55 protein-coding genes and 1 pseudogene (1 of these 56 running past the window's edge) are annotated in these 56471 nt (G+C 74.8%); 28 read left to right on the plus strand and 28 right to left on the minus strand.

Going from position 1 to position 56471, the window contains the following annotated elements; all coding sequences use genetic code 11:
• The first annotated feature begins 440 nt into the window (after positions 1–440).
• Positions 441–701 carry a hypothetical protein gene (locus QSK03_RS25825; RefSeq protein WP_285658120.1) on the plus strand — a complete coding sequence of 87 codons (261 nt, stop codon included), beginning with the start codon at positions 441–443 and terminating at the stop codon, positions 699–701.
• A gap of 55 nt (positions 702–756) precedes the next feature.
• On the opposite strand, the gene QSK03_RS25830 is transcribed toward QSK03_RS25825, so the two are convergent.
• Positions 757–1815, minus strand: coding sequence for a thiamine-phosphate kinase (locus QSK03_RS25830; protein ID WP_285658123.1), 1059 nt, complete (start codon positions 1813–1815; stop codon positions 757–759).
• A gap of 77 nt (positions 1816–1892) precedes the next feature.
• Between QSK03_RS25830 and QSK03_RS25835 the strand changes: the two genes are divergently transcribed.
• Positions 1893–2129 carry an Lrp/AsnC ligand binding domain-containing protein gene (locus QSK03_RS25835; protein WP_285658125.1) on the plus strand — a complete coding sequence of 79 codons (237 nt, stop codon included), beginning with the start codon at positions 1893–1895 and terminating at the stop codon, positions 2127–2129.
• Positions 2130–2132: 3 nt separating this feature from the next.
• Positions 2133–2690 carry a DUF3515 domain-containing protein gene (locus QSK03_RS25840; protein WP_285658127.1) on the plus strand — a complete coding sequence of 186 codons (558 nt, stop codon included), beginning with the start codon at positions 2133–2135 and terminating at the stop codon, positions 2688–2690.
• Between the two features lie 2 nt (positions 2691–2692).
• Here QSK03_RS25840 and QSK03_RS25845 read toward each other — a convergent pair whose 3' ends face one another.
• Positions 2693–3859: a D-alanine--D-alanine ligase family protein gene (locus QSK03_RS25845; protein WP_502872219.1), complete on the minus strand. Its 1167-nt coding sequence runs from the start codon at positions 3857–3859 to the stop codon at positions 2693–2695.
• Between the two features lie 11 nt (positions 3860–3870).
• Positions 3871–5289 (minus strand): MocR-like pyridoxine biosynthesis transcription factor PdxR, encoded by a 1419-nt coding sequence (gene pdxR, locus QSK03_RS25850; RefSeq protein WP_285658129.1) that lies wholly within the window; start codon positions 5287–5289, stop codon positions 3871–3873.
• A gap of 60 nt (positions 5290–5349) precedes the next feature.
• Between pdxR and QSK03_RS25855 the strand changes: the two genes are divergently transcribed.
• Complete coding sequence (locus QSK03_RS25855; protein WP_285658131.1) at positions 5350–6006, plus strand: pyridoxamine 5'-phosphate oxidase family protein; 657 nt, start codon at positions 5350–5352, stop codon at positions 6004–6006.
• Between the two features lie 3 nt (positions 6007–6009).
• Here QSK03_RS25855 and QSK03_RS25860 read toward each other — a convergent pair whose 3' ends face one another.
• The 3 genes from QSK03_RS25860 to QSK03_RS25870 all read right to left on the minus strand — a co-directional run bounded on the left by QSK03_RS25860 (position 6010) and on the right by QSK03_RS25870 (position 8323).
• Positions 6010–6486, minus strand: coding sequence for an ATP-binding protein (locus QSK03_RS25860; protein WP_285658133.1), 477 nt, complete (start codon positions 6484–6486; stop codon positions 6010–6012).
• 68 nt (positions 6487–6554) lie between these two features.
• The gene (locus QSK03_RS25865; RefSeq protein ID WP_285658321.1) at positions 6555–7553 is read right to left on the minus strand and encodes an NAD(P)H-dependent glycerol-3-phosphate dehydrogenase; all 999 of its coding nucleotides are present in this window, start codon (positions 7551–7553) and stop codon (positions 6555–6557) included.
• A 32-nt stretch (positions 7554–7585) separates the two neighbouring features.
• Complete coding sequence (locus QSK03_RS25870; protein ID WP_285658135.1) at positions 7586–8323, minus strand: lysophospholipid acyltransferase family protein; 738 nt, start codon at positions 8321–8323, stop codon at positions 7586–7588.
• A gap of 125 nt (positions 8324–8448) precedes the next feature.
• Here QSK03_RS25870 and cofC point away from each other — a divergent pair, with 125 nt between their 5' ends.
• From cofC to QSK03_RS25905, 7 genes are all read left to right on the plus strand, one after another.
• Positions 8449–9123, plus strand: a complete 675-nt coding sequence (cofC, locus tag QSK03_RS25875; RefSeq protein ID WP_285658136.1) for a 2-phospho-L-lactate guanylyltransferase — start codon at positions 8449–8451, stop codon at positions 9121–9123.
• Positions 9124–9194: 71 nt separating this feature from the next.
• Positions 9195–11510: an RNA degradosome polyphosphate kinase gene (locus tag QSK03_RS25880; RefSeq protein WP_352232044.1), complete on the plus strand. Its 2316-nt coding sequence runs from the start codon at positions 9195–9197 to the stop codon at positions 11508–11510.
• The gene (locus QSK03_RS25885) at positions 11507–12415 is read left to right on the plus strand and encodes an NUDIX hydrolase (RefSeq protein WP_352232045.1); all 909 of its coding nucleotides are present in this window, start codon (positions 11507–11509) and stop codon (positions 12413–12415) included. Before QSK03_RS25880 ends, QSK03_RS25885 begins: the two co-directional genes overlap by 4 nt.
• A gap of 196 nt (positions 12416–12611) precedes the next feature.
• Positions 12612–14564, plus strand: coding sequence for a radical copper oxidase GlxA (gene glxA / locus QSK03_RS25890; protein ID WP_285658138.1), 1953 nt, complete (start codon positions 12612–12614; stop codon positions 14562–14564).
• A 24-nt stretch (positions 14565–14588) separates the two neighbouring features.
• Positions 14589–15575, plus strand: a complete 987-nt coding sequence (gene speB / locus QSK03_RS25895) for an agmatinase (protein WP_285658140.1) — start codon at positions 14589–14591, stop codon at positions 15573–15575.
• 1 nt (position 15576) lies between these two features.
• Positions 15577–16308, plus strand: coding sequence for a nitrilase-related carbon-nitrogen hydrolase (locus QSK03_RS25900; RefSeq protein WP_285658142.1), 732 nt, complete (start codon positions 15577–15579; stop codon positions 16306–16308).
• 14 nt (positions 16309–16322) lie between these two features.
• On the plus strand, positions 16323–17987 hold the full coding sequence (locus QSK03_RS25905; RefSeq protein ID WP_285658329.1) for a flavin monoamine oxidase family protein: 1665 nt from the start codon (positions 16323–16325) through the stop codon (positions 17985–17987).
• Here QSK03_RS25905 and QSK03_RS25910 read toward each other — a convergent pair.
• Entirely contained in the window at positions 17979–18797 is an 819-nt protein-coding gene (locus tag QSK03_RS25910; protein ID WP_285658145.1) for a siderophore-interacting protein, read from the minus strand. The two genes, QSK03_RS25905 and QSK03_RS25910, sit on opposite strands and share 9 nt — an antisense overlap.
• 41 nt (positions 18798–18838) lie before the next feature.
• Positions 18839–19666, minus strand: a complete 828-nt coding sequence (locus QSK03_RS25915) for a LysR family transcriptional regulator (RefSeq protein WP_285658147.1) — start codon at positions 19664–19666, stop codon at positions 18839–18841.
• A gap of 96 nt (positions 19667–19762) precedes the next feature.
• Here QSK03_RS25915 and QSK03_RS25920 point away from each other — a divergent pair, with 96 nt between their 5' ends.
• Positions 19763–20476, plus strand: coding sequence for an SDR family NAD(P)-dependent oxidoreductase (locus tag QSK03_RS25920; protein WP_285658149.1), 714 nt, complete (start codon positions 19763–19765; stop codon positions 20474–20476).
• A 3-nt stretch (positions 20477–20479) separates the two neighbouring features.
• Here QSK03_RS25920 and leuD read toward each other — a convergent pair whose 3' ends face one another.
• Positions 20480–21067 (minus strand): 3-isopropylmalate dehydratase small subunit, encoded by a 588-nt coding sequence (leuD, locus tag QSK03_RS25925; RefSeq protein ID WP_285658150.1) that lies wholly within the window; start codon positions 21065–21067, stop codon positions 20480–20482.
• Positions 21068–21077: 10 nt separating this feature from the next.
• A complete protein-coding gene (gene leuC, locus QSK03_RS25930; protein WP_285658151.1) occupies positions 21078–22499 on the minus strand; it encodes a 3-isopropylmalate dehydratase large subunit in 1422 nt (473 codons plus the stop codon).
• Positions 22500–22544: 45 nt separating this feature from the next.
• On the opposite strand from leuC, the gene QSK03_RS25935 reads away from it, so the two are divergent.
• The 4 genes from QSK03_RS25935 to QSK03_RS25950 are packed head-to-tail and all read left to right on the plus strand — an operon-like array spanning position 22545 to position 25148.
• Entirely contained in the window at positions 22545–23243 is a 699-nt protein-coding gene (locus QSK03_RS25935; RefSeq protein WP_285658153.1) for an IclR family transcriptional regulator, read from the plus strand.
• Positions 23244–23252: 9 nt separating this feature from the next.
• Complete coding sequence (locus QSK03_RS25940; RefSeq protein ID WP_285658155.1) at positions 23253–24176, plus strand: polysaccharide deacetylase family protein; 924 nt, start codon at positions 23253–23255, stop codon at positions 24174–24176.
• 58 nt (positions 24177–24234) lie between these two features.
• Positions 24235–24411, plus strand: a complete 177-nt coding sequence (locus tag QSK03_RS25945) for a hypothetical protein (protein WP_285658157.1) — start codon at positions 24235–24237, stop codon at positions 24409–24411.
• Complete coding sequence (locus tag QSK03_RS25950) at positions 24408–25148, plus strand: hypothetical protein (RefSeq protein WP_285658159.1); 741 nt, start codon at positions 24408–24410, stop codon at positions 25146–25148. The genes QSK03_RS25945 and QSK03_RS25950 overlap by 4 nt, the downstream gene beginning before the upstream one ends.
• Here the strand turns inward: QSK03_RS25950 and QSK03_RS25955 are convergent.
• On the minus strand, positions 25108–26658 hold the full coding sequence (locus QSK03_RS25955) for a ferric reductase-like transmembrane domain-containing protein (RefSeq protein ID WP_285658164.1): 1551 nt from the start codon (positions 26656–26658) through the stop codon (positions 25108–25110). The genes QSK03_RS25950 and QSK03_RS25955 overlap by 41 nt on opposite strands.
• Before the next feature lie 172 nt (positions 26659–26830).
• Between QSK03_RS25955 and QSK03_RS25960 the strand changes: the two genes are divergently transcribed.
• Positions 26831–27778 carry a hypothetical protein gene (locus QSK03_RS25960; RefSeq protein WP_285658166.1) on the plus strand — a complete coding sequence of 316 codons (948 nt, stop codon included), beginning with the start codon at positions 26831–26833 and terminating at the stop codon, positions 27776–27778.
• Here QSK03_RS25960 and QSK03_RS25965 read toward each other — a convergent pair.
• Genes QSK03_RS25965 through QSK03_RS25980 form a run of 4 tightly spaced genes read right to left on the minus strand, consistent with a single transcriptional unit; the run spans position 27775 to position 31139 of the window.
• Positions 27775–28557 carry an ABC transporter ATP-binding protein gene (locus QSK03_RS25965; RefSeq protein ID WP_502872220.1) on the minus strand — a complete coding sequence of 261 codons (783 nt, stop codon included), beginning with the start codon at positions 28555–28557 and terminating at the stop codon, positions 27775–27777. The genes QSK03_RS25960 and QSK03_RS25965 overlap by 4 nt on opposite strands.
• Positions 28558–28574: 17 nt before the next feature.
• On the minus strand, positions 28575–29342 hold the full coding sequence (locus QSK03_RS25970) for an ABC transporter permease (RefSeq protein WP_285658168.1): 768 nt from the start codon (positions 29340–29342) through the stop codon (positions 28575–28577).
• Positions 29339–30130, minus strand: coding sequence for an ABC transporter permease (locus QSK03_RS25975; protein WP_285658171.1), 792 nt, complete (start codon positions 30128–30130; stop codon positions 29339–29341). The genes QSK03_RS25970 and QSK03_RS25975 overlap by 4 nt, the downstream gene beginning before the upstream one ends.
• 1 nt (position 30131) lies before the next feature.
• Entirely contained in the window at positions 30132–31139 is a 1008-nt protein-coding gene (locus QSK03_RS25980) for an ABC transporter substrate-binding protein (protein WP_285658173.1), read from the minus strand.
• A gap of 273 nt (positions 31140–31412) precedes the next feature.
• Between QSK03_RS25980 and QSK03_RS25985 the strand changes: the two genes are divergently transcribed.
• Genes QSK03_RS25985 through QSK03_RS26010 form a run of 6 tightly spaced genes read left to right on the plus strand, consistent with a single transcriptional unit; the run spans position 31413 to position 36405 of the window.
• A complete protein-coding gene (locus QSK03_RS25985; protein ID WP_285658175.1) occupies positions 31413–34004 on the plus strand; it encodes a sensor histidine kinase in 2592 nt (863 codons plus the stop codon).
• The gene (locus QSK03_RS25990) at positions 34001–34429 is read left to right on the plus strand and encodes a roadblock/LC7 domain-containing protein (RefSeq protein WP_285658176.1); all 429 of its coding nucleotides are present in this window, start codon (positions 34001–34003) and stop codon (positions 34427–34429) included. The genes QSK03_RS25985 and QSK03_RS25990 overlap by 4 nt, the downstream gene beginning before the upstream one ends.
• Positions 34426–34767 (plus strand): DUF742 domain-containing protein, encoded by a 342-nt coding sequence (locus tag QSK03_RS25995; RefSeq protein WP_285658178.1) that lies wholly within the window; start codon positions 34426–34428, stop codon positions 34765–34767. Before QSK03_RS25990 ends, QSK03_RS25995 begins: the two co-directional genes overlap by 4 nt.
• Complete coding sequence (locus QSK03_RS26000; RefSeq protein WP_285658179.1) at positions 34748–35314, plus strand: GTP-binding protein; 567 nt, start codon at positions 34748–34750, stop codon at positions 35312–35314. The genes QSK03_RS25995 and QSK03_RS26000 overlap by 20 nt, the downstream gene beginning before the upstream one ends.
• Positions 35315–35333: 19 nt before the next feature.
• Positions 35334–35573, plus strand: a complete 240-nt coding sequence (locus QSK03_RS26005) for a hypothetical protein (RefSeq protein WP_285658180.1) — start codon at positions 35334–35336, stop codon at positions 35571–35573.
• A complete protein-coding gene (locus QSK03_RS26010) occupies positions 35554–36405 on the plus strand; it encodes a DUF262 domain-containing protein (RefSeq protein WP_285658182.1) in 852 nt (283 codons plus the stop codon). Before QSK03_RS26005 ends, QSK03_RS26010 begins: the two co-directional genes overlap by 20 nt.
• 5 nt (positions 36406–36410) lie before the next feature.
• On the opposite strand, the gene QSK03_RS26015 is transcribed toward QSK03_RS26010, so the two are convergent.
• From QSK03_RS26015 to QSK03_RS26070, 12 genes and pseudogenes are all read right to left on the minus strand, one after another.
• Positions 36411–36707, minus strand: a complete 297-nt coding sequence (locus QSK03_RS26015) for a DUF3040 domain-containing protein (RefSeq protein WP_285658183.1) — start codon at positions 36705–36707, stop codon at positions 36411–36413.
• A gap of 224 nt (positions 36708–36931) precedes the next feature.
• Positions 36932–38185 (minus strand): alpha/beta fold hydrolase, encoded by a 1254-nt coding sequence (locus QSK03_RS26020; RefSeq protein WP_285658185.1) that lies wholly within the window; start codon positions 38183–38185, stop codon positions 36932–36934.
• Positions 38182–38427 (minus strand): hypothetical protein, encoded by a 246-nt coding sequence (locus QSK03_RS26025; RefSeq protein WP_285658187.1) that lies wholly within the window; start codon positions 38425–38427, stop codon positions 38182–38184. The genes QSK03_RS26020 and QSK03_RS26025 overlap by 4 nt, the downstream gene beginning before the upstream one ends.
• On the minus strand, positions 38424–39044 hold the full coding sequence (locus QSK03_RS26030; RefSeq protein ID WP_285658189.1) for a VOC family protein: 621 nt from the start codon (positions 39042–39044) through the stop codon (positions 38424–38426). The genes QSK03_RS26025 and QSK03_RS26030 overlap by 4 nt, the downstream gene beginning before the upstream one ends.
• A gap of 33 nt (positions 39045–39077) precedes the next feature.
• On the minus strand, positions 39078–39800 hold the full coding sequence (locus QSK03_RS26035) for a TetR/AcrR family transcriptional regulator (protein ID WP_285658190.1): 723 nt from the start codon (positions 39798–39800) through the stop codon (positions 39078–39080).
• 49 nt (positions 39801–39849) lie between these two features.
• Positions 39850–40467 (minus strand): annotated as a pseudogene (locus tag QSK03_RS26040) (cytochrome P450); the annotation flags it as partial.
• 297 nt (positions 40468–40764) lie between these two features.
• Positions 40765–41514, minus strand: a complete 750-nt coding sequence (locus QSK03_RS26045) for a maleate cis-trans isomerase family protein (protein ID WP_285658191.1) — start codon at positions 41512–41514, stop codon at positions 40765–40767.
• Positions 41511–43166 (minus strand): (2,3-dihydroxybenzoyl)adenylate synthase, encoded by a 1656-nt coding sequence (locus tag QSK03_RS26050; RefSeq protein ID WP_285658193.1) that lies wholly within the window; start codon positions 43164–43166, stop codon positions 41511–41513. The genes QSK03_RS26045 and QSK03_RS26050 overlap by 4 nt, the downstream gene beginning before the upstream one ends.
• On the minus strand, positions 43163–44782 hold the full coding sequence (locus QSK03_RS26055) for an FAD-dependent monooxygenase (protein ID WP_285658195.1): 1620 nt from the start codon (positions 44780–44782) through the stop codon (positions 43163–43165). Before QSK03_RS26055 ends, QSK03_RS26050 begins: the two co-directional genes overlap by 4 nt.
• Before the next feature lie 8 nt (positions 44783–44790).
• Entirely contained in the window at positions 44791–47097 is a 2307-nt protein-coding gene (locus QSK03_RS26060; RefSeq protein WP_285658198.1) for a hydantoinase B/oxoprolinase family protein, read from the minus strand.
• A gap of 3 nt (positions 47098–47100) precedes the next feature.
• Positions 47101–49209, minus strand: coding sequence for a hydantoinase/oxoprolinase family protein (locus QSK03_RS26065; RefSeq protein ID WP_285658200.1), 2109 nt, complete (start codon positions 49207–49209; stop codon positions 47101–47103).
• A 118-nt stretch (positions 49210–49327) separates the two neighbouring features.
• Positions 49328–51223 carry an FAD-dependent monooxygenase gene (locus tag QSK03_RS26070; protein WP_285658202.1) on the minus strand — a complete coding sequence of 632 codons (1896 nt, stop codon included), beginning with the start codon at positions 51221–51223 and terminating at the stop codon, positions 49328–49330.
• Positions 51224–51280: 57 nt separating this feature from the next.
• Here QSK03_RS26070 and QSK03_RS26075 point away from each other — a divergent pair, with 57 nt between their 5' ends.
• Positions 51281–52009 (plus strand): IclR family transcriptional regulator, encoded by a 729-nt coding sequence (locus QSK03_RS26075; protein ID WP_352232047.1) that lies wholly within the window; start codon positions 51281–51283, stop codon positions 52007–52009.
• Between the two features lie 329 nt (positions 52010–52338).
• The gene (locus QSK03_RS26080; RefSeq protein WP_285658206.1) at positions 52339–52821 is read left to right on the plus strand and encodes a pyridoxamine 5'-phosphate oxidase family protein; all 483 of its coding nucleotides are present in this window, start codon (positions 52339–52341) and stop codon (positions 52819–52821) included.
• A gap of 14 nt (positions 52822–52835) precedes the next feature.
• Here the strand turns inward: QSK03_RS26080 and QSK03_RS26085 are convergent, their stop codons facing one another.
• Complete coding sequence (locus QSK03_RS26085) at positions 52836–53609, minus strand: IclR family transcriptional regulator (RefSeq protein WP_285658208.1); 774 nt, start codon at positions 53607–53609, stop codon at positions 52836–52838.
• A 129-nt stretch (positions 53610–53738) separates the two neighbouring features.
• Here QSK03_RS26085 and QSK03_RS26090 point away from each other — a divergent pair, with 129 nt between their 5' ends.
• The 3 genes in view from QSK03_RS26090 to QSK03_RS26100 are tightly spaced (at most 16 nt apart) and all read left to right on the plus strand, a layout consistent with a single transcriptional unit that may run on beyond the window.
• Entirely contained in the window at positions 53739–54434 is a 696-nt protein-coding gene (locus QSK03_RS26090) for a class II aldolase/adducin family protein (RefSeq protein WP_285658210.1), read from the plus strand.
• Positions 54435–54436: 2 nt separating this feature from the next.
• The gene (locus QSK03_RS26095) at positions 54437–55867 is read left to right on the plus strand and encodes an aldehyde dehydrogenase family protein (RefSeq protein WP_285658333.1); all 1431 of its coding nucleotides are present in this window, start codon (positions 54437–54439) and stop codon (positions 55865–55867) included.
• Positions 55868–55883: 16 nt separating this feature from the next.
• A protein-coding gene (locus tag QSK03_RS26100; protein ID WP_285658212.1) for an LLM class flavin-dependent oxidoreductase crosses the window boundary here: on the plus strand, positions 55884–56471 show its 5' portion. Its footprint extends 555 nt past the window's final position; 588 of the gene's 1143 nt are visible here — the first part of the coding sequence; its start codon is at positions 55884–55886; its stop codon lies off the right edge, out of view.

Here is a 56471-nt window from a genome sequence, read left to right on the forward strand (position 1 = left end):
CCAACACCTTGACCCCACCAAGCGCTACCAAGGCCGCCTCACCCCCGCGGCCTGACCACCAAGATCCGAACCCGCGACACAACCACCGAGACTCGGCCTTGACAGATCACCCGAGACAGGACAGCCCTCATGAGGGCGCCAACTGCTCACGAGCCCAGGGACACGGATCCGTGGAGGGGCCGGCTGCGTCGAACCAGGCATGGACGACCTCGACCTGGACGCATGGCAGACGCTCCGTCGTGAGCAGCACGACGTCGTGACGATCGAACAGCTCTACCGCCGTGGCTTCACCAAGCGCGGCGTCGAGGCACAGGTGTGGGCCGGCCGGTGGCAGCCGGTGCACCGCGGCGTGTACGCGCTGCACAACGGGCCGCTCTCGCCCGAGGCCCTGCAGACGGCGGCGATCCTCGCCTGCCGGAGCGGGGTCCTCCTGAGCCACTATGCAGGAGGACGTCGTCTACGACCTGCCCGCAGGCCGGGTGATCGTGCGCCTCGACGGCTGGGAGTCCCACTCCGACAAGCTCACGGCCCTCGTCGACCGGCGGCGGACCGTCGCGGCCGCCCTGAGCTCGTCGACCCCGATCCCCTACGGCTGGACCGAGGTCACGAAGTTGCCCTGCCGCACCGCCCGCGAGGTCGAGGCCGTGCTGCGGATGATCGGGTGGACCGACCCCTCGACCAGCTGCCCCCGGTGTGCGTGAGCAGTTGGCGCCCCTATGAGGGCGCCAACTGCTCACGTGGGCCGGCACATGAGGGTCAGCGCCAGTGCAGGTAGCCGGGGTCGCCGGCGCCACCCCAGCGGTCGGCGTCGACGGTGACGCCGCCGCCGGCGCGGATCTCGCCGCACACGGTCCACCCGGCGGGCACGACGTCCTCGCTCGGGAACGTCGCGACCAGGGCGTGGTCCTCGCCGCCGGTGAGGGCCCAGTTCAGGGGGTCGCCGCCGAGGGCCGACGCGACGTCGCGCAGCTTGTCGGCCACGGGCAGCAGCCGCGAGGACAGGTCCACGTGCACGCCCGAGGCGGCGGCGACGTGACCGAGGTCCGCGAGCAGGCCGTCCGAGGTGTCGATCATCGACGTCGCGCCGGCGCGGGCGGCCACCGGCCCCTCGCGCCACGGCGGGCGGGGCGTGCGGTGCGCGGCGACCATGGCGACCGGCGAGCGGAAGCCCCGGCGCAGCACGGCCATGCCGGCCGCCGACCAGCCGAGCACGCCGGTGACCGCGACGACGTCGCCGGGCCGCGCGCCCGAGCGCGTCACGGCCTCGCGGCCCTCCAGGCTGCCGAGCGCCGTGATCGAGACCACGATCGTGTCGGACGACACGGTGTCCCCGCCGACCACGCCGATGCCCGCGTCGGCGGCGGCGTCCCACACCCCGGAGGCGAGGCCGTCGAGCACCTCGGTGCTCGTGGTGCCGGGGCAGGCGAGCGAGAGCAGCAGCGCCGTGGGCACCGCGCCCATCGCGGCGACGTCCGCGAGGTTCGCCGCGACGGCCTTGCGCCCCACCTGCTCGGGCGCCGACCAGTCCAGGCGGAAGTGCACGCCCTCGACCAGGGTGTCCACGGTCGCGACGACCCGTCCGTCGGGTGCGGCCACGACGGCCGCGTCGTCGCCGGGCCCCAGCAGCGTGGGCTCGGGCTGGAAGCGGTCGGCGGTGATCCGGTCGATCAGTCCGAACTCGCCGAGCTCCGCGGCGGTGGCGGCGTCGCCGGGTGTACCCCGGTGGCGTCCTCCCCCGTTGGGCGCGCCAAAACTACGCCGGACAGACCCCTCGGATCGCCCGTCTCCCCCGCGCCCGTTCGCCGTCCGGCTCACCCCTCGTCTCCCTGCGGTACCTTCCCTGCCACCCTTGCCGATGTCCCCCGCCGGTCCGTTCCCCAGGAGGCACGTCCGTGGTCCAGGCCTACATCCTGATCCAGACCGAGGTGGGTCGTGCCGCTGCGGTCGCCTCGGACGTGGCCGGGATCGACGGGGTCACCCGGGCCCAGGACGTCACCGGACCCTACGACGTCATCGTCAGCGTCGAGGCCGCCGACGTGGACTCTCTCGGGCGTGATGTGGTCGGCGCTGTGCAGAAGGTGCCGGGCATCACCCGGACGCTCACCTGCCCCGTCGTGTCCGCCGACTGACCCGTGATCGGCTCGCGCGGGCCCGCGCTGGTGCGCCGGCTCCCCCGCGTGCTCGTCGCGATCGCCCTGACGGTGCCCGTCCTCGTGGTTGTCGGCGTCCTGGTCGCGTCGGCCGTGCTGGTGCGCGAGCCGATCCCCGACGCGGACACCGTCCGTATCCCCGTCGCCCCCGTCGCGACCCCGGCGGCCGCGAGCGCGGACTGCTCCCGGCTGCTCTCCGGCCTGCCCGGCGAGATGGTCACCGAACGCGGCATGCTCGCGCGCCGGATCATCGCCGACCCGGTGCCGCCGGGCACCGTCGCGTGGGGCGGGGAGAACGGCACCGCGCCGGTCGTCATGCGGTGCGGCCTGCCCCGGCCCGACGAGCTGGCGCCGGGCGCGTCGGTGCTCGTGGTCGACGGTGTCGACTGGGTCGCGGCCGAGGACGGCGTGCCGGGCGCGACGACCTGGGTGACCACCGACCGCGCGGTCTACGTGGGCCTCACGGTGCCCGACGGCGTCGGCACCGGGCCGGTCCAGGACATCTCGCGCGGCGTGAAGATCGCGCTGGTCAGTCGCTGAGCTCAGCGCGGGCCGACCCCGCGCGCGAGGGCCGTCTCGACGAGGGTCGTCAGCAGCGCCGGGTAGTCGACGCCCGCCGTGGCCCACATGCGCGGGTAGAGCGACGTCGCGGTGAACCCCGGCATGGTGTTGAGCTCGTTGACCAGCAGCTTCCACCCGGGTCGAGCTCCGCTGCGCTCCGTCTCCCGCCCGTCCGCGGTGAGGAAGAAGTCGACGCGCGCGAGGCCCTCGACGTCCATCGCGCGGAACACGGCGACCGCGGCGGCGCGCACGGCCTCCGCGACGTCGTCGTCGAGCTTCGCGGGCACGTCGAGCTCGCAGGCGTCGTCGAGGTACTTGGTGTCGAAGTCGTACCAGCCGGCCTCGCCGCCCACCACGCGGATCTCGGCCGGCACGCTGGCCTCGACGCGGCCGTCGGGCCGCTCGAGCACGCCGCACTCGATCTCGCGGCCGACGATCGCGGCCTCGACGAGCACCTTCGGGTCTTCGGCGCGGGCGGTCGCGACGGCGGCGGGGAGATCGGCCCAGTCGGCGACGCGGGTGATGCCGACCGACGACCCGGCGCGCGCGGGCTTGACGAACACCGGCAGCCCCAGCCGGGCCTGCTCGTCGGCGGTCAGCTCGCCGCGGTCGCGGTGGAGCACGACGACGTCGCCGACGGCGAGGCCCGCGTCGCGCAGCAGGCGCTTGGTGACGTCCTTGTCCATCGACGCGGCGCTCGCGCACACGCCGGCGCCCACGTAGGGCACGCCGGCCATCTCGAGCAGGCCCTGTACGGTGCCGTCCTCGCCGCCCGGTCCGTGCAGGACGGGCACGACGACGTCGACGCGACCCAGTGACGAGCCGTCGTCCAGAGCGATCAGCTCGCGGCGGGTGGGGTCGGCGGGCAGCGCGACCGGCCGTCCGTCGGTGACCTCGGGCAGCTCCCGGCCGTGCAGGCGCAGCACCGCGGGGTCGGTGGGGCCGAGCACCCAGGCGCCCGCGGGGGTGATGCCGACCGGCAGCACGTCGTAGCGGGCCGGGTCGAGGTGCGCGAGGACGCTGCCGGCGGACAGGCACGAGATCCTGTGCTCGCTGCTGCGCCCGCCGAAGAGCACCACGACGCGGGGGCGGTCTCCCTCCACGTCCGGGGTCGAGCTCCGCTGCGCTCCGTCTCCCGGGCCCGTCATGCCGGCGGAGCCTACGCGGCACCCGGCCGGGGCCCGGTGACGGTCTCGGCGAGCACCGCGCCGAGCCGGGCCAGGGCGGCGTCGAACGTCGCGGCGCCCGGCCCCGCCCAGCCGACCAGCACGCCGCACCACGACCCCGGGGCGTCGGGGTCGAGGTGGTACTCCGCGAGCCCGGTCAGCTGCAGGCCGGCGCGCGCCCCGGCGTCCACGACGGCGCGCTCGGTGGCGCGGTCGGGCAGGTCGACCGCGAGGTGCGCGCCGGCCCGGTCGCCACGCACGGCGTGACCCGCCGCGGTGACGGTGTCGACGACACGCGCCCGGCGGGCGGCGAGCTCGCGGCGCAGCCGGGCGAGGTGGCGGGCCAGCGCGCCGTCGGCCTGCAGGGCGGCGACGACGTGCTGTCCGGCCGGCCCGGGACGCACGCCCGTGGCCCGGCGGCGCTCGAGCACCGCGGACCGCACCGCCGGCGGCGCCACCATCCAGCCCGCGCCGAGCACCGGCGAGAGGATCTTGCTGGTGGTGCCGAGGTGGACGGTGACGTCCGGTGCCAGCCCGGCGAGCAGCGGCAGCGGCGCGACGTCGTAGCGCAGCTCGCCGTCGTAGTCGTCCTCCACCAGCAGCACGCCCTCGTCGCGCGCCCGCGCCACCAGCGCCGACCGCCGGGCCACCGGCAGGCGGGCGCCGAGCGGGTACTGGTGCGCGGGCGTGAGGTAGACGGCGTCGACGCCCGGCGGGATCGCGTCGACCCGCAGGCCCGCGTCGTCGACCCCGACGCCCAGCACCGTGGCGCCCGCGTCGTGCAGCAGGGCGGTGGCCCGCCCGTAGCCGGGGTCCTCGACGGCCACCCGGGGAGGGCGCCCGTGCTGGGCGCGCAGCACGGCGACCAGCTCGGCGAGCCCGTCGGTGGTGCCGGCCGTGGCGAGCACGTCGTCGGGACCGGCGGCGAGGCCGCGGTGGTGCAGGAGCACGCGGGCGACGGCCTCCCGGTACGCGGGCACCCCGGCGTGCTCGGGGCGGGTGGCGGGCTCGACGTCGCCGGCGTGGCGCCAGGCCCGCCGCCACGCCCGCCGGTCGAGCACCGCCAGGCACGGCGCCCCGGGCCGGAGGTCGACGAGCTCCGGGGTATGTGAGCGGAATTCCCGGCTATAGCCGGGAATTCCGCTCACATGGGCCGTCGCCAGCACGTAGGTGCCGGCGCCGCGGCGGGAGCCGAGCCAGCCCTCGGCGACGAGCTGGTCGTACGCGGCGGCGGTGACCGTCCGGCTCACGCCGAGCTCGGTGGCCAGGGCGCGGGTCGAGGGCACGCGGTCGCCGACCCGCAGCGAGCCGCCGGCCATCGCCGCCCGCAGGCCGTCGACCACCTGCACCGCGAGCGGGGCCGACGCGTCGCGATCGAGGAGGATCGCCGCCTCGGGGGTGGGTCCGCGCACGAGTGGCCTCCCGAGATCGCACGGAAGTGGCCGTTCGATGATGCCACTTCGAGCCCCACGATGGAGCGCGTGACCGCACCGCCGCTCTCCCCCACCGACCGCTCCCGGGTCCGCCGCCACCGCGACCGGCAGCGCGACGACCGCGCCGAGCTGCACGCCGTGCTCGACGAGGCCCTCGTCGCCCACCTCGGCCTCGTCGTCGACGGTGAGCCCGCCGTGCTGCCGACGCTGCACGCGCGGATCGGCGAGACGCTCTACCTGCACGGGTCGTCGGGCGCGGCGAGCCTGCGGGGCGGCGAGCCCGTCTGCGTCACGGTCACCCTCGTCGACGGGCTCGTGTACGCGCGCCGCTGGTTCACCCACTCCGCGAACTACCGCAGCGCCGTCGTCCGCGGGCAGGCCCGGCGGGTCACCGACCCCGACGAGCACCTCGCCGCGCTGCGGGCGTTCGTCGCTCAGATCGCCCCGGGCCAGGAGGACTACGCCGAGCCGCCCACCCGCAAGGAGCTGGCCGCGACCGCGGTGATCGCGCTCGACCTCACCGAGGCCAGCGTCAAGGCGCGCACCGGGGGACCGGGCGACGGCGACGCCGTCGCGGCCGGCGACCACCGCTGGGCCGGCGTGGTGGCGCTGGAGACCCGGGTCGCCGGCGTCACGACGTGCCCGGCGCTGCCGGCCGACACGCCGGTCCCCGCGCACGTGCCGCGGACGGCCTAGTGCTCAGACCAGGGCGGCCGCGCGGTCCCGCACGGGGGCGGGCGCGATCCGGCGCCGCAGCTGCACCGTGGTGCCGGTGGCGCCGGGCAGCACCGCCATGGCGTGCATGAGCTCCCGCATCAGCGGCAGGCCGCGCCCCCGCCAGCCGGGGCCGTCGCTGGTGCGCCAGGAGCCCTCGTCGAGCACGGTGACGACGAGGTCCCGGCCGGTGAGCAGCGGGCAGGACACGGCCGACCACAGGGTCATCAGCCCGGGGTCGGTGCGCTCGACGTAGGCGTGGTCGACGACGTTGGCCAGCGCCTCGTACACCGCGAGCGCGAGGTCGTCAGCGGTGTCGGTGTCGGTGAGCCCGCCGACCCAGTGCCGGAAGCGGCGGCGCAGCGTGGCGGCGTTCTCGGTGGTGGCGAGCGCGCAGAGCTCGAGCGGCGCCACCGCCGTCCGCGGTGCCGTCCTCGGCCCCATCCGCTGCAGCACGTCCATCGCGGCCAGTGTTCCCCGGCCCTCCCGGCACAAACGTGGCACCCCGGTGGGGATGGCTCACGACACGTTCACTCGACCTTCAGTTCCCGGTTGATCAGCTCGTCGCCGACCTCCTTGGCCGACACCTCGCCGGCGCACACCCGGCGCACCGCGTCGACGATCGGGGTGTCGACCTCGTGGCGACGGGCGAGCTCACCGATCGCGTCGCACGACTTCACGCCCTCGGCCACCTGGCCGTGGTTGGCCTCCTCGGCCTCGGCCATGGACAGGCCGCGGCCCAGGGACTCGCCGAAGCGCCGGTTGCGCGACAGCGGCGAGGAGCAGGTCGCGACCAGGTCGCCCATCCCCGCCAGCCCGGCGAGGGTCAGCGGCTCCGCGCCCAGCGCCACGGCCAGGCGGGAGATCTCGGCCAGCCCGCGGGTGATCAGCGACGCGGTCGTGTTGTCGCCGTAGCCGAGGCCCGACGCGGTGCCGCAGGCCAGGGCGATGACGTTCTTGCACGCCCCGCCGAGCTCGCAGCCGACGACGTCGGGGTTGGTGTAGGGCTTGAAGTAGCCGGTCGAGCAGGCGTGCTGGACCGCGACGGCGCGGTCGTGGTCGGAGCACGCGACGACGGTGGCGGTCGGCTGTTCGTTCGCGATCTCCCCGGCGAGGTTCGGGCCCGTCACCACCGCCACGTCGTCGGCCGACGCGCCGGTCACCTCGCGGATCACCTCGCTCATCCGCAGCAGCGAGCCCCGCTCGACGCCCTTGGCGAGGCTGACCAGCATCACCCCGGCGGGCAGGTGCGGGGTCCAGCGCTCGAGGTTCTCCCGCAGGCGCTGCGCGGGCAGGGCCAGGACGACGGCCTCCGCGCCTTCGAGCGCCTCGTCGGCGTCGGCGGTCGCGGCCAGCTCGGGCGGCAGCGCCACGTCGGGCAGGTACTCGTGGTTGCGGTGCTCCTTGCCGACGGCCTCGGCGACCTCGGTGCGGCGGGCCCAGAGCGTCACCGGCGTCCCGGCGTCGGCGAGGACCTTGGCGAACGTCGTGCCCCACGACCCGGCGCCGAGCACCGCGAACCGTCGCAGCGGGCGGACACCGTCGGGGACGTCGGCGATGCTCACCGGTCCTGGCTCCGCGCGCCCCGCGTCGGTTCGGGAGCCGGTTCGCCCCGCACCTCCGAGAGCAGCTCGCGCACCGCCGTCATCATCCGGTCCGTCGTCTCCCGCAGCAGGGGTCTCGGTCCTCTCTCCGCGACGCGCGCCCGCAGGTCGTCCATGGGGATCGGCGGGCCGGCCTTCACCGTGATCGTCGTCCGCCGGGACGGGCGGAAGCGCTTCTTGTAGTGGTCGTAGACCGAGAGCGTGCCCCAGTGCACGACCGGGATGACCGGGACGTCGGAGTCCAGCGCCAGCCGGGCCGCCCCCGAGCGCGCCGCCATCGGCCACCCGGCCTCGTCCCGGGTGATCGTGCCCTCGGGGTAGATCACGACGACGCCGTCGTCGGCGAACGACGTCCGCGCCGCCTCGAGGCTCGTCCCCGCGTCGGCCGAACCCCGGCTGACCGGGATCTGGCGGCTCCCGGTCAGCACGCGGCCGAAGAGCGGGACGTCCCAGAGCGACGCCTTGGCGAGGAACCGCGGGACGCGGCGGGCGCGGTGCACGAAGACCGCGGTGTAGACCGGGTCGAGGTACGAGACGTGGTTGCACACCAGCATCGCGGGCCCGCTCGCGGGGATGTTCTCCAGCCCCTCCATGCGGCGCTTCGCCAGCAACCAGGTCAGCGGGTAGAAGACCACGGCGGCCAGGGCCACCGCGGGCCCGCCTCTCTCGCGCGCCCGTGCCACCGGCTCGCCCACCTCCGCGAAGGATGCGTTCGGACACGGAGGGTTCCGGCCCGACGCGCGCAGTCTCTCCCGTCGCCGCGCCGACGGTCCACCCGCGCTCGGTCACGTCCACACCGCCGAGGGGGCAGACTGGACGCGTGCACGATCCGGTGGACGTCGTGGTGCCGGTCAAGGAGCTGCGACGCGCGAAGTCGCGGCTCGCCCCGGCCGTCGCGGACCTCCCCGGCGACGACGCCGACCGCGAGCACGCCCACCGCGCGCTGGCGCTCGCCCTGGCCCGCGACACGCTGCGGGCCGCCCGCGCCGCCGCCGGCACGGGGCGGCTCGTCGTCGTCACCGCCGAACCGGCGGTCACGCTCGCCGGGGCGGGCGAGCCGCACGAGGTCGTGCGCGACACGGGCGGCGGGCTCAACGCCGCGGTCCGCCTCGGCGCCCGGCACCTGCGACCGTCCGCCCACGGGCCCACCGCCGCCCTGCAGGCCGACCTGCCCGCCCTGCGGCCCGCCGAGCTCGACGACGCGCTGGCCCGGGCGGCGGCGTTGTTCGCCGACGGCGCGGAGCGCGTGTTCGTCGCCGACCACGCGGGTACCGGGACGACCCTGCTGGTCGCCGCCGCGGGCCGCGCCCTGCGCCCGCGGTTCGGGCCCGGCTCGGCGGGCGCCCACGCCGCCTCCGGCGCGGTCGCGCTCGACGGCGACTGGCCGGGTCTGCGCGGCGATGTCGACACCGTCGCCGACCTGGCCCGCGCCCGCGGGCTCGGTGCCGGGCCGGAGACGTCGGCCTGGCTCACGCCCGTGATGGCGCGCCGCTGACGGTCCCGAGGGCGTGGTCCCGGTCGCGCGTCCCTCGCGGCGCCCTGGTCTCTCGGGCACCATCGGATGTCGTGAGCCACTCGGTGTCAGCAGCGTCGACAGGGACCTCCAGCCCCGGGGCCGGCGACGACACCGGCGTCCACGCGGCCCTCGACGTCGAGCCGGACGACGAGGACCGCCCCGGGCCCCCGCCGCCCGCGCCCGCGGACGAGAACGGCCGCGCCGCGCGCCGCACCCCGAGCGCGCCGGCGGCCCCGACGGCGGGTCCCGCGGACGCGGCGGACCTGCCCCCGAACCGCTACGACAGCCGCGAGCTCTCGTGGCTGGAGTTCAACGCGCGGGTGCTGGCGCTGGCCGAGGACACCAGCCAGCCGCTGCTCGAACGGGCGAAGTTCCTGTCGATCTTCGCGTCGAACCTCGACGAGTTCTACATGGTCCGCGTGGCCGGCCTGAAGCGCCGCGACGAGGCCGGGCTCGCGGTGCGCGGCGCCGACGGGCTGACCCCGCGCGAGCAGCTCTCCCGCATCGCCGCGCGCACCCAGGAGCTCTCGGGCAAGCACGCGCGGGTGTTCCTCGACGACGTCGCCCCGGCCCTCGAGGACGCTGGCATCCACATCATCGACTGGTCGCAGGTCACCGAGTCGGCCCGGCCGCGGCTGACCGACTGGTTCGCCCGCCAGGTGTTCCCGGTGCTCACGCCCCTGGCCGTCGACCCGGCCCACCCGTTCCCCTACATCTCCAACCAGTCGCTCAACCTCGCGGTCGCCGTGCACGACCCGGAGACCGGCACCGAGCACTTCGCCCGCGTCAAGGTGCCGAACAACGTGCCGCGGCTCGTGCGGGTCGGCGACCCGGACGAGACGGGCCTCGGCGAGACCGGCCTCGGTGAGACCGACAGGGAAGCCTGGTTCCTGCCCATCGAGGACCTCATCGCCGAGAACCTCGACCAGCTCTTCGAGGGCATGCGCGTCGTCGAGCACCACGTGTTCCGGGTGACCCGCAACGCCGACCTCGAGGTCGAGGAGGACCGCGACGAGGACCTCCTGCAGGCCCTCGAGCGCGAGCTGGCCCGGCGGCGCTTCGGCCCGCCGGTGCGCCTCGAGATCACCGACTCGATGAGCGAGCACATGCTCGAGCTGCTGCTGCGCGAGCTCGACGTCGACCCGCACGACGTCGTGCAGGTCCCGGGCCTGCTCGACCTCTCGGCGCTCATGGAGCTCCTGAGCCTCAACCGCCCCGAGCTCAAGGACCCGGTGTTCGTGCCGGCCACCCACCCGGCGTTCAGCGAGGGCGAGACGCCGAGGAGCGTGTTCGCGACGCTGCGCGAGGGCGACGTGCTCGTGCACCACCCCTACGACTCGTTCTCGACGAGCGTGCACCGCTTCATCGAGCAGGCCGCGTCCGACCCGAAGGTCCTCGCGATCAAGCAGACGCTCTACCGGACCTCCGGTGACTCGCCGATCGTCGAGTCACTGATCGACGCGGCCGAGGCGGGCAAGCAGGTCGTGGCCGTGGTGGAGATCAAGGCGCGCTTCGACGAGCGCGCCAACATCGGCTGGGCCCGCGCCCTGGAGCGCGCGGGCGTGCACGTCGTCTACGGGCTGGTCGGGCTCAAGACGCACTGCAAGGCCGTGCTCGTCGTGCGCCAGGAGGGCCCGACGATCAAGCGGTACTGCCACCTCGGCACCGGCAACTACAACCCGAAGACGGCCCGGCTCTACGAGGACATCGGGCTGTTCACCGCCGACGAGACGATCGCCGCCGACCTCACCGACCTGTTCAACGTGCTCACCGGGTACGCGCGACGCAGCTCCTACCGCAAGCTGCTCGTCGCCCCGTACGGCCTGCGCCGCGGGATCGTCGACCGCATCGACGGCGAGCGCGAGCGTGCCGAGCGCGGCGAGACGGCGGGCATCCGGATCAAGGTCAACGGGCTGGTGGACGAGCAGGTCATCGACGCCCTCTACCGGGCCTCGGCGGCCGGCGTCCCGGTCGACCTGGTGGTGCGCGGGCTGTGCTCGCTGCGCGCGGGGGTGCCCGGGCTCTCCGAGAACATCCGGGTGCGCTCGATCCTCGGGCGCTTCCTCGAGCACTCGCGGATCTTCCACTTCGTGGGGGCCGATGAACACTGGATCGGCAGCGCGGACATGATGCACCGGAACCTGGACCGCCGTGTGGAGGCTCTCGTCCCCGTGACCGACCCGCGCCTGACCGCCCAGCTCGACGACGTGCTCGACTCGGCGACCGCGCCGCCCACCCGCTGCTGGATCCTCGAGCCCGACGGCTCCTGGGACCCGTGGCCGGTGGCCGCGGGCCACGACCACGAGGGCATGGCCGTCTCCGACCACCAGGTGCAGCTGCTGCGCCGCCACCAGGCCGCGCAGTGACGATCCTCGCGGCCGGAGCGGTGCTCTGGCGGCCCGCCGACGGCGGCACGGTCGAGGTGGCCGTCGTCCACCGGCCGCACCACGCGGACTGGAGCCTGCCCAAGGGGAAGGTCGACCCCGGCGAGACGCTCGCCGACACCGCGGTCCGCGAGCTGGCCGAGGAGACGGGGTTCGCGGCCGTGCTCGGGCGGCACCTGCGCACCGTCGAGTACACGGTCGCCGACGAGGACAAGTCCGTCGACTACTGGGCGGCGCGCGCCGGCGAGGGCCGGTTCACCCCCGGCGACGAGACCGACGAGCTGCGGTGGCTGACTCCCGGCGAGGCGGCCGCGCTCTTGACCTACGCCTCGGACCGCACGGTGCTCGACGACTTCACCGCCCGCCCGGCCGCCCTGCGCAGCATGCTGCTCGTCCGGCACGCCGTCGCGGGCCGGCGGTCGGAGTGGTCGGGCCCGGACGCCGACCGGCCGCTCGACGAGGAGGGCCGCGAGCAGGCCCGGGCCCTCGTGCCCATGCTCGGGCGCTACGGCGTGACCGCGCTGCGGGCGGTCCCCAACGTGCGCTGCCGCCAGACCCTCGAGCCGTACGCCGAGGCCACCGGCATCCCGGTCGCACCGCTCGCCGAGCTCGGCGACGAGGCGGTCTGGGACGACCCGGGCGCGGCCCTGGCCGCGGTCGACGCGCTCGTCGCGGGCTCGGGGACCACGGCGGTGTGCGCGCAGGGCGACGGGATCCCGCGCGTCGTGCGGGCGCTGGCCACCCGGTCGCGGGCCGCGGGCTCGGCACCGCTGGCCAACCGCGAGCTCGACGAGCCGCCGAGCCGCAAGGGCAGCTTCTGGGTGCTCTCGTTCGCAGCGGGCGGCGTGCTCGCCGCCGCGGACTACCACCGCGACCCGACGGCCTAGCCGTCCTCGGCCACCACGACGGGTGACCACGCGAGACCCACGTCTCACGGTGGATCACCCGAAAGGGGACGTCCCGGCACGGATCGGGGCGGGCGCGGACACGCCACCGGACTGGGTTAGCGTCGAGGCCTCCCCAGCCCCCGAACCGTCTCCCCGCACAGTTCCCACTGCCGCCGAACGCCAGGAGCTCCCCCCGGTGCGTCCGTCGAACACCCGACGCGTCCGCCAGATCGCCCTCGTCGTGGTGGCCGCCGTCGTGCTGCTGGGCGTCAACGTGCCCCCGGCGTGGTCCTACATCAGCGAGTGGCGGCACGAGCAGCTGATCAACAGCCCGGACTACATGAAGCAGTTCGGGCACTGGGACACGATCAACGTCCCCGACGCGAACCGCGTCAACGCGATCCACGCGGCGCTGCTGTCCACCGGCAAGGTCCTGCTCATCGCGGGGTCGGGCAACAAGGAGGACATGTTCGCGACGCGGGCGCTCAAGAGCCTGCTCTACGACCCCGCCACCGGTGAGTCGAAGATGATCCCGGTCCCGGACGACATGTTCTGCGGCGGCCAGACGACGCTGCCCGACGGGCGGCTGCTCGTCGCCGGCGGCACCCAGCGCTACGAGAAGCTCGACGGCGCGGTCACCAACGCCGCCGGGACGATGACGGTCAAGAACGAGAACCCGAACCTCCCGATGACGCTGCCCGCCGGCACCGTCTTCGTCTCCCCCACCGGCGTCCGCTACCGCGCCGACGCCGAGACGGTGCTCCCGCCCGCCCAGAAGGTCGGCCAGGGACGCCGGACCCAGGTGACCGCCTCGGAGAAGCCCGTCTTCGTCGAGGCCGTCGACCCCGGCCCGGCGGCGGTGAACCCGAACCCGGCGCAGTACCAGGTGGAGGGCCTGCCGCCGGACGTCGCGCGCAACGTCTACGGCCAGGGCCAGCAGATGACCCTGCGCAAGCAGGACTACCAGGGCACGAACCAGGCGTACACGTTCGACCCGGTCAGCGAGTCGTGGTCGCGGGTCTCGGACATGGCGTTCCACCGTTGGTACGCGACGCTGACGCCGATGTCGGACGGGAACGTCCTGACGACCGCCGGGCTCGACGGCACCGGCGAGGTGCTCAACGGGCAGACCGAGATCTTCAACCCGGCGACGAACGCCTTCACCGAGCGAAAGGAGCTCACCCACTACTTCCCGACCTATCCGGCGATCTTCGAGACCGACAAGCCCGGGCGGATGGTCTACACCGGGGCGAACGCGGGCTACGGGCCCGCCGAGCGCGGTCGCGAGCCGGGGTTCTGGGACATGGACAACGGCGCCTTCGCGCCCATCCCCGGGATGCGCGACCCGGACCTGCTCGAGACCGCCGGGTCCGCCTTCATCGGGCCGGTGAACGACCAGCGCATGGCCGTCGTCGGTGGCGGCGGCGTCGGCGAGAGCCCCCGCTCCACCGGGCGCATCGACTACCTCGACCTCAAGGACCCGGCGCCGCACTTCACCCCGGGCCCGTCCCTGCCCGAGGGCGTGCGCTACCCCAACCTCGTGAACCTGCCCGACGACACGATGCTCATCTCCGGGGGCTCGCGGGACTACCGCGGCAAGGGCGGCACCAACAACCACATCGCCCAGCTGCTGCACCCCGATACCGGGCAGCTCACCGCGGCGGCCGACCCCGCCGTCGGCCGCGACTACCACACCGAGGCGCTGCTGCTGCCCGACGGCCGCGTGCTCACCGCGGGGTCCGACCCGCTGTTCGACGACGAGCAGAACCTCGTGCCCGGCACCTTCGAGCAGCGCATCGAGATCTACAGCCCGCCCTACCTCTACCGGGGCGGCCGGCCCACGATCACCGACGCGCCGCCCACGCTCGTGCGCGGGCAGACGGCGACGATCCCGACGCCGGACCCGAGCCACATCCGCAGCGCGCGGCTGATCAAGGCCTCCACGGCGACCCACGTCACGACCACCGACATGCGGTCGGTGGCCCTCGACGTCTCCCCCCGCGCCGGCGGGGTGGGCGTGACCGTGCCGGACAACCCGGCGCTCACCCCGCCCGGGCCCTACATGATCTTCCTCGTCGACGACCGCGGCGTGCCGTCGGTCGCGAAGATGACGAACGTCGGCCCCGGCCGGCGCGCGCTCCCGGACTAGATGCCCTGCGGGCACGATGGGGCCGTGGACTCCCCGATCCCCCGCGGTCCCGTCGACGCCACGGCCGTTCCCCGCTTCGCCGGCCCGCCGACGTTCGCCCGCCTGCCGCGCCTGGGTGAGGTCTCGCGGGCCGACGTCGCCGTGGTCGGCCTGCCGTTCGACGCCGGCACGAGCTACCGGCCCGGCGCGCGGTTCGGGCCCGCGCACATCCGCGCGTCGTCGAAGCTGCTGCGCCCGTACCACCCCGCGCTCGCGACCTCGCCGTTCGCCGCGATGCAGGTGGCCGACGCCGGTGACCTCGGGCTGAACCCGTTCGACATCCCCGAGGCCCTGCGGTCCTGCGAGCTCGGGATGCGCTCGCTGGCGCAGGACGGCGCCACGCTCGTGGGGCTCGGCGGCGACCACACGCTCGCCCTGCCCGCGCTGCGGGCGCTGCACGCGCTGCACGGCCCGGTCGCGGTGCTGCACTTCGACGCGCACCTCGACACGTGGGACACGTACATGGGCGCCGCGTACACCCACGGCACGCCGTTCCGCCGGGCGAGCGAGGAAGGGCTCATCGACCGGGAGCGCAGCGTGCACGTCGGCATCCGCGGCCCGCTCTACGGCGCCGGGGACCTCGACGACGACACGCGCCTCGGCTTCGCCGTGGTCCCCGCCGACGACTACGAGAGCGACGGGGTGGCGCGCATCGTCGACCGGGTCCGCCACCGGCTCGGCGGTCCCGGCGCGGGTCCGGTCTACGTCTCGGTGGACATCGACGTCCTCGACCCCGCCGCCGCGCCCGGCACCGGCACCCCGGAAGCCGGCGGCCTCACCAGCCGCGAGCTGCTGCACACCCTGCGGGGCCTCGCGCCGGCGGCACCCGGCGAGCCCGGGATCGACGTCGTCGGCGTCGACGTCGTCGAGGTGGCGCCGGCCTACGACCACGCCGAGATCACCGGGATCGCCGCCGCGCACGTCGTGTACGACCTGCTCGGGGTGCTCGCGCTCTCCGGCCGACGCGCCTGACATGCGGATCGCCGCGCTGCAGGCGCGCGGGCCGGACCGGGACCTGGTCCGGATCGCCGCCGCCGCCACCACCGCCGCGGACCGGGGCGCCGACGTGCTCGTCGTCCCGGAGCTCTTCGTCGGCGGCTACGACCCGGCGGCCTTCCCCGGTCCCGACGAGACCCTGCTCCCCCGGCTGCAGGACCTCGCCGCCCGGCAGGGCGTGGCGCTGGTCGCCGCGGAGCCGGAGGGTGATCCGCCAGCGATCACGGCGGTGGTCCTCGCCGGGGACGGCACCGTGTCCGGCCGCTACCGCAAGACCCACCTCTACGGCCCGGCCGAGCGCGCCGCGTTCGTCCCCGGCGACGGCGACCGGTTCGTCGTGGCGATCGGCGGGCTGCGGTGCGGGGTCGCGGTCTGCTACGACGTCGAGTTCCCGGAGGTCGTCCGCGGCCTCGCGCTCGCCGGCGCCGAGGTCGTCCTCGTCCCGACCGCGCTCGACGATCCGGCGGTGTCCCGCGTCCTCGTGCCCGCCCGGGCGATGGAGAACCGGGTCGGCCTCGCGTACGCCGACCACGTCGGGCCGGGGTTCTGCGGTGGTTCGGTGATCGCCGGACCGGACGGCCGCGCCCGGGCGCGGGCCGGGGCCGTGGCGGACGCCGTCCTCGTCGCCGACGTCACCCGCGACGACCTCGACCGGGCCCGCGCGGGCGCGGACTACCTCGCCGACCGCCGCCCGGAGACCTACCGGTGAGCGGGTCGCCGGGGATGGCGATGCTCGTCCCCGACTTCCCGTTCCCCTACGCCGAGCACCTCGCCGCGCCGGCCGGGCTCGGCGAGCTGCCCCCGCACGCCCAGGGCACCGAGGTCGCGGTCATCGGGGCGGGCATGGCCGGGCTGGTCACCGCCTACGAGCTGATGCGCCTCGGTCTGCGCCCGGTGCTCCACGAGGCCGGCGAGATCGGCGGTCGGCTGCGCACCGCGACGTTCCCGCAGGTCGACCGGTCGACCGGGGCCGTCGCCGACCTCGGCGGCATGCGCTTCCCCGCCTCCGGGCGGGCGTTCGGGCACTACCTGGACCTGCTCGACGTCGCCACCGCCCCGTTCCCGAACCCGCTCGCTCCGCAGACCCCGAGCACCGTGATCGAGCTGGGCGGGCGCGCCGTCTACGCGGAGCGGCCCGAGGACCTGCCGCCCGTGTTCGCCGAGGTCTCGCACCACTGGGCCACCGCGCTCGCCGAGGGCGCCGACCTGCCGGCGCTGCGCGTCGCGGTCGCGGCGCGGGCGACCCGGCAGATCAAGCAGATCTGGAACCGTCTCGTGCCCCGCCTGGACGAGGAGAGCTTCTACGGGTTCGTCGCCCGCTCGCCGGCGTTCGGCGACTTCTCCCACCGCGAACTGTTCGGCCAGGTCGGCTTCGGCACCGGCGGCTGGGACACCGACTTCCCGAACTCGATGCTCGAGATCCTGCGGGTGGTCGCCACCGACGCCGACGACCAGCACGTCCGCATCCTCGGCGGCGCCCAGCAGGTGCCGCTGGCGCTGTGGCGCCACACCCCGGAGACGCTCACCGGGCACCCGGTCGGCACGTCGCTGGAGTCGCTGCACGACGGGGCGCCGCGCCCGGCGGTGCGCGCGCTGCGGCGCCTCGACGACGGCCGCCTCGGCGTGCTCGACCGCTGGGGCACCGAGCGCGCCTACCCCGCCGTCGTGTCGACCGTGCAGTCGTGGCTGCTGTCGGCGGGCATCGACACCGACGAGTCGCTGTTCTCCCACGACCTCTGGATGGCCCTCGAGCGCTCGCACTACATGCAGAGCTCGAAGACGTTCGTGCTGGTCGATCGCCCGTTCTGGCGCGACCGCGACCCGGTCACCGGACGGCACGTCATGTCGACCACGCTCACCGACCGCCTCACCCGCGGCACGTACCTCCTCGACGGCGGACGCGGGCTCGACGACCCGGCGGCGGCGCACACGCCCGCCGTCGTGTGCCTGAGCTACACCTGGAACGACGACGCGCTGAAGTGGCTGGCGCTGCCCACCGACGAGCGGGTCCGCCTGATGCTGCACTCGATGAGCAAGATCTATCCCGACCTCGACCTCGCCGCCCACATCCGCGGCGAGCCCGTCACGATCTCGTGGGAGAACGAGCCGCACTTCATGGGCGCCTTCCGGGGCAACCTGCCCGGCCACTACCGCTACCAGCGCCGGCTGTTCACCCACTTCGTGCAGGACGCCTTCCCGGCGGAGCACCGCGGCGTCTTCCTCGCCGGCGACGACATCTCGTTCACCCCGGGCTGGGCCGAGGGCGCGGTGCAGACCGCGATCAACGCCGTGTGGGGCGTGGTGCGCCACCTCGGCGGCACCTGCGCGCCCACCAACCCCGGTCCGGGCGACCGCTTCGGGGAGCTCGCGCCGATCCGGCTACCCTGAGGTTCGCTTCTCCGCCTGGAACGTGTCCTCGTCGGCACCCCGGCGCCAGTACCCCGAGATCGAGAGCCACTCGCGGTCCAGACCGCGGTCGTCGAGCAGGTGGCCGCGCAGGGCCTTCACGTCGCCGGTCTCGCCGTGGACGAAAGCGTGCACGACGCCGGCCGGCCAGTCGGCGGCCTTCACCGCGTCGACGAGGTCCTCGCCCGCGTCGCGGTGGAGCCAGCGCAGCGAGAGGTCGGCGGCGGTCGGCAGGGCGAGCTCGTCGTCGGGCCCGTCGACCTGCACCCACGCATGGACGGGGACGCCCGGCGCCAGGCGCTCGAGGGCGGCCGCGATCGCGGGCAGCGCCGCCTCGTCGCCGACGAGGACGTGGGCGTCGGCCTCGGGGGAGGGCCGGTAGGCACCACCGGGGCCCATCAACGTGATCTCGTCGCCCGGTGCCGCGGCGAGCGCCCACGGGCCCGCGATCCCGGTGTCGCCGTGGACGACGAAGTCGATCGCCATCTCGCCCGCGGCGTGGTCGAGCGACCGGACGGTGTACGTGCGCACGATCGGCCAGTCCTCGCGCGGCATCGACTCACGGATGGCGGCGACGTCGAACGGCGTCGGGTACGCCACCCCGGGGCGCGGGAAGGCGAACTTGACGTACTTGTCGGTGAAGCCGTTGTCGACGATGCCGTCGAGGCCGGGGCCGCCGAGGACGACACGCACCAGGTGCGGGGTCAGGCGCTCGGAGCGCAGCACACGCAACCGGTGGCCGGGGCCGCCCTTGGATCGGCGGGCAGGGGCCTGGGTGTCGGGAGCAGCCATGACGGCGACCCTACCCCTCCGACTTAGGAGACCCTAAGAAGTCAGAGCCGGGCCGCGACGCGGACCAGGTCGGCCAGGGCCCGCGACCGGCTGTGCGCCGGCCACGCGATGACGGTGGTGACCATCGGCGCGTCGGCCAGCCGCACCGCGACGACGTCGTCGGCCAGCCCGTGGCGGGCGGAGTCGGGCAGCACGGCGACGGCGCGCCCGAGGGAGACGAGCTGGCGCAGCTGCGCGCTGTCGCGGACCTGGGGACCCGGCCCATCGGGGTAGCCGCCGTCGGGCAGCGGCCAGCGCGGCAGCGGCAGGTCGGCGAGGTCGGCCATCCGCAGCTCGGTGCGGGCGGAGAGCGGGTGTCCGGCCGGGAGGAACAGCGACTGGCCCTCGGTGGCGAGGTCCTCGGCGTCGAATCCCGCCGTCGCGTCGAAGGGACGGTGCAGCAGCGCGACGTCGGCGCGCCCGTCGCGCAGGAACCGCTCCTGCTGCGCGGGTCCGCACAGCTGCACGTCGATCTCGACCGCCCCCGGCTCGGCCGCGTAGGCGTCGAGCAGCTTCGCCAGCAGCTCTTCCGACGCGCCGGCCTTGGAGACGAGGACGAGCCCGGCGCCGTCGTGGGCGCGGCGGGCACGGCGCTCGGCGGCGTCGACCGCGTCGAGCGCGGCCCGGCCCTCGGCGAGCAGGACCGACCCGGCCTCGGTGAGCGCCACCTCGCGTGTGGTGCGGTCGAGCAGCCGGGCCCCGACGCGGCGCTCGAGCTGCTGGATCGCCCGCGAGAGCGGCGGTTGGGCGATGCCGAGGCGCTCGGCGGCGCGCCCGAAGTGCCGCTCCTCGGCCACCGCGACGAAGTACCTCAGCTCCCGCGTCTCCACCCGTCCTTGATACCGCTTCAGTGATACCCCTGCGGTATCGGCGAGCACCGAGACGGTCTTGGACGGTGCTCCGCGGACGCGCAGATGATCGATGCCATGAGCGAGGAGAAGACCACCGCCCTGGTCACCGGGGCGAACAAGGGCATCGGCTTCGAGATCGCGGCGGGCCTCGGGGCGCTGGGCTGGCGGGTCGGCGTGGGCGCACGCGACGACACCCGCCGCGAGGAGGCCGTGGCGAAGCTGCGCGCGGGCGGCGCGGACGCGTTCGGCGTACCGCTCGACGTCACCGACGACGCGAGCGTCGCCGCGGCGGCGGCCTCGCTGGACCGGCTCGACGTGCTGGTCAACAACGCCGGCATCACCGGCGGCGCGCCGCAGGAGCCGACGCGGATCAGCATCGACACGATGCGCAAGGCCGTCGAGGTCAACGTCTACGGCGTCGTCCGCGTCACCAACGCGATGCTGCCGCTGCTGCGCCGCTCGGCGCACCCGCGGATCGTCACCATGTCGTCGAGCGTCGGGTCGCTGGCCCGCCAGAGCGCGGGGACCGGCGCCGGTCCGGTCGCCGCCGGCTACTCCCCCACGAAGACCTACCTCAACGCCGTGACCGTCCAGTACGTCCGGGAGCTGGCGGACACCAACATCAAGATCAACCTGGCCTGCCCCGGGTACGTCGCCACCGACCTCAACGGGTTCCACGGCGTGCGCACCCCGGAGCAGGGCGCGGCCATCGCGATCAGGCTCGCGCAGATCCCCGACGACGGCCCGACCGGCGGCTACTTCGAGGACGCCGGGTCGATCCCCTGGTAGACCTCAGATCGTCACGGGCTTGTGCGCCGGCCGCGTCGCCTCGTAGGCGTCGATGTCGTCGGCGTGGCGCATCGTCAGGCCGATGTCGTCGAGGCCCTCCATGAGCCGCCAGCGGGTGTAGTCGTCGACGGTGAACCGCACGACGAGGTCGTCGGCGGTCACCGTCTTCGCCTCGAGGTCGACCGTCAGCTCGAGACCCGGCCGCTCCTCGATCTTCTTCCACAGCAGCTCGACGTCCGACTGCTCGACGGTGGCGGCGAGCAGCCCGGCCTTCGACGAGTTGCCCTTGAAGATCTCCCCGAAGCGCGAGGAGATCACGACCCGGAAGCCGTAGTCCATCAGCGCCCAGACCGCGTGCTCGCGCGAGGAGCCGGTGCCGAAGTCGGAGCCGGCGACGAGCACGCTGCCACGCGAGAACGGCTCGACGTTGAGGACGAACTGCGGATCGGACCGCCAGGAGGCGAACAGGCCGTCCTCGAAGCCCGTGCGCGTCACGCGCTTGAGGTAGACGGCCGGGATGATCTGGTCGGTGTCGACGTTCGACACGCGCAGCGGCGTGCCGATGCCGGTGTGGGTGGTGAAGGCGTCCATGGCTTCTTCCTCAGGCGAACTGCAGCGTGGTGGGCGTGAGGTCCTCGGGCGAGGAGAGCGTGCCGCGCACGGCGGTCGCCGCCGCGACGAGCGGTGAGACGAGGTGCGTGCGCCCGCCCTTGCCCTGGCGGCCCTCGAAGTTGCGGTTCGACGTCGACGCGCACCGCTGGCCGGGGGCGAGCTGGTCGGGGTTCATGCCGAGGCACATCGAGCAGCCCGCCGAACGCCACTCGGCGCCGGCCTCGGTGAACACGGCGTCGAGACCCTCGGCCTCGGCCTGCGCCTTGACGTGCATGGAGCCGGGGACGACGAGCATCTGCACGTCGTCGGCGACGTGGTGGCCGCGCAGGACGTCGGCGGCGGCGCGCAGGTCCTCGATCCGCGCGTTCGTGCAGGACCCGAGGAAGACGACGTCGACGGCGATGTCGCGCAGCTTGGTGCCGGGCTCGAGGGCCATGTAGTGGAGCGCCTTGCGGGTGGCGGCCGCGTCGTCGTCGTCCATCGTCGCGGGGTCCGGCACGGTCTCGCCGAGCGGCAGGCCCTGGCCGGGGTTGGTGCCCCACGTGACGAACGGGGTCAGCGCGTCGGCGTCGACGTGCACGACGACATCGAACTCGGCGTCGTCGTCGGTGCGCAGCTCGCGCCACGCCGCGACGGCGGCGTCCCACATCTCGCCCTGCGGGGCGTGCGGGCGGCCCCGCAGGTACTCGAACGTCGTCTCGTCGGGCGCGACCATGCCCGCCCGGCCGCCGGCCTCGATCGACATGTTGCACATGGTCATGCGGGCTTCCATCGACATCTCGCGCACGGCCTCGCCGCGGTACTCGAGCACGTAGCCCGCGCCGCCGCCGGTGCCGATCTGGGCGATCACCGCGAGGATGACGTCCTTGCTGGTCACGCCGGGGCGCAGCGAGCCGGAGATCTCGATGGCCATCGTCTTGAACGGCCGCAACGGCAGCGTCTGGGTGGCCATCACGTGCTCGACCTCGGACGTGCCGATGCCGAACGCGAGCGCGCCGAACGCCCCGTGGGTGGAGGTGTGCGAGTCACCGCAGACCACCGTCGTGCCCGGCTGGGTGAGCCCCTGCTCCGGGCCGATCATGTGGACGATCCCCTGGTTCTCGGTGCCCATGGGGAACAGGCGGACGCCGAACTCCTCGCAGTTGCGCCGCAGCGTCGACACCTGGGTCGCCGACGTCTCGTCGGCGATGGGCAGGTGGAGGTCCTTGGTCGGGACGTTGTGGTCCTCGGTGGCGACGGTGAGGTCGGTGCGCCGCACGGGACGGCCGGCCAGGCGCAGGCCGTCGAACGCCTGCGGGCTCGTCACCTCGTGCACGAGGTGGAGGTCGATGTAGAGGAGGTCGGGCTCCTGGCCCTCGCCGTGCCGGACCACGTGCTGGTCCCAGACCTTCTCTGCCAGTGTGCGTCCCACGCCGCCTGCCCTCTTTCTCACATCCTGGGACTACGATGTCGCCCTGTGGGACAGGGTAGCGGTATCGGCGTCCTCGACAAGGCGGTGGTCGTCCTCCGGGCGGCGGCCGCCACCCCGTGCGCGCTCAGCGAGCTCTGCGAGCGCACCGGGCTGCCTCGCGCCACCGCGCACCGGCTCGCCGTCGGCCTCGAGTCCCACCGGCTGCTGACCCGCGACGCCGACGGCCGCTGGCGCCCCGGGCCCGCCCTCGGCGAGCTCGCCCACGGCCACGGCGACCCCCTGCTCGCGGCGGCCGAGGAGATCCTGCCCGGGCTGCGCGACCTCACCGGCGAGAGCGTCCAGCTCTACCGCCGCGACGGCTCGGACCCGACGCTGCGCGTGTGCGTCGCCGCCGCCGAGCCGACGAGCGGGCTGCGCGACACGGTGCCGGTCGGCGTGCGGGTGTCGATGGCGGCCGGGTCCGGAGCCAAGGTGCTCGCCGCCTGGTCGCGCGAGCCCTCGACGTTCGGGGAACCGGTGCTCGACGAGGTCCGGCGCCGCGGCTGGGCCCAGAGCGTCGCCGAGCGCGAGGCCGGCGTCGCGAGCGTCTCCGCACCCGTCCGCGCGCCCGACGGCGGCGTGGTCGCGGCGGTCTCGGTGTCCGGGCCGGTGGACCGCATCGGCCGCCGCCCGGGTCCGAAGTGGGCCGACGCCCTGCTCGCGGCCGCCCGGCGCCTGGAGGACCGACTGCGGGACGCGGGATAGTCCCGCTCCGTGGAGCGCGACTTCGTCGGACGCGGCCGGACCACCCCGCTCGAGCGGTGGCCGAACGGCGCGCGGGTGGCCGTCAACATCGTCGTCAACGTCGAGGAGGGCGCGGAGGCGGCGTGGCCCGACGGCGAGGGCAACGACGCGTGGGGCGAGTACGCGATCCCGATCGACCCGGCCGTCCGCGACCTCGGCACCGAGGGGCACTTCGAGTTCGGCAGCCGCGTCGGCATCTGGCGGCTGGTGCGGCTGTTCGAGCGGTTCGACGCCCCGGTGACGTTCGGCGTCTGCGCGCGGGCCCTCGAGCGCAACCCCCCGTTCGCCGCATGGCTGCGCGCCAGCGGGCACGACGTGATGGGCCACGGCTACCGCTGGGCCGAGGTGACCGGGATGACCGAGGACGAGGAGCGCGACGACCTCGAGCACGCGATGCGCGTGCTGCCCGAGCTGGTCGGCCGGCCCGTGCGCGGCTGGTACGTCCGGTCGTTCCCGAGCGGGCGCACCCGCCGGCTCGCGGCCGCGCACCCCGACCTCGACTACGACAGCGACGCCGTCAACGACGAGCTGCCGTACTGGACCGAGGTCGACGGCCGGCGCTGGCTCGTCGTGCCCTACACCAAGGTCCACAACGACACCCGCTACTTCCTCCCGCCGACCTACGCGACCCCGCGGCACTTCGCCGAGACGCTGATCGGGGCCGCGGACTTCCTCCTCGACGAGGCCCGCCACGGCGCCGGCGCCCGCCTGATGAGCGTGGGCCTGCACCCGCGCTGGAGCGGCCAGGCCGCCCGGGCCGCGGCCGTGCGCGACTTCCTCGCCCACGTCGCCAACCAGCCGGAGATCGCGCTGGTGCACCGCGAGCAGGTCGTGGACTGGTGGACCGCCCTCGACGCGGGTGGCGTACAGTCGGGTGTTCACCCATCCGAGTGAGAGCCACGCCACCACGACGGCGGGCGGGCTGGTCGGGGACCGGACGGAAGGCGAACGCATGAACATCGGTGAGCAGGTCCGCATCCTGAACGTCGAGCCGATCGTCGATCCGGTACCCGACGGCGACTTCCCGGACCGGTTCGCCGACGTCCCCGCGCCCGCGCCGCGGCCCACCCCGCGGTCGGGGACGGCGGACGAGCCGACCCGCCCGGAGCCGACGGCCGCCGACGCGTGAGCGAGGCGCCGGACCTCGCGAGCCCCGTCGCGGGGTGGCGGCTCTGGCACCTGGGACAGGACCACGACGGGCCGCTGCTCGTCTCGCCGCTGCGCCCGCTGGCCTGGTCGCCGCGGCGCGCCGTCACGGCGACGTGCCCGACCGGGTGCCGCGAGCCACCCACGTGGCACTGCACCTGCGGCCTCTACGCCGCGGCCGACCTCGACGCCGTCGCCGGGTACGTCGGAGCTCCCGCGGTCGTCGGGTGCACCGCCCTCTGGGGCCGCGTGGTCGAGGGGACCGCGGGCTGGCGGGCCGCGCGGGCGTACCCCCTGGTGCTGTTCGTCCCGGTCGGCGACACACGGCCCGGAGTCCTCGACGCCATGGCCTCGGCATCCCGGCGCGCGGTGTTCCGCGGGCGGACCGGCCCGCTGCTCGGGCCTCTCGGGGACGACGTGCGCCAGGCCCTGGGCGAGCGGTACGGGGTGCCCGTGCACGCGCTGCCCATCGAGCACCTCGGCTTCCTGCACCCCGGCGTCGGGGCGGTGCGACGGGCACGGCGCCGCCTCCGGACCGACGCCACCGTCGCCGGCGGCCGCACTCGGGCCGTGGGTGCCGCGGACGCGCTGCGGCAGGAGGCGGCGGGCGGGCTCGCCGCCCGGCGCCTCGGCGACCGGGACGCCGAGCGCCGCCTCGACACGGCCGTCGAGCGCCTCCTCAGCGCCCTGCGCCCCGACCCGCCGCCGATCGCCGTCTGACGCCGCCGGCGCGCTCCCGCCGGTCGGGGGTCGCGTCCACCGCCGGCAACGGGATGGAGGGGTGGGTCGGGAACCGGTCGGCCGGCGACTGCGCGGTGCGCGGGCGGGCCGAGGACGGCGTCGGCACGGGGCCGGTCCGCGGGCGGCGCGGGCGGGGGACGTCGCCGGTCGACGCGGCGGGCTCCCCGTCGGCCGGGGACGCCGAGGCCGCCGGCGTCACCGGCAGCGGCCCCGTCCACCCGAACTGCTCGCTGTGGATGCGGCCGGGCGGGACACCGAGCTCCTCGAGGGCCGCGAGCGATCCGGACAGCAGTCCGGGCGGCCCGCACACGTAGTACTCGAGGCGGCCGCGGGCCCGGGGCAGCACGCCGGCGAGCAGGTCGGCGTCGACGCGGCGCCCGGCGGTGCGCAGCACGTCGAGCTCCAGGCGCCGCGAGAGCACCTCGAGCTCGGGGCCGAACAACGGCTGGTCGGGGCGCTCGGCGAGCACGAGGCGGTGCAGGCGCCGGTCGCCGCGCTCGGCGAGGGTGCGCAGCATGCTCATCATCGGCGTGATCCCGACGCCGCCGGCGACGAGCACGAGACCGTCGACGCGCTCCGGGGCGTCCGGGGTGAAGCTGCCGTGCGGGCCGTCGAGCCACACCTGGCGACCCGGCTGCATCCGCGCGAGGGCCCGGCTGAAGTCACCGCTGGCGCGGATGGTCAGCTCGAGGCGGTCGGTGAGCTCGGCGCTCGACGCGATCGTGAACGGGTGCTCCTGCACGCCGACCACCCGGCGGTGCAGCCGCAGCCACACGAACTGCCCGGGCGCGAAGCGCAGCGCCCGCCGCCGGAACACCGGGGTCAGCGCCAGGGTCGCGACGTCGCCGCCCTCGTCGCGGACGCCGTACACGACGTAGGCCCCGCGCTGCGAGAACAGCGGCTGCCACACCCACCGGCGGGCGAGCACCACCAGCAGCGCGGCGGCCAGCACGGAGCAGACGACCCGCATCACCGGATCGGAGAGCAGGTCGCCGAGCCAGACGATGTGCAGGCCGGCGAGCGCCAGGGCCAGCGCCGCCCCGACCACGTGCAGGCGCGCCCACCACTCGTAGCGGGTCCCGCGCCGCCGCCCCCACGCCGCGGCGACCGACAGCACGATCATGCCGACGAAGGCGAACCACCCGAACTGGATCGCGAGCGACGCGGCGAGCGGGTTCAGCAGCTTCGGGCTCCGCACGATCGCCACCACGAGGTGGACGACCACGAGCGCGAACGCGGCCACGCCCAGCCACCGGTGTCCGCTCATCACGCGGTCGATCCCGATCGCCGTGGTCAGCGCCCGGATCCGCGAGGCCCCGATCGTCGCGAGGACCATCGCGACGGAGGCGACGATCCCGGACAGGACGATCGCGAGGCCCAGGAGCTTGCCGGGGTCGACCCCCTCCCGGGCCAGGTACGCCGCCGGGGGGCCGAGCAGCAGCAGGGCGAACGCCGCCGACCACAGGGTCCGTCTCGCGCGCTTCGACACGGGGGCGACGCTAGGGACGATCACTCCGCTCCCCGCCCGGACCTGAGAACGGCGGCCCGGTCGCGGAGATCAACGGACGCCCGGGCACGGTGAGCCGCACGCCGCCGTACTCCGAACGGCCGAACGCGCTCTCAGGGGCGTCCGCCGGCCGCTCCTCGGGTAGTCCGCCGCGATGGCACCACTGCTGAGCGGGCTCCTGCGCGGCACGGCCGCCGGGGCCGCCGGGACGACCGCGCTGAACGTCGCGACCCAGGCCGACATGGCGCTGCGCGCCCGGCCGGCCAGCGGGACGCCCACCGAGGCCGTCGCCGCCCTCGCCGACCGCGCCGACGTGGCGATCCCCGGCGGGCGCCGGGCCCGCCGCCACCGCCTCGAGGGACTGGGCGGGCTCGCCGGCACCGCGACCGGTCTGGCCGTCGGCGGCGTCGCGGGCGTCCTGCGCAGCACCGGCGTCCGGCTGCCGGCGGTCGTCGGCGGCCCCCTGCTCGGCGCCGCGGCGATGCTGGCCTCCGACCTCCCGGCCGCGCGGCTCGATCTCACCGACCCGCGCCGCTGGGCCGCGGTGGACTGGGCCGCCGACGCCGTCCCGCACCTGGCCTACGGCCTGGCCACCCACGCCACGCTCGCCGCGACGTTCCGCGCCGACGACCGGGAGCGCGCCGAGCACCCGGAACGCGCCCCGCGCCCGGCGACCGCCGGGACGCTCGCGCGCGCCGCGGCCCTGGGTGCGGCGACGGGCGCACGCAGCACCTTCGGGGTCACGGCGCTGGCCCTGCGCGGCGCCCGCGGACGGTCCGTCCGGGGCGCCGCGGTGCTCGCCGCCCTCGGCGAGGCGGCCGGCGACAAGCACCCCGCCGTCCCCCCGCGGACCCACCCCGCCGGCCTGGCCCCGCGCCTCGGGCTCGCCGCGACGTCGGCCGGTGCCGCGGCGCACCGCGACGGGCGCGAGGTCGGGCCCGGGGCGCTCGTCGCGGTCGGCGCCGCGCTGGGCGCGGCGGTCGGCGGGATGCGGCTGCGGGGCCTGGCGCACGCACGCCTCGGCACCGACCTGCCCGGTGCACTGGCCGAGGACGCGGTGGCGGCGCTCCTCGCCGGGTGGGGCGCCCGCCGGGAGTCCTAGGCGCGCGGGGTCTCGGGGGCGCCGTCCGGGTACCGCAGCCGTTCGGCGGCGCGCGTGCGCAGCCGCACGAAGCCGTCGTCCTCGCGGGTCGTGATCTGGTCGCGGGGTGACGGCAGGTCCACGGTGAGGTCGTCGACGACCGCCGCCGGGCGCGGCGACAGGACGAGCACGCGGTCGCCGAGGTAGACGCTCTCGTCGATGTCGTGGGTGACGAGCAGGACCGTGGTGCCGTACTCGCGGCGCACCCGCAGCAGGAGGTCCTCGAGATCGGCCCGTGTCTGCGCGTCGACCGACGCGAAGGGCTCGTCCATCAGCATCAGGGTCGGGCGGCACGCCAGGGCCCGGGCGATCGCGACCCGCTGCGCCATCCCGCCGGAGAGCTGCCCGGGTCGGCGGTCGGCGACGTCGGCGAGGCCCACCGAGCCCAGCGCCTCCCGGACGCGGGCGGCGCGGGTGGGCCGGTCGAGGTCGCGCGGCAGGCCGAAGGCGACGTTGCGGGCGACCGTCGACCACGGCATCAGCGAGCGCCCGTAGTCCTGGAACACCACCGCCAGCCCGTCCGGGACGCCGTCGACGGGCCGGCCGCGCACCAGGACCGTGCCCCCGTCGGGCGGGCGCAGGCCCGCGACGGCGCGCAGCAGCGTCGACTTCCCGCACCCCGACGGGCCGAGAAGGCAGACGACCTCGTCCCTCGCGACGGCGAGCGACAGGCCGTCGAGCACCCGCGTGCCGTCCCCGTAGTCGACGACGAGGTCGCGGACCTCCAGCATCGGCGCCACGCGCCCTCCTCCGGTGGTCAGCGTGTCCACACGAGCACCCGTCGCTCGACCCCGAGCAGGGCCGCGTTGAGCGCGTAGCCGAGGACGCCGAGCAGCACGATCGCCGCCCACATCGCGGTGAAGTCGAACGAGCGCTGCGCGACGACGAGCCGGTGGCCGAGCCCGTCGGTGGAGGCGACGAGCTCCGAGACGACCATGAGGATCAGTGCGAGGGACAGGCTCACCCGCAGGCCGGCGAGGATGCGCGGCGCCGCCGCGGGGAGGATCACCTCGCGGAGCCGCCGCAGGCCGGCGACGCGGTGGACGACGGCCACGTCGATCTTGACCGGGTCCACGTCGCGGGCGCCGTCCGCGGTGTTGAGCAGCACCGGCCACACCACGCCGACGACGATCGTGGCGAGCTGCATCGGCGTGCCGACGGCGAACAGGATGAGGAAGACCGGCGCCAGCACCGGCGGCGGCACCGCGCGGCCGAACGCGAGCAGCGGGGCGACGTAGTCGCTCGTGCGCCGCGACCGCCCGATCGCGAGCCCGAGGGCGACGCCGGCGCACGCGGCGAGCGCCCACCCGCCGAGCAGGCGGGCGAGGCTCGGCAGCACGTCGGTGCGGGCCTCGTCGGTGAGCAGCCACGGCCCCGAGAACCACGCCCGCCAGCCGGCGGCGGCGATCGCGGACGGCGGCGGGAAGAAGGGGCTCGGGACCGCCTTGGCCGCGACCTCCCAGGCGACCACCACGACGACGAGCACGCTCCAGCGCGCCGCCGCCCGGCGCAGGCGCGTGCTCACGGGACGTCGCTCCAGGACAGCCAGCGCCGTTGCACCGCCGTGCAGAGCGCGTTGGCCCCCAGCCCGACGAGACCGGCGACGACCGTGGCGGCCAGGACCAGGTCCATCCGCCCACCCCCGGAGCCGGCCTGCGTGATGAACTCCCCGATCCCCCGGGCGCCGCCCACGAGCAGCTCGGTGGAGACGAGCAGGATCAGGGCGATCGCCGCGGCGAGCCGGACGCCGGTGAGCACGAACGGCGCGACGGCCGGCAGCAGCACCCGCGCGACGAACCGGCCGCGCCCGACACGGAAGGCGGCGGCGGTCTCCCGCAGCACCGGGTCGACATCGGCCACGGCGTAGATCGTGTTGAACATGATCGGCCAGACCGCGGCGTAGACCGCGAGCGCGATCTTGCTGCCGGGCCCCTGCCCGATGAGGACGACCGCGAGGGGGATGAGGGCCACCGACGGGATCGGGCGCAGGAACTCGACGAGGGCCCGGGTGGCGATGCGGACGCCCGGCACGCTGCCGAGCAGCAGGCCGGCCGGCAGGGCGATCGCCAGCGCGAGCCCGAGGCTGATGACCCACGCGAGGACCGTCGCGACGACGTCGGCCCGGAAGGCCGGGTCGCCCACGATCTCCGCCAGCCGCGCGAGGACCACCGACGAGGGCGGAAGCAGCTCCGGCGCCACGAGGCCCGACCGGCCGACGACCTCGCCGACGGCCAGGAACGCGAGCAGCCCGACGGCGCCGCGCACCGCGACGGTGGTGCGGCGGCGCCGGGCCGGGGACGGGTTCGCCCCCACGTCAGTTCGTGGCCAGCAGGGGCGCGACGTCGACGCGGGTCGGCACGAGCCCGAACTGCAGCATCAGGTCGCCCACGCGCTGCAGCCGCGTCGCGTCGAGGGACCGCGGGAACGTCCCCAGGTTGATCAAGGACGCGGTCGACTGGTCGATCCGGACGTAGGTCGGCAGGATCTGCTCGACGTTGCGCCGGTCCGAGGCCGCCTCCTGCCCGCGGGCCATCGCGCGCTGGAACGCGGCGACCGTGCGCGGGTTCTGGCGGGCGAACTCCTCGGTGGTGCCGTAGCCGGCGACCGGGATGTCGGCGGTCGGACCGGACGCCGTGTCCAGCACCGGGACCGCGCCGATCGTGCGCTCCGCGGAGGTGATGAACGGCTCGACCATCGCGGCCGCGTCGACCCGCCCGGACTGCAGTGCCGCCGCCATGTCCGGGAACGGGACCTCCACGAACTGTACGGACGCGAGATCGACACCGTTCGTCTGGAGGGCAGATCGTGCGTTCAGTTCGACGATGTTGCGGTAGGTGTTCACCGCGACTCGTCGTCCGGCCAGATCACGGGGAGTCCGGACGGATCCGTCCGGCCGCGCGAGGAGGAGAAAAGTGTTCGGCGCGGCCTGATATCCGTCCGAGATCAGACGGAAGCGGCCGACGCCCTGGCTCTCTGCCAGGAAGAACGACACGTAGTTGCCGAAAGCGACATCGAGACTCCCGCCCACGAGTCCGGGAATCGAGGCGGCGCCGCCCTGGGCGGTGACGGGCTCGACGGTCAGGCCCTCGTCGCGGAAGAAACCCCGCTCCTGGGCGAGGTAGAACGACGCCGTGTCGACGATCGTCAGCATGCCGACGCGCAGGGTGGGCCGCTCCAGCCCGCCGGTCTGCGGATCTCCCCCGGAGCTCGGGCCCCCGAGGGCGCTGCACGCGGTGAGCCCCAGCAGAGCGATGACCGTCAGTATGCGGAGAATTGTCGACCGCCCCCGCCGCGCGGCCCATGAACTGGTCCTGTCGCGCACAATCAACAACCTTTCGGGTGAGGACCCCCGTGGAACCCGATCCCCTTTTCGTCGTAATCGGGGTCGGGAGAGTCGCGTTCGGGTGTCATGTCTCTCACGAACAAGCTAACGTCCGCTACAGCAATGTCACAGATGGTCGCGGAGTCGGAGAGGCAACCAGCGCCACTCGGACGCGACGCGAATGCGCAGCTCGCTGCATCCGGCCGTGGCGGAATCGCTCTTCCGTACGGCATCCGATCATCGATTCGACATCCGGCGGTTGGGGGATCGTCCGTGTCCGAGTTCGACGCGCCCGGGGCTGCGCGCCCCGGGCGGGAGGCGCCGCGGCGTGCGTGGTGGGACTCCGTCCTCCAGGCCCGGTCGCCGCGCCGGTGGCGGGTCGCCACCAAGGTCGTCGCGGCGGTCCTCGTCCCGTTGGTGCTGGCGCTCGTCCTGGCCGCGGTGGTCGTGCGCGGCCAGGTCGCGGAGCGCACCGCCCTCGCCCAGGTCGCGGCGGGCACCCGGGTGGACGGCACCGTCGCGGCGCTGGTCGACGATCTCCAGGTCGAGCGCAGCCAGACCACGGCCTACGTCGCCGGCGACCGCCGCGGCGACCGTGCGCCGCTGGACCTCACCGCCGACCGCGTCGACGCCGGCGTCGCCGCGCTGCGGGCCGCCGGCCCCGCCGTCGCGGACCTCGACCCCGGCGTGCAGTACCGCTACGGCGTGGCCCTCGCCCGCCTCGACGGTCTCGGGGCCCTGCGCAGCACGGCGATCGCCTCGCGCTACCCGGCCTCGAGCGTGATCACGGCCTACACGGGCCTGATCGAGCCGCTGCTGGCCCTCGACCGCGACATCGCCGGGGCCGCGGGACAGACCACGGTCGTGCGTCCGGCCACCGCGCTGGCGGCGCTGGGCCGCGCGAAGGAGCAGGCGGAGATCCAGCACGCCGTGCTCCTGCTCGGCGCGACCACGGGCGCGCTGTCCGCCGACGACGCCGGAGAGCTGCGCAGCGCCGACGCCGAGCAGTCCGCCGCCACCGCGGAGTTCGAGGCGGGCGCCACCCCGGCGCAGGTCCAGGCCTTCGACGACACCGTGGCCGGGCCGGACGTCGACCAGCGCGTCCGCATCCTGCAGACCTCCCTGCTCCGGGACGCCGCCAGCCAGCCGCTCGCCGCCGACCCCGTGGCCTGGGACCGCGCCGCGGGCGCCACGCGCGAGGCCTTGCGCACCGTCGAGACCGGCATGCTCGACGAGCTGCGGACCACGGCCGACCGGCTCGTGTCGGAAGCCACCGTCGCGGCCGTGGTCGTCGGGCTCCTCGTGGCGCTCGGCGTGGTCCTCGCGGTCGCGCTGGCCGTGGCCATCGCCGCGTCGCTGATCAGGCCGCTGCGGCGGCTGCGGTTCTCCGCGCTCGACATCGCCGAGCGCAGGCTCCCGGCGGCGGTGCACCGGCTGGAGAACGTCGAGGGCGTGCCCGAGGACGGCGAGGACGAGATCGCCCCGGTCGCCATCGACACCGACGAGGAGGTCGGCGAGGTCGCCCGGGCGTTCGACACGGTCCACCGCGAGGCGGTGCGGCTCGCCGGCGAGCAGGCCAGGCTGCGCACCAACCTCAACGCCCTGTTCGTCAACCTCTCGCGGCGCTCCCAGAGCCTGGTCGAGCGACAGCTCACCCTCATCGACGCTCTCGAGGGGCGCGAGGAGGACCCGGACGTCCTCGCCGAGCTGTTCGCGCTCGACCACCTCGCCACGCGCATGCGCCGCAACGGCGAGAACCTGCTCGTCCTCGGCGGTTCCGCGCCGGCCCGCGGCACCTCCGAGCCGGTCCCGGCCGTCGACCTGGTCCGGGCGGCGGTCGCCGAGATCGAGGACTACCGGCGCATCGAGGTGCGCCCGATGCCCGGCGTCCACCTCCCCGGCGGCCCGGCCGACGACCTCACCCACCTGCTCGCCGAGCTCATGGACAACGCCACCACCTACTCGTCCCCGGAGACGCCGGTCGTGGTCAGCGGATCCCGAGCCCCGGACGGCGGCCTCATCATCGAGATCACCGACGAGGGCATCGGCATGGACGCCGAGGACCTGGCCGACGCGAACTCCCGCCTCGCACGGGCCGTGCTCCTCGACGCCTCGGTGCCCCGCCAGATGGGCCTGTTCGTGGTCGGGGCGCTCGCGCGCCGCCACGACATCGTGGCGGGGCTGGTGCCGGGTGAGGACGCCGGGCTCACCGCTGTCGTGCAGGTCCCGCCCACGCTGCTGGTGCGGGCCCTGTCGCCACGGTCGCCCGAGTCGCCGCCGGAGCCGGCGGGTGTGGAGCCCGATCCGGTGACCGCTCCCACGGCGTCGGTGGACGGCAAGGGGGCGGGTGACAGCGTCCCGGCCGACCCGGCCGACCCGGCCGACCCGGCCGGCGATGACGGCGATGACGGCGTCCTCGAGCCGATCTTCCAGGAGATGTGCTCGGCGTGGTTCAGGGAGAACGGGGAGAACGGGGAGCACGGGCACCGCGGGGACCACGAGGACCGCGGCGGCGACGGCGCGATCCCGGCCCCGCGCGAGGAGACCGTCCCCGCGGGCTCCGTCTGGTGGTCGACCGCGGACGAGGGGTGGGACGCCGTCGCGGCGCGCGAGGCCGCGCGGGACACCGCGCCCGAGCGTGAGCACACCGAGGCCGGGCTGCCCCGGCGTCGCCGTGGCGAGGAGCTGGTGCCCGGCGCGGTCGGGGCCGACGTCCCGGAGCCGCGGCGCACCGTCGACGCCGGCGCCCTGCGCGCGCGGATGGGCTCGTTCCAGGCCGGCACGCACCGGGGTCGGCGCGAGGTCGACACCGATCCCGGGGGCCTGCCGGTCCCCGACGACGAGACCGCGGGACGGCCACGATGACCACCACCGACCCGATGCAGCGGTTCTCCTGGCTCGTCGAGCACTTCGTCGACTCGGTGCCCGGTGTCGCCCACGCCGTCGTCGTCTCGGCCGACGGGCTGCTGCTGACCCGCTCCCGGCACCTCCCGCACGAGCGCGCGGGGCAGCTCGCGGCGGTCGCGTCCGGCCTGGTCAGCCTCGCCGGCGGTGCGGCGCGCTGCTTCGACGCGGGCGGCGTCGTGCAGACCGTCGTGGAGATGCAGCAGGGCGTCGTGCTGCTCATGACGGTCCGCGACGGCTCCAGCCTCGTGGCGCTCGCGACGCCCGGGTGCGACCGCGGCCTCGTCGGCTACGAGATGACCCTGCTGGCCGACCGGGTGGGCAAGGCCCTCACCCCCGAGGTGCGCCGCGAGCTCGGGGAGCTCGGGGCGTCGTCGTCGCCGTGAGCGCCCCGGGGAGCCGCCCGGCCCGCGTCCGGCCGTACGCGATCACCGGCGGACGTACCCGCACCCGTGTCGCGCTCGCGCTGGAGACCCTCGTGCACACGGACGGGGCCGCCGAGCTGCGCACCCTGTCCGGGGAGCGGCGGACGATCTGCGAGCTGTGCCTGCGCCCGATCTCGGTGGCGGAGGTGTCGGCCCGCGCGGCGCTCCCGCTCGGCGTCGTCCGCGTGCTGCTCGACGACATGGCGGGGGCGGGGCTCGTCGTGCTCCACGGGGCGACGGCCGATCGCCCCGACCGCGCGCTGCTGGAGAGGGTGCTCGATGGACTCCAGCGGCTCTGAGAGCGCCTCGGCGTCGGCGAAGATCGTGGTCGCCGGCGGGTTCGGCGTCGGCAAGACCACCTTCGTCGGCGCGGTCTCCGAGATCGACCCGCTGGTCACCGAGGCGGTGATGACCGATGCGTCCGCACCGCACGACGACCTGTCCCTGGCCGGCGACAAGGCCACGACGACCGTGGCCATGGACTTCGGCCGGATCTCGCTGACCTCGGACCTGGTGCTCTACCTGTTCGGCACCCCCGGGCAGGAGCGGTTCTGGTTCATGTGGGACGACCTCGTGCGCGGCGCGATCGGCGCCGTCCTGCTCGCCGACACCCGGCGGCTCGACGCGTGCTTCGCGCCGATGGACTTCTTCGAGGACCGGGGGCTCCCCTACCTGGTCGCGCTCAACGCCTTCGACGGCGCACGACGCTTCGACGACGCCGACATCCGCGACGCGATGGAGCTCCCCGACGCGACCCCCCTGTTGACCTGCGACGCGCGCCGGCGCGGCTCGGCGAAGGCGATGCTCGTCTCGCTGGTCGAGCACGCTCTGGCGCTGACGCCCTGAGACGGACGCGGTGACCGACGTGCGCGTGTCCCCCCGCTCCGACCGCCGCCGCTCGCGGCTGACCCTCGTGCTCCTGGCCGGCGACCTGCTCACCGCCGCGGGCATCGCCGTGTACTCGCTGGTCGCGGGCGCGCCGCTGCCGGCTCCCCCGGACCTCACGTCCCGCACGCACCTCGACGACCCGGACGGCCACACCCCGGGACCGCCGCCGCGCCCGCCACCGTCGGAGGGAGGCCACGATGTACGTCGAACGCACTGAGCTGGAGCTCGAGCTGCTCGTGGCGCGCATCGACCGCCACGAGCTGGACCACCGCCCCGACCGGCCGCCCTTCCGCAGCTGGGGACGGGCGCACCAGCAGCGGCTCATCGACTCGATCCTGCGGAACTGGTCGGTGCCGGCGGTGCACGTGGCGGGCGCCCCGCCGGGCGCGCCGGAGGTCGTCCTCGACGGGCACGAGCGGCTCATCACCATCGCGCGCTTCTTCCACGACGACCTGGCCTGCGACGGCGGCACCACCCCGGCCCACGGCGAGGTGGCGCGCCTGCACGGGCTGCGGTTCTCCGACCTGCCCGAGGACGTCCGGCGCCGTGTCCGGCGGTTCCGGCTGCCCGTCGTCACCGTGTTCGAGTACGACGCCGGCGAGCTCACCGAGCTCCTCGCCCGCATCCACCAGCCGATCCGCTCGCGCCCGTGGATCCCGACGCCGCGCATCGGCGACGCGCCGCCGGGCGGTCCGCGCTCCGAGGGGGTCCACCGGGCCTCGGGGTCGCTCGAACCGATCTACGACCAGGTGTCGGCCTGGTTCGCCGACCTCGCCGAGTCCGGTCGCGAGCCGACGCGCTGGACGTCGCCCGCCGATCCCGGGGACGCCGCCGCGCGGGCGGCCGTCGAGCCGCGGGGTCTGGACACCACCGACGCGGGCCTGCCCCAGCGGGAGCCACGGGCCCACCTGGTGCCGGGCACGATCGATCCGCCGACCGTCGCCATCGACCGCGACGCCCTGCCCGACGCCCGGGACGTCGCCGAACGCCTGACCACCTACCGCGACGGGGTCCTCGGCGCGCGCCGGGAGCGCGACGGTGCGGGGTAGCGCCGCTAGTGGTCGCGGCGGGTGCGGAACACCGACGGCCAGGGGTGGTCCGACCCCGGACGGCGCCAGTGCCAGAGCACCATCGGCACCGCGGAGACGACGATCAGCAGGAGCCCGTGGCCGACCGGGCCCAGCGCGGCGATCGCCACGCCGAGCACCGCGCCGACGACGAGCGCAGCGACCGACCACCAGTAGGACCGGCGGTCGTCCTTGGGGCGGGCCATGCGGGCCAGCGACGGATCGCTGACCTCGATCTCCCGCTCGATGTCGGCCAGGATGCGCTGCTCGCGTTCGTCCAGCACGGGGACCCCTTCGGCGTCGTGATTCCCGACGACGGGCACACCGAGGAGTGGTCGCGGTCCGCGTTCGCCGGATCACCCAGCGAATTCCCGCCGTCGAGCAGGTGCAACCGCGGTGACGGGCACGTCACGACGAGACGACGACATCCGTCGGTGGCCGGGGTGTGCGGCCGGTGGCCGGAGTGACGGGTGGGACGAACGCAGGACGCCCGGCCGCGCCGGCGCGGTCAGCGGGCGGGCGGCGCGAGCTCGTGCCGGTCGGCGAGCCAGCGCCCGATCCGCTCGGCCGCGAGCTCGTTGCCGGTCGGTTCGCCCCGGGTGACGGCGCCGCCGAAGTGGGTGCCGCGCACCGCGACGCGGGTGAGGTCGCCGGCGCCGAGGGCGTGCGCCATCCGGCGGGAGTCACCCGGGAACGCGGCCTGGTCGCCGGTGAGCTCGACGAACATCGTCGGGACGGTGACGCCGGGCGCGCAGCGCACGAAGTCGGCGTTCGACGAGAGCCCGGACCACGTCGAGAGCCACGCCTCCGGCGTCGTGAGTCGCCCGAAGCCGACCTGGCCGTAGTTGATGAGGTCGGGCCGCGCGCCGAACAGCGAGCCGTACGGCCGGTCGCTCGGGTCGAGCGAGAGGTCGACGGTGCGCGGGTCGGCGTCCGTGCGGTACACGGTGAGGATCTGCGGCGCCAGCGCGCGCCGGCGGTCGGCCGCCGCGCCCGTCTTCTTGTGGGCCGCGCGGGCCTCGGCGGTGCGGGCGAGCAGCTCGCGGGCGTGGGCATCGAGGCGCGCGACGCGGTCGTGCTGGGCGGCGCGGTAGCGCTCGAGGAAGTCGGGGGTGTACGACGAGCTCGCGGGCGGCTCGGCGAAGCCGTTGGCCGGGTCGAACGGGTCGAGCGCGGCCACGGCGGCCAGCGGGTCGCGCTCGTCGGCCACCGAGGGGTCGATGCAGCCGAGCAGCAGGCGCCCCTGCCCCGGGTGCGGGGCGAGGAAGACCACGCCGTCGGCGCCGGGCATGTCGGCGTCGGCGAGCTTCGTGGGCCGGCCGCCGGGGGTCGTCGCGATCCGGTCGGCGGGCGCGAGGCCCGCCTGCTCGAGGTAGAAGGCGAACAGTGTGCCGCCGCCGGAGTGCCCGAGCGGCACGATCGCCTCGAAGCCCCGCTCCCGCAGGAAGCCCAGGCCCGCGGCGACGTCGAGCAGCGCCTGCTCGTGCACGAGCGTGAGGTCGTTGTTCACCGACCGGGTGTGCTGGGTCCACACCGCGGCGCCGGCGGCCAGCAGGTGCGGCACCAGCGCGTGGTGGGTGACGTCCTGGCGCGGGTGCATGACCACGACGACGGTGCGCGCGCCGGGCACCGTCGCGAGCACCCCGCGCACCGTCGCGCCGTCGGCGGTCGTGAGCTCGTGGACGCTGGTGACGGTGGCGGCCGGGCGGTCGTCGACCGCGACGTGGCGGCCCGCGCCCAGCCCGGTGGCCGGTGCACTCATGCGGGGTCGACCCGCAGGGCGTCCTTGTCGTGCTGCACGATCCGCCCGTCCGCGACGCCGGCCACGCAGCTGTACCAGACCGCGTGCCGGCAGCCGGTCGCGCGCCGGTCGACCACGATCGCGCCGTCGGCCGTGATCTCGAAGTACGGGCCGACCTTCCCGACGGTGACCTCGGGGTCCTCGCCGGCGACCTTCGCGACCGTGGTGTTCTCGGGGACGTCGAGGACGTAGAGCGCGGTCATACCTGCGCCGCTTCCCAGTCCGCGGCACGCTCGACGATCAGCTCGGCCTTGCGGGCGAGCAGCTTGCCGAACGTCGGCTCGGGTGCGCCGACGACGTCGAGCAGCGCGTCGATCGTCAGGTTCGCGTCGAGGTCCTCCTGCGGCGTCACCGGGCGCATCGCGCGGGTGAGCTCGACCATGTAGCCGTTCGGGTCGTGGGTGTAGATCGACTCGATGGTCTCGTGCTGGATCTGCATCTCGACGGGCCACTGCGAGTCGTCGAGGCGGCGCCGGTACTCCAGCAGGTCGTCCTGGTCGTCGACGTGGATCGCCAGGTGGCGCGACCGCACGAAGAACTCCGGGACCTCGGGGCCGAAGCCCGCGTAGACGTCGCCCCGCTCGTGCGCGTGCTGGGGCTCGAGGCCGAAGTAGTAGAAGAACGCGATCCGGTCGTCGTTGCCGATGTCGAAGAAGAAGTGGATGAAGTCCGGGTGGTCCTCCGGGCCCCATCCCGCCGCGCAGATCGAGTGGACGACCGGGAAGCCGAGCACGTCGCGGTAGAAGCGCACGGTGCCCGCGGGGTCGAAGGTCGGGAAGGCGGCGTGGTCCACGCCGCGGACCTTGTGCTCGAGCGTCATGGCGACGAGGTTACGCCGGGTTCGACGCGAGCGTCAATCTTTCGACGACTCCGACGAGCCGGTGATGACGTGCTCGAGGTAGTCGAGGTCCTGGCGCAGGAGCGAGAGCGCGGCCGCCGGGTCGTCGGGGCGGGGGCTCGCCGGCGTGCGGTCCGGGGACTGCGCGACGAGCGCGACCGCCATCTCGGCCATCTGGTCGGCCACCTCGTCGGCGGACTGCGCCCCGCCGGGGTGGAACCACCAGGCGATCCAGTTGCACATGCCGATGAGCCCGAGCGCCGTGGTGCGCACGGCGCGGGGCCGGAACTCCCCGCTGCGCACGCCCTGGTCGATGACGCGGACGAACCCGTCGAGCACTCGGCGCTTCGCGGTCTCGTGGGCGGCGGCGAGCTCCGCCGGCAGCTCGGACTCGGAGCGGATGACCAGCCGGAACCGCGCCGCGTGGTGGGCCTGCCGGGACGCGATGAGGTGGACCAGCCGCCGCAGTTTCTCGGTCGCGCCGAGGTCCTCGGCGGCGATCCCGGCGGCCGCGTCGGCGGGCCCCTCGGTGATCTCGGTGACCAGCTGGGCGAGGATCTGGTCCTTGTTCTTGACGTAGTAGTACAGCGCCGGGCGGGTCATGCCCATGGCGTCCGCGATGTCCTGCAGGCTCGTGCCCGCGAAGCCGCGCTCGGCGAACAGCCGGGTCGCCTGCTCGTAGATCTGGGCCTCGACGAGCTCGCGCCGCACCGATCCCCGGCCGTTCGCCTGGCTCATGGGCGGCGACGATACCGGCGGAGCACGGAGTCCCCGGCTCGCCGGACGGTCACCACACGACGTCCACCCGCTGCGGCCCGCAGAACATCGGGCTCGTCACGTCGTCGTAGGTCGCACCGGGGGCCAGCGCGAGCGTCGGCAGGCGGTCCAGCAGCGCGCCGAGAGCCGTCGAGATCTCGATGCGGGACAGCTCCGCGCCGAGGCAGAGGTGCACGCCGTGGCCGAACGAGACGTGGCGCCGCGCCGTGGGACGCCCGAGGACGAAGGTGCCGGCGTCGTCGCCGAACACCGCGGTGTCCATGTTCGCCGACTCCAGCCCGACGATCACTCGGTCCCCGGCGGCCAGCCCGTCCCCGCGGACCTCGGTGTCCGCGGTCACCGTGCGCAGCACCCACCGGATCGCCGACGCGTACCGCAGGCCCTCCTCGCGGGCCTCGTCGAGCAGCGAGCCCGTACCTGCTGGTCGAGCTCCGCTGCGCTCCGTCTCCCGGTCCGCGAGCAGCCGTTCCCACCGGCTCCGGTCGGACAGGAGCTGCCAGAGCGTCGCGCCGATCGTGTACGCGGTGCTCTCCAGCCCGGCGACGAAGAGCTGCCAGGCGTGGAACGCGACCTCCCTCTCGCTCAGCGAACGCCCGTCGACGCTGCCCAGCGCCAGCCGCGTGATGAGATCGTCCGGCGGCTCGGGAGTCGCCCTGCGCGTCGCACTGGGTGATCAGGGCCGGCGGCGGCTCGCCGGTGTCGTCGCCGTCGAGCACGAAGTTGCCCTGGTTGCTGTGCGTCGTGGGGTCGAGCAGGACCTCGCGGACCAGCTCGTGGTGCCCGACGAAGCCGAGGCCGGGCGCAACGGGGTGCACCGGGCACCCGGACGCGCGGACGTCGGTGAGGCCCTCACGGACCTGGGCCAGCGGGCCGCCCGCGAGGGGGTTGAAGGAGTCGGTGGTGGTCATGGCGGTCTCCGTGGGGGTCAGGAAACGGTGGCCGGAGCACCGAGCAGCGACCCGGCGTCGGGGATCTCGGTGGGCAGCCCGAGGGCGCGGAGCAGGCAGAACGCCCCCGCCGTGGCGGCGGAGAGCACGGGGAGGCCGAGTTCGCGCTCGACCACGGGCACCAGGGGCAGCGACGGCATCTGCACGCAGGCGGAGACCACCAGGGCGTCGGCGCGGCCGAGATCGAGCGTGCGGGCGGCCGCGACCACGCGATCACCGGGGATGCAGCCGACGTCGGCGTTGTCGGGGACCTCGAGCGCCACCCAGTCGACGACCTCGACGCCCTCGGCCTCCAGGTACGCGACGACCTGCGCCGCCAGCGGCTTCATGTAGGGCATGACCAGCGCGACCCGGCCGTGCGAGGCCGCCGCGAGCGCGTCGACCAGGGCACCGGCACTCGACACGAGCCCCGCGTCCAGCCCGCGCCCGGCGAGCTGGCCGGCCACCTCCGCCCCGACGCGACGGTGCTCCCCCGGCCCCTGCGCCATGACGGCGACGAGGCAGGCGTAGAGCAGGGCGTCGACGCCGGCGTCGGCGAGCTCGTCGCCGCAGCGGCCGCGCTGCGCGTTCATCGCGACGAGCTCCTCGGGCGAGACCGTGTGCATCCGCATGCGGCTGCCGTGGAACGAGAACGTGGCGCTCGCGTGCCGCGCGAGCAGGGCCGGGATCTCCGTCTCCACCGTGACGTTGGAGCTGGGGACGATCATCCCGATGCGGTGGTGGCTCACGTGTCCTCTCCCGACAGGCGTGCGGCGATGTCCGCTGTCATGGCCACCTTGTCGAGCTTCCCGACCTTCGTGCGCGGCAGGGCTTCCCGGAGCTCCACGCGTTCCGGCCACTTGAACTTGGCGACGTCGAGGGCGGTCAGGTGCGCCTGCAGGTCCGCGAGCGTGACCGGCGTGCCGTCGGTGGCGACGTACGCGCACCCGCGCTCCCCGAGGCGCGGGTCCGGCATCGCGACGAGCGCCGCCTCGACGACGTGGGGGTGCGCGAGCAGCAGCAGCTCGACCTCCTCGGCGTTGATCTTCTCGCCGCCGCGGTTGATGAGGTCCTTGATGCGGCCCTCGACGGAGATCGCGCGGTACCCGTCCAGCAGGCGGACGGCCGCGAGGTCGCCCGTGCGGTAGGCGCCGTCGGCGGTGAACGCCTCCGGCCGGTCCAGCCCGTGGTAGCCGCGCAGGGTGTACGGGCCGCGGCAGCAGAGCTCCCCGACCTCGCCGTCGGCGACCTCCTCCTCGGTGCCGGGCGCGAGGATCCGCGCCTCGTCGAGCGGCGAGATCGGCACGCCGACCGTGGTGCGGCGCAGGTCGGCGGAGCTGCCCCGCGGGGTCACCAGGAACATGCCCTCGGCCATGCCGAACAGCTGGCCGACCCACGCCCCGCCCTGTCCGGCCGCGGCGAACAGCTCCTCCGAGACCTTCGCCCCGGAGAGCACGACGACGCGCAGCGTCGCCGCGAGCTCGTCGTAGAGCGGGTGCTCGGGTGCCCGGTAGTGCACGTGGCCGAAGAGCACCGAGGTGGCGCGCTCGGCCACGAGCAGCGGCATCGCCGTGTCGAGGTCGTGGTCGGTGAGCACGAGGCAGGCGCCGACGGTGTGGGGCCCGTGCACCCCGCACACGACCCCGGCGTTGTGGATCACCGGGATGAGGTGGCCGACGCGGTCGTCCGCGGTCCAGCCGAGGACCTCCGCGTAGGCGCGGGCGTTGTACCAGTACTCGGCGTGGGGCCGCGGGATCAGCTTCGGCACCCCGGTGGTGCCGCCGGAGAGCTGGAAGACCGCGACGTCGTCGGGGTCGATCCCGTGCTGGATCTCCTCGACGCGTCGCCGGGCCTCGTCCGCGTCGACGTCGCCCGTGGGCAGGTCGCCGAGGACGAGGACGTGGCGCAGCGTCGGGTGGTCGACGGCCTGCTCGTGGGCGAAGGCGACGAGGTCGGTGCCCCGGGTCCCCGCCTCCACCAGGTGCGCGCGGGCGCCGACCGCCCGGCTGATGTGCGCGATCTCGTGCCCGCGGTGGGCGGCGAGGGTCGCCACCGGCACCAGGCCGGCCTTGAGCAGCGCGTACCAGGCGACGACGGTCTCGAGCCGGTTGGTGACCTGCACGATGACAGGGTCGCCCGGTCGCAGGCCGAGACCGGCGAGCCCGACCGCGACGCGGTCGGTGCGCTCGTCCAGCTCGGCGTAGGTCAGCCGGCCCTGGGCCGCCACGACGGCGTCGCGGTCGGGGTGCGCGCGGGCGACGGCGTGGAACTCCTCGGCGAGCGTGCGCGTGCCCCAGAGACCCTCGGCCCGGTAGCGGTCGGCGAGCTCGGCGGGGAAACCGGCCGCCGTCGTCCCCGCGCTCGTCCCTGCGCTCGTCCCTGCGCTCGTCCCCGCCGTCATCGCAGGGCCACCAGGTGCGTGCGGTCGGCCACGAGACCGTCGGCGAAGTCCTCGCGCAGGTCGTGCGGCCCGGCGACGACCACGAGGGCCGGCGTGCAGCGGCGCAGCCGCTCGGCGACCTCGAGGCGGGTCAGGACGCTGGAGCGGTCGTCGCCGCCGGTCAGCCACACCGTGTCGATCACGGCCGACCCCCGGCGGACGGCGTCCTCGACGGCCCGCTCGGACCCGGACGGCCGCGCGTCGGTCCCGAGGTCGAGCACGGTCGCGCCGAGCGCCTCCGGGTCGTCGGCGACGATCCGCGCGTCGAACCCCCAAGCCCCCACCGGGCCGTCCGCCGCGGCGGGGTCGGGCTCCTGCCCCGGCGCGGACGCGCGCAGCGCCCGCTCGAGCGCCCACTCCACGAGCGATCCCCCGCCCTCGGCTACCTCGGCCGGCGGCTCCTCGCCCGCCCACTGCTGCAGGGCCGACGTCACGACCCCGGGCGTCCCGGCGGCGAACCGCTCCAGGGGCACGTTGCCCGCGCGGCTCATGTAGGCGACGAGCAGCTGCTCGACGGGCAGGTCGAGGCGCTGCGGGAACGTCTCCCACCAGCGGCGGGAGCGCTCCGCGATGTGCTGGATGCGCTCCACCGCCGGGCGGCGGGCCTCCTCGTAGGCGGTCAGCGCCTGCTCGACGTCGTCGGCCTCCTGCAGCGAGGAGACCAGCGCGATCGCGTCCTCCATCGCGAGCTTCGTGCCCGAGCCCACCGAGTAGTGCGCGGTGTGCGCGGCGTCGCCGAGCAGCACCACCCGACCCGCGTGCCAGCGCGCGCACCGCACCGTCCGGAACCGCAGCCAGCGCGTCCGGTTGCCGATCAGCCGGTGGCCGCCGAGGTGGTCGGCGAAGACGTCGGACAGGTGGTCGAGCGCCACCTGGTCGGACTCGTCGGGCGACAGCGACGCCGTCGTCCGGTCGAAGCCCGCCGACCGCCACGTCGCCTCGTCGGTCTCGACGAGGAACGTGCTGCGGTCGGGCGCGTAGGGGTAGGCGTGCGTCACGAACACCCCGTGCTCGGTGGGCTCCGGCGCGAACAGCGCGTGCGGCAGCGCGACGTCCACGCCGGCCCACAGGTACCAGCCGGAGCCGGTCTCGACCTCGGCGCCGAAGTCGCCGGCGGTACCGGACCCCGTCTCCGCGCCCGCCCCGCTACGCGTCGCGCTCCCGACCCCGTCCGCCGCGATCACCAGGTCGGCGTCCAGCTCGTCCGCCGAGCGCCGGACCCCGAACTCCAGCTTCACCCCGGCGCTCTCGGCGTGGCGCTGGAGCACCCGCAGGAGCTCGGCGCGTCCGACCGCGACGAGGCTCGCCACGCTCATGCCCGCCTCGCGGCCCCCGACGCGCATCCGCATGTCGTGGGACCAGGACGCGGCCAGGATGTCGTCGAGCGAGGCGGGGTCGGCCTCGGCCAGCCGGCGCTGGGTGCGCGCGGCGAGACCGACGCCGAACCCGAACGTCTCGTCGGGCACGCCCTGCTCGTGCACCACGACCTCGCACTCGGGCTGGGCGAGCTTCAGCAGCCGCGCGGCGTAGAGACCTCCCGGTCCCCCGCCGAGCACGGCGACACGGTTCAGTCGCATCCGGGGCCCTACCGCCGGGCGTCCGCGAGCACGCGGCTGGTGCGGGTGACGTCGTCGACGTGGTCGACCGGCACGACCGCGGTCGAGACGGCCGTGAAGCACCCCGGGCAGCAGTACTGCCGGAAGTGCACCTCCCGGTCGACGTACTCCCCCGCACCGTCGACGACCTGCGGGCCCGCGTCGGACACCGGGCCCTCGTAGCGCACGAGGTCGAGCTCGCCGACCGCGCCCGACCCGAGCAGTGTGGCGCAGTGCCGGCACGCCACCTGGTCGCCCACCGCCACCAGGTTGTCGTCGAGGCGCCGGCTGCCGGTGAGGTCGACGGTGGACCGGTCGCCGTCGCTCGCGGCCCGCGCCCGGCGGCCGTCCCGCAGCGCGGCACGCCGCGCCTCGGTCGCCGCGGTGTCGACCGTGCCCGACGCGTCGACCACGACGCCGTAGGCCTGCTCGGCCGTGGACGCGGTGACCTTCTCCTCGCGCACGTCGCGGGCGACGTCCTCGGGGTCGCGGACCAGCGGGTCGCCGTAGCCCCCGCCGCCCTGCCAGAACATGGTGAACACCTCGCCGGGCGCCACGTACGTCTCGCCGTAGCAGGGCTGGAGCTCGGCGGTGCCGCCGACGTCGGCCAGCTCGGTCGGCATCCGGCCGGCCCCGAGCAGCTGGTTCACGTCGCCCCCGCGGGCGATCCACTCGACCCCGGTGTTGCCGGGGTAGCCGCCGGCGAGCCCGTTGTTCTGGCTCACCGCCTTGCCGTTGGAGGCGAGGACGAGCCCGATCGGGAAGCTCGTGCCGTGCGGTGTGATCGCGAGCGACGCGCCGACACCGCCGCGCCGGCGTCCGGGCCCGCCCGAGTCCGGCTCCTCGCGGCGCCACAGGGCGAGGACCGGGTAGAGGAACTCGGTCATCTCGACGTCGGGGACGCGGCCGAGCGGGATGCAGAACAGCCCGCCGGTGTCCATGCCGTCGGCCTGCGGCTGGGCGCCGTAGCCGCCCGCCATCGGGTCCATGATGATCGACAGGAACGGGGTGGGGACCGCGCCGCGCTGGTCGAGCCCGGCGATGACGGCGGTGTCCCACGTCCCGCAGCACGTGGCCTGGACGTGCGCGTCCAGGGTCGGCGCCTGGTCGAGCATCTGGGACAGGCACTCGGCGACGAGGTTGCCGGTCAGCCAGGCCGGACCGATGGGCCCGCGGCCCACGGCGGCCGGGAAGCTCGCGTTGTTGATCGTGCCTTCCTCCGACACGAGGTCGAAGCAGCGCATCAGCCCGCCGGCCGACCACGGGATGTCGCCCGCGAGGATCGGCAGCAGCGCGAGCATCACCCCGCCGCGCATGCCGGCGTAGGTGCAGTTGACGACACCGGACTGCGGGTCGGTGCCGGTGAAGTCGAAGGTGATGTGGTCGTCGGCCTTCGTCATCGCGACCGTGATCTTGTGCAGCTCGCGGTCGCCGGTGTGCGACTGGTCCTGGTAGCCGGTGGCCCGCCAGGTGCCGTCGGGCAGCGTCGTGAGCTTGCCCCGCAGGCGCGACTCGGCGTCGGCCATCATCCGCTTCATGACGGCCTTGACCGTGTCGGCGCCGTACTGCTCGATGACGGCCAGGAGGCGGTCGCGGCCGACGGTGTTGGCGCCGACCTTCGCGCGCAGGTCGAGCCCGATCATCATCGGCACGCGCGAGCGGCGGACCCAGACGTCGGCGACGTCGTCCTGCAGCAGCCCGTCGCGCACGACCTTGATCGGCGGGGTGGGCAGCGACTCGGAGAAGACGTCCTGCGCGGCCGGGGAGAACGACCCGAGGCCGACCCCGCCGAGGTCGGGCTGGTGGGCGATCGCGGAGGTCCAGCCGAAGAGCTTCCCCTCCCAGAACACCGGCTGGTAGACCATCGCGTCGTTCTGGTGCAGCCCGCCGCCGACCCACGGGTCGTTGGTGAGGAACATGTCGCCCTCGGCGATGCCGGGGTTGGTCGCACGGTGCTGCAGCGTCCAGTAGATGGCGAGGTCGACGGCGCCGACGAGCATCGTGTTGTAGAGCCCGACCTGCACCTCCTGGCCGAGCTCGTCGCTGACCGCGAAGTCGAAGTCGTTCGCGTCCGTGACGATCGGCGAGCCGGACATGCGCTTGAGCGCCTCGCCCATCTCCTCGGTGACCGACCAGAGGCGGTGGCGGATGACCTCGTAGGTCAGCGGGTCGACCGCGTCGACCTGCTCCTGGGTGACGGTGTGGACCGGCAGGTTCTCCGGCAGCTGCCCGGCCAGCGTGGCGGGGTCGATCGGGCGGCTCGAAAACCTCTCGGAGCCGGGGACGGCCATGGTCATCGCTCAGGCTCCGGTCTGCTGGGTGTGCGTGATGTGCAGGTTGCCGAGGTCGTCGACGGTGCCGGTGCGTCCGTCGGGGACGACGACGGTCGTCGTCGGCACCTCGATGACCGCCGGGCCCGTGACGACGTGGCCGGCGCGCAGGGCGGTGTAGTCGTAGATCGGGGTGTCGACGAAGCCCTGCCCGATCTCGAGGTAGACGGGACGCCGGCTGCTGACGGGCGGCTCGCCGTCGGCCGCCCCGAGCGGGGGCAGCTCGGGACTGAACGGGAGCACGCCGCGGCCACGGACGCGGTAGGTGATGGCCTGGATGCCGGCGGCGCTGAACCCGGAGCCCTGGCCGTAGAGGTCGGCGTACTTCTGCTCGAACCGCTGCGCGGCGTCGTTCATCGCGTTCTCGTCGAGCGGGCCGTCGCCGACGCCGACGGTGACCTCGGCGAGCTGCATGGCGTAGCGCATGTCGACCTCGCGCACGATCTCGACGCGGTCGAACTTCAGGCCCTGCCGGTCGAGGCCCTGGCGGACCTGGTCGGAGAGCTGCGCGAAGTTCTTCTCCGCGCGCACCGGGTCGACCGGGAGCTGGGCGGGGTCGGAGAGCTCTCCGGCGAGCGCGATGTCGGACGCCGCGAGGCCGTACGCGGAGAACGCCGAGGCGACCGGGCCGAGCGGGACCACCACCTCGGAGACGCCGAGGTGGGTCGCGTACTTCGCGCAGAACGCGGGGCCGGAGCCGCCGAAGGCGTAGAGCACGAACTCGCGCGGGTCGTGGCCCGCCTCGACGACGCTCTTGCGCAGCAGGTCGCCGGTCTGGGCGTTCTGCGCGGCGTGGATCGCGGCGGCCGCGTCCTCGACGGAGAGCCCGAGCGGCTCGGCGATCCTCGTCCGGATCGCCTCGCGCGCCTTGTCGACGTCGAGTGCCTTGCGGCCACCGAGCAGCCCCGACGCCGGGAGGATGCCGAGGACGAGGTTGGCGTCGGTGTTGGTCGGCTCCGTGCCGCCCTGGTCGTAGCAGGCCGGGCCGGGCACGGCCTGGGCGCTGTGCGGGCCGATGCGCAGGTTGCCACCGGGGTCGACCCACGCGATGGCGCCGCCCCCGGAGCCGATGGCGTGCACCTTGAGGGTCGGGACGTTGATCGGGTGGTGGTTGATGACGGTCGTGGTGTCGCGCTCGGGCTCGCCGTCGACGATGAGCCCGACGAGGAACGTCGTGCCGCCGACGTCGGTGGAGATGATGTTCCGGTGGCCGAGCCTGCGACCGAGCTGGCCGGAGCCGACGACGCCGCCGGTGAGCACCGACCCCACGGTGGAGATGGCCTGCGCCGGCGCCTCGGAGGCGGCCACGGCGCCCCCGTTGGACTGCATGACGAGCAGCGGGCCGGTCATCCCCCGCTGCTTGAGGCTCGCCTCGAGGTTGGTCAGGTAGTCGCGCAGCCCGGGCCCGACCTGCGTGCTCATGATGGTCGTGGAGTGGCGGGCGAACTCGCGGATGCGGGGGCTCACCTCGCTGGACAGCGCGACGTAGACCTCGGGGTCGATCTCGTGGACGATCTCGCGGACCCGGCGCTCGTGGACGGGGTTGCGGAACGCCCAGAGCAGCGAGACGGCGATGGCCCGGATGCCGTCGGCCCGGAGCGCCTCGACCTGTCGGCGGACCTCGTCCTCGTCGAGCGCGACGATGACGTTGCCGTCGCGGTCGACGCGCTCGGTGACCTCGAGGGCGTGCCGCTTCCCCAGCAGGTGGTGGTCCTTGTCCTGGGCGAGGACGTGCTGCAGCTCGTGCGGGCTCCGGCCGAGGTAGCGGCCCTCGACGTTCATGATGAAGATCGAGTCGCGGTGGCCCTTGGTGGTGAGGAACCCGACGTCGGGGACCTGGCGGGTCACGAGCGCGTTCAGGCTCGACGTCGTGCCGTGGGCGACGTGGTGGGTGTCGGCGAGCATCTCCTCCACCGACCGCCCCAGCTGCTCGGCGAGCTGCTCCAGGACGTCGAGCACGCCCCGTGAGTAGTCCGGAGGGGTCGACGGGGCCTTGGCGGCGATGACGGACCCGGAGTCGTCGTCGAGCACCGCGTCCGTGAAGGTCCCGCCCACGTCCACGCCGATCACGTAGGCCATGCGCCTGCTCCTCGCTGAGTTCCGCGCGTGACCCGGGCCACGCGTTTGACGATAGCGTCGATTTTTAGACGGTCAGGACGACATCGTCAAGAGGCGGGCCCGCGAGGAGGCCGAACCGCTACCGGGCCTCCCGCAGGACGCCGCCGAGGAAGGCGGCGAGCCCCTCGTGACCGTCGAGCGGCAGCACGTGGGCCACGTACTGGTCGGGGCGCACGAGCACGGCGGCACCGGCGTCGCGGTCGATGCCGCGCAGGTCGAAGACGTCGGGCGCCGCGGGGTCGGGGCAGAAGACCTTCTCGTAGTCGATCAGCCCGAAGCGGCCCTTGCGGGGCAGGAGCGCGGGAGGCAGGTCGGCGACGGAGACCTCGCGGTGGTGCTGCTGGAGCACGGCACGGACGTCGACGACGGCGTCGGGCTCGGCACCGGGCGGGGTGAAGCGGGCGATGATCGGGACGAGCCGGTCGCACAGGGCGTCCAGGCGCGCCCGGCTCCGGTCGGCGAAGAGGTGGAGCCGCCACGCCCCGTCGGCGCGGGCGACGTGCCCGAGGTGCAGCGGGCGGGCGTCGGCGAGCCGGACGACCGGTGCGGAGTGGAAGCGGGTGCCGATCTCCAGGCCGGTCGCGAGGTGCTGGGACGTCGCGTCCCCGGTGATCATCGAGGGGGCGTACCGGACGGCGACGCCTGCGGTGAAGCGGCCCTGGTCGCGGAAGTAGCGCTGGAACTTCTCGGGGTCGGGCTCGCCGGCGTCGTCCCGGCCGTGCCCGGAGAACATCGCGGCGAACTCGCGGTCGAAGTCGATCAGCTCCTGCGCGACGGCCTGGCGCTCGCGCGAGTAGGTCCCCAGCAGCTCCGGGCGGGCCGTGCCCCGCAGGACGCCGGCGAGCTTCCACCCCAGGTTCCACGCGTCGGCCATCGAGACGTTCATGCCCTGGCCGGCCTTCGCGCTGTGGGTGTGGCAGGCGTCGCCGGCGATGAAGACGCGGGGCTCGACGTCGTCGCCGTCGGTGTCGTCGGGGGTGTCGTCGGGGGTGTCGTCGAACCGGGCGCACAGCCGCTGGCCGACCTCGTAGTACGACGACCACCCGACGTCGCGCACCTCCAGCGTGTACGGGTGGAGGATCCGGTTGGCGACGGCGGCGAGCTTCTCCGGGGTGACGCTGCGCTCGCGCAGCATCGCGGCGTCGCGCTCGTTGTCGAGCTCGATGTAGAGCCGGACCAGGTAGCCGCCCTCCCGCGGGATGATCAGCAGGCTGCCCTCGGTCGCGGACTGGATGGGGCACTTCAGGCGGATGTCGGGGAAGTCGGTGACCGCCAGGACGTCCATCACGCCCCACGAGACGTCCGTGGCGTCGCCGACGAGCCGGCGCCCGATCGCCTCGCGGGTGGCGCTGCGGGCCCCGTCGCACCCGACGACGTAGCGCGCGCGGATCGTCGAGGTCTCGCCGGTCTCGGTGCCGTCCGCCCGGTGCGCCAGGGTCACCGTCACGTCGTCCTCGCCGACCGTCAGGCCGGTCAGCGCCAGCCCGTAGTGGGGCGTCAGGCGCGCCGCCGAGCGCGCCATGTGCTCGCGCAGGTAGGCCAGCATCCGGGCCTGGTTGACGATGACGTGCGGCATCTCCGAGAGGTCGTCCTCGACGTCCTGCACGCGCCCGGTCCGCACGATGCGCGACGGATCGTCGGGATCGGGGCGCCAGAACGCGACCTCGTTGACCCGGTACCCCTCGGCGACCACCCGGTCGGCGAGGCCGAACGCCTCGAAGATCTCGACGGTCCGGCACGCGACCCCGTCGGCCTGCCCGACCTGCAGGGGACCCTCGTGCCGGTCGACGACCACGGTGCGCAGCTCGGGGAACTGCGCGAGCTGCGCGGCGAGCACCAGCCCCGCGGGCCCGCAGCCGACGATCAGCACGTCCGCGGTCTCCGGCAGGCCGTCCGGGCGCTCCGCCACCGCGGGGTGCGGGTCGGCGACGAACGGGTCGCCGGCGCGGTAGCCGTCGACGTAGAACTGGGCCATGACGGCAGAATAGGGAAATTCCGCAGCGCGGGACGCTAGCCTTCTGCTGTGAAGAACATGCCCTCCTACGGGATCCAGTCGGTGGATCACGCGCTGCACCTGGCGACGCTGCTGCAGCAGGAGGGCCCGTTGCGGCTGCGCGACGCCGCCGAACGGCTCGGCGTCGCGCGCTCGACGGCCCACCGGCTGCTGGCGATGCTCGTCTACCGCGACTTCGCCGAGCAGGACGAGGAGCGCCGCTACGTCGCGGGTCCGGTGCTGCGCCGCCAGGCCCTGCCCGAACCGGCCGCCGACCTGCGCCGCGCCGCCCTGCCGCACCTCGAGGAGCTGACCGAGCGGGTCGGCGAGACCACGAACCTCCTGCTCGTGGTCGGCGACCAGGCGCGGTTCGTGGCCTCGGTGGAGTGCGGCCAGGTGCTGCGCGTCGGCGACCGCGGCGGGCGCATCCTGCCCGCCCACCTGGCCTCGGGCGGGCGCGCCGCCCTGGCCACCCGCGACGAGGAGGACGTCCGCGCGCTCTACGCCGGCCCGGACTCTCCCGTCGACGACGTCGAGGCGCTCGTCCGCGACCTGCGCCGCATCCGCCGGCAGGGCTTCGCGCTCAACGACCAGCAGACCGAGACCGGGGTGACCGCGGTCGGCGCGGCGGTGCCCGGCGGCTCGGCGGGCGCCATCTCGATCTCGATGCCCACCGCGCGCTACGAGCGCCGACGTCTCACCGAGTGGGCCGCGCTGCTGACCGCCACGGCGCGGCGGATCGGGCGGGACCTCGCCGCCCCGGGCTGATCGTCGGGAGATCAGGAGCGCGCCACGCACCTCGGCGCGCCGCCGGAGGTGCCTCAGGCGCCCCTGATCGTGCCGGACCGTTCTCGGCCGGCTCGGTGCCCACGAGCCGACGCCCGTCCCCGGAGATCAAGAGCGCGTCATCCACGCCCGAGCACGACCAAGGGTGGATGACGCGCTCCTGATCTCGGGCCCGCGGGATGCGGTCGACGCGAGAGGTACGCCGCGCAGCTCTCACGAGCCGGCCGGCATCCCGGAGTGCCGGTCGTGTCGAGAACGCGGCGCCGGCTCCGTCCCCGGGACGTCAGAGCCGCACGCGGAGAGGAACCACCATGGATGAGCACGACGTCGCGACCGAGCTGGGCCAGCCGGGCGCCCGGGACCTGCTGGAGACCGGGCAGCTGACCCGCCTCGCCTACACCGGCGCCGACGGGCTGCCACGCGTGATCCCGATCGGGTTCCTGTGGACCGGGACGGCGATCGTCGTCTGCACGGTCCCGACCTCGCCGAAGGCCCGCGCGCTGGCGAAGCGTCCCGAGGTGGCCCTGGTGGTCGACGCCGGCGACACGCCCGCGACGGCCCGGAGCGTCTCGGTGCGCGGCACCGCGACCCTCGAGACCGTCGACGGCGTCGCGCCCGAGTACCTCGCCGCGGCGGCGAAGGGCATGTCGGGCGAGGAGTACGCGGGGTTCGAGGAGGCGGTGCGGGCGCTGTACCGGCAGATGGTCCGCATCACGATCGTTCCCCGCTGGGCGCGCTACTTCGAGTTCGGCAGCGGTCGCGTGCCGCGGTTCCTGGCCGAGCTGGGTGCCTGATCGCGACGGCAGGTCTACGGCAGCGCGGCCAGCACCGCCCGCACGGCGTCACCGAGCAGCGCCGCGTGCTTCTCCTCGGTGCCCGCGTCGGAGCGGGCGCTCGGGGTCGCGATGGACAGCGCGCCGAGCAGCCCGCGCACCGGGTGCACCACCGCCATGCCCACCGAGCAGACGCCGCGCTCGGCGCCCTGGTCGTTGCGGGCCCAGCCCCGGGCGCGGATGGCGGCCAGCTCGGCGAGCAGGGCGTCGCGGTCGGCCGTCGTGCGGTCCGTGACGCGCTCGAGCTCGCGGTCCGGGTACAGCGCGAGGATCTCGGCGTCGGAACGCTCGGCGAGCATCGCCTTGCCGAGGCTGGTGGCGTGCGCGGGGTTGGTGCGCCCGGCGCGCGAGCCGATCCGCAGCATCGCCTCGCTCTCGACGGCGTCGAGGTAGCGCAGCGTCGTCCCCTCGAGCCGCCCCAGGTGCACGGTCTCGCCGCTCGACGCGGCCAGCGCGACGAGGGTCGGGCGCGCGACCGGCCACAGGTCGGCGCGCAGCGCGCGGATCCCGAGGTCGGCGAGCGCGGACCCGGCGCGGTACGTGCGCGAGGCCGGGTCCTGCACCGCGAACCCGTGGAACACGAGCATCGCCATCAGCCGGTGCGCCGTGGACTGGCCGACGTCGAGGTGGGCGCGGACCTCGGAGAGCCGCACCTCCGGGCGCTCGCCGAGCAGCGTCAGGGCCCGCAGCGTCCGGTCCACGGCCTCGATCGGGTACTGCGGCGGCCGACGCTCGTCCGGTGACGCCACGCGGCGATCCTAAGGTCCCGCTGTCCGGATCGCCGTTCTTCTCAGCAGAATCCTCCCGCGACCCGTCTCCACCACGGACTACAACTCTCCTGAGCGGACGTGACCCACGTCGCACGACGGAGGAGAGGCATGCAGGACATCGCGGACCTGGTCGCCACCGCATCGCGGGTGCTCGCGGCCAACGGCCACGCGGACCTCATCTGGGGCCACGCCTCGGTGCGGGACCCCGACGGCCGCGGCGCCTGGCTCAAGACCGCGGAGTGGAGCCTCGCGGAGGTCACCGCCGACCGGGTGCACTGCGTCGACGACGCCGGCGCCGTGGTCGACGGCTCGGGCGGCCAGCGGCACAGCGAGTACCCGATCCACACCGAGGTCCTCGCCGCCCGCCCCGACGTCGGCGGCGTCGTGCACACCCACCCGCCCCACGCCGTCGCGCTCGCCGCGACCGGCCAGGCCCTGCGGCCGGTGAGCCACGCGGCGAACCACTTCGTGCCGCCGGAGGTGCCGCGCTTCACCGACACCGCCGACCTGATCCTCACCGAGGAGCTCGGCAAGCGCGTCGCGGCGGCGCTCGGCGGCCACAACGCCCTCTTCCTCGTCAACCACGGCATCGTCACCGTCGGGCCGGACCTGCCGACCGCGGTCGTCACGGCCGTCCTGCTCGAGCGCGCCTGCGCCCAGCAGATCCTCACCCACTCCGCGGGCGGGTGGCCGGCCTGGTCCGGCCCGGAGGAGTCGCTCGCCAAGCGCGAGCACATCTACTCCCGCGGCGCGCTGACCGCGGTGTGGGACCACCTCGTCCGCACCCTGGAGGCGTCCTCGTGACCATGCTGATCGACGGCAAGCTCCGCCCGGCCTCCGACGGCGCGGTCATCGACACCCCGAACCCGGCGACGGGTCGCTCGCTCGCGACGTTCCCGGACGCGTCGGCCACCGACGTCGACGACGCCGTCGTCGCGGCCGCGGCCGCCGCGGAGTCCTGGCGGCGGGTCGCTCCGGGCGAGCGGTCCGCGGTGCTCACCGCGCTGGCCGACGTCGTCGCCGCGCACGCCGACGAGTTCGCCCGCATCGACGCCGACGACAACGGCTCGCTGCTGCGCGAGATGCGCCGCGACGTCGACATGGCCGTGTTCTACCTGCGCTACTACGCCGGGCTGACGCTCCAGATGCACGGCGACACGGTGCCGAGCGAGCCGGGCACGCTGACGTACTCCGTGCGCCGCCCCTACGGCGTGGTCGGCCGGCTGATCCCGTTCAACCACCCGCTGATGTTCGCGGCGTCCAAGATCGCGGCGCCGATCGCGGCCGGCAACGCCGTGGTGATCAAACCGAGCGAGTACACGAGCCTCTCGGCGCTGCGCCTGGGCGAGCTCGCCGCCGACATCGTGCCGCCGGGGGTGCTCAACGTCGTCACCGGCACGGGCGCGCAGGCCGGCGACGCGCTGGTGGCGCACCCGCTGGTCCGCCGGCTCGCGTTCACCGGCTCCGCCGCCACGGGACGCGCGATCCAGCGGCGGGCGGCCGAGGTCGGCGTCAAGACCGTCACCCTCGAGCTGGGCGGCAAGAACCCGCTGGTCGTCTTCCCCGACGCCGATCTCGACACGGTCGTCGCGGCGGCCGTGCGCGGCATGAACTTCACGTGGCAGGGCCAGTCGTGCGGCTCGCTCTCGCGCGTCGTGGTGCACCGCGACGTCCACGACGCCTTCGTCGAGCGGCTCGTGGCGAAGGTCGGCGCCCTGCGCCCCGGCCTGCCCGACGACCCCGACGCCGACACCGGCGCGATCGTCAACCGCGGGCAGCTCGACAAGGTGCTGTCCTACGTGCGCCTCGGCCAGGACGAGGGCTCCCGGCTCTGCACCGGCGGCGACCGCGTCACCGACGGGGCGCTGGGCGACGGGCTGTTCGTCCGCCCGGCGGTGTTCGACGGCGTCGACCCCGGGTCGCGCCTGGCCCAGGAGGAGATCTTCGGGCCGGTCCTCGCCGTCATGCCCTTCGGCGACGCCGAGGAGGCGCTGCGGATCGCGAACGGCGTCTCGCTGGGCCTGACCGCGAGCGTGTTCACCCGCGACCTCGCCACCGCGCACCGCTTCGCCGACGAGCTCGAGGCGGGCTACGTCTGGGTCAACGAGGTCGGGCGCCACGTCCCCGGCACGCCCTTCGGCGGGGTCAAGGACAGCGGCATCGGCCGCGAGGAGGACGTCGACGAGCTCCTCTCGTACACGCAGCTCAAGAACGTGCACATCAACTACGGACGCTGACGACCCGAGGACCCCGATGACCACGACCGAATCGCGCGCCGACCAGCTGCGCGCGGCGAAGCACCCCGTCTACAACGACCGCAAGCTCCACCTCGGCACGTTCTCGACGAACCTGTCGGGAGGGTGCTCGATCTCGACCGTCGAGGGTGCGCTCGAGGCGACGTGGGAGAACACGTCGACGCTCGCGCAGATGGGCGACGAGATGGGCTTCGAGGCCCTCGTGCCCGTCGGGCGCTGGCGGGGCTTCGGCGGCCCGACGAACTTCAACGGCACCGGGTTCGAGTGCTTCACCTGGGCCGCGGGCATCGGCGCCACGACCCGCGAGGCCGGCGTGTTCGTCACCTCCCACGTCCCGACGATCCACCCGCTGATGGCCGCGAAGCAGGCCGCGACCGTCGACCACATCACGCACGGCCGCGTCGCGCTCAACATCGTCACCGGCTGGCACACGCCCGAGATCGAGATGTTCGGGGCCGCCCAGCTCGAGCACGACAAGCGCTACGACATGTCGCAGGAGTGGTTCGACATCGTCACGCGGCTGTGGACCGCCGAGGAGACGTTCGACTACGACGGCGAGTTCTACCGCGTCGTCGACGCGCGCATC

The sequence above is a fragment of the Actinomycetospora sp. NBRC 106375 genome (genome assembly GCF_030269665.1).
Classification (GTDB): domain Bacteria; phylum Actinomycetota; class Actinomycetes; order Mycobacteriales; family Pseudonocardiaceae; genus Actinomycetospora.

Bases quoted from the DNA above. Each gene is read 5' to 3' on its own strand.
- QSK03_RS25825 (WP_285658120.1), top strand. From the start codon at position 441: ATGCAGGAGGACGTCGTCTACGACCTGCCCGCAGGCCGGGTGATCGTG.
- QSK03_RS25845 (WP_502872219.1), bottom strand. From the start codon at position 3,859: ATGACGGGCCCGGGAGACGGAGCGCAGCGGAGCTCGACCCCGGACGTG.
- QSK03_RS25855 (WP_285658131.1), top strand. From the start codon at position 5,350: ATGGAGCGCGTGACCGCACCGCCGCTCTCCCCCACCGACCGCTCCCGG.
- QSK03_RS25860 (WP_285658133.1), bottom strand. From the start codon at position 6,486: ATGGACGTGCTGCAGCGGATGGGGCCGAGGACGGCACCGCGGACGGCG.
- QSK03_RS25900 (WP_285658142.1), top strand. From the start codon at position 15,577: ATGCGGATCGCCGCGCTGCAGGCGCGCGGGCCGGACCGGGACCTGGTC.
- QSK03_RS25905 (WP_285658329.1), top strand. From the start codon at position 16,323: ATGGCGATGCTCGTCCCCGACTTCCCGTTCCCCTACGCCGAGCACCTC.
- QSK03_RS25910 (WP_285658145.1), bottom strand. From the start codon at position 18,797: ATGGCTGCTCCCGACACCCAGGCCCCTGCCCGCCGATCCAAGGGCGGC.
- QSK03_RS25920 (WP_285658149.1), top strand. From the start codon at position 19,763: ATGAGCGAGGAGAAGACCACCGCCCTGGTCACCGGGGCGAACAAGGGC.
- leuD (WP_285658150.1), bottom strand. From the start codon at position 21,067: ATGGACGCCTTCACCACCCACACCGGCATCGGCACGCCGCTGCGCGTG.
- QSK03_RS25945 (WP_285658157.1), top strand. From the start codon at position 24,235: ATGAACATCGGTGAGCAGGTCCGCATCCTGAACGTCGAGCCGATCGTC.
- QSK03_RS25960 (WP_285658166.1), top strand. From the start codon at position 26,831: ATGGCACCACTGCTGAGCGGGCTCCTGCGCGGCACGGCCGCCGGGGCC.
- QSK03_RS25990 (WP_285658176.1), top strand. From the start codon at position 34,001: ATGACCACCACCGACCCGATGCAGCGGTTCTCCTGGCTCGTCGAGCAC.
- QSK03_RS26000 (WP_285658179.1), top strand. From the start codon at position 34,748: ATGGACTCCAGCGGCTCTGAGAGCGCCTCGGCGTCGGCGAAGATCGTG.
- QSK03_RS26010 (WP_285658182.1), top strand. From the start codon at position 35,554: ATGTACGTCGAACGCACTGAGCTGGAGCTCGAGCTGCTCGTGGCGCGC.
- QSK03_RS26020 (WP_285658185.1), bottom strand. From the start codon at position 38,185: ATGAGTGCACCGGCCACCGGGCTGGGCGCGGGCCGCCACGTCGCGGTC.
- QSK03_RS26025 (WP_285658187.1), bottom strand. From the start codon at position 38,427: ATGACCGCGCTCTACGTCCTCGACGTCCCCGAGAACACCACGGTCGCG.
- QSK03_RS26030 (WP_285658189.1), bottom strand. From the start codon at position 39,044: ATGACGCTCGAGCACAAGGTCCGCGGCGTGGACCACGCCGCCTTCCCG.
- QSK03_RS26035 (WP_285658190.1), bottom strand. From the start codon at position 39,800: ATGAGCCAGGCGAACGGCCGGGGATCGGTGCGGCGCGAGCTCGTCGAG.
- QSK03_RS26050 (WP_285658193.1), bottom strand. From the start codon at position 43,166: ATGACGGCGGGGACGAGCGCAGGGACGAGCGCAGGGACGAGCGCGGGG.
- QSK03_RS26055 (WP_285658195.1), bottom strand. From the start codon at position 44,782: ATGCGACTGAACCGTGTCGCCGTGCTCGGCGGGGGACCGGGAGGTCTC.
- QSK03_RS26060 (WP_285658198.1), bottom strand. From the start codon at position 47,097: ATGACCATGGCCGTCCCCGGCTCCGAGAGGTTTTCGAGCCGCCCGATC.
- QSK03_RS26065 (WP_285658200.1), bottom strand. From the start codon at position 49,209: ATGGCCTACGTGATCGGCGTGGACGTGGGCGGGACCTTCACGGACGCG.
- QSK03_RS26070 (WP_285658202.1), bottom strand. From the start codon at position 51,223: ATGGCCCAGTTCTACGTCGACGGCTACCGCGCCGGCGACCCGTTCGTC.
- QSK03_RS26075 (WP_352232047.1), top strand. From the start codon at position 51,281: ATGCCCTCCTACGGGATCCAGTCGGTGGATCACGCGCTGCACCTGGCG.
- QSK03_RS26080 (WP_285658206.1), top strand. From the start codon at position 52,339: ATGGATGAGCACGACGTCGCGACCGAGCTGGGCCAGCCGGGCGCCCGG.
- QSK03_RS26090 (WP_285658210.1), top strand. From the start codon at position 53,739: ATGCAGGACATCGCGGACCTGGTCGCCACCGCATCGCGGGTGCTCGCG.
- QSK03_RS26095 (WP_285658333.1), top strand. From the start codon at position 54,437: ATGCTGATCGACGGCAAGCTCCGCCCGGCCTCCGACGGCGCGGTCATC.